The 57,671-nt window shown below is 61.4% G+C and carries 53 protein-coding genes (1 of these 53 running past the window's edge); 27 read left to right on the top strand and 26 right to left on the bottom strand.

Annotation, left to right across the window (positions count from 1 at the left end; translation table 11 throughout):
- The 10 genes in view from kce to BLT75_RS21530 are tightly spaced (at most 60 nt apart) and all read right to left on the bottom strand, a layout consistent with a single transcriptional unit that may run on beyond the window.
- On the bottom strand, nucleotides 1–526 hold the 5' portion of the coding sequence (gene kce / locus BLT75_RS21575) for a 3,5-dioxohexanoate:acetyl-CoA acetone transferase (RefSeq protein ID WP_093037091.1). The gene continues 407 nt to the left of window position 1, outside the view; only the first 526 of its 933 coding nucleotides appear in the window; the start codon lies at nucleotides 524–526; the stop codon falls past the left edge of the window.
- A gap of 2 nt (nucleotides 527–528) precedes the next feature.
- Nucleotides 529–1,554, bottom strand: a complete 1,026-nt coding sequence (locus BLT75_RS21570) for a branched-chain amino acid ABC transporter permease (protein ID WP_093037088.1) — start codon at nucleotides 1,552–1,554, stop codon at nucleotides 529–531.
- Nucleotides 1,551–2,414 (bottom strand): branched-chain amino acid ABC transporter permease, encoded by an 864-nt coding sequence (locus BLT75_RS21565; RefSeq protein ID WP_093037085.1) that lies wholly within the window; start codon nucleotides 2,412–2,414, stop codon nucleotides 1,551–1,553. The genes BLT75_RS21570 and BLT75_RS21565 overlap by 4 nt, the downstream gene beginning before the upstream one ends.
- Nucleotide 2,415: 1 nt before the next feature.
- The gene (locus tag BLT75_RS21560) at nucleotides 2,416–3,123 is read right to left on the bottom strand and encodes an ABC transporter ATP-binding protein (protein WP_093037082.1); all 708 of its coding nucleotides are present in this window, start codon (nucleotides 3,121–3,123) and stop codon (nucleotides 2,416–2,418) included.
- The gene (locus BLT75_RS21555) at nucleotides 3,116–3,844 is read right to left on the bottom strand and encodes an ABC transporter ATP-binding protein (RefSeq protein ID WP_093037130.1); all 729 of its coding nucleotides are present in this window, start codon (nucleotides 3,842–3,844) and stop codon (nucleotides 3,116–3,118) included. Before BLT75_RS21555 ends, BLT75_RS21560 begins: the two co-directional genes overlap by 8 nt.
- A gap of 49 nt (nucleotides 3,845–3,893) precedes the next feature.
- Complete coding sequence (locus BLT75_RS21550; RefSeq protein ID WP_093037079.1) at nucleotides 3,894–5,171, bottom strand: ABC transporter substrate-binding protein; 1,278 nt, start codon at nucleotides 5,169–5,171, stop codon at nucleotides 3,894–3,896.
- A 39-nt stretch (nucleotides 5,172–5,210) separates the two neighbouring features.
- The gene (locus BLT75_RS21545; protein WP_093037075.1) at nucleotides 5,211–6,140 is read right to left on the bottom strand and encodes a 3-hydroxyacyl-CoA dehydrogenase family protein; all 930 of its coding nucleotides are present in this window, start codon (nucleotides 6,138–6,140) and stop codon (nucleotides 5,211–5,213) included.
- 3 nt (nucleotides 6,141–6,143) lie between these two features.
- Complete coding sequence (locus tag BLT75_RS21540) at nucleotides 6,144–6,938, bottom strand: SDR family NAD(P)-dependent oxidoreductase (protein WP_093037072.1); 795 nt, start codon at nucleotides 6,936–6,938, stop codon at nucleotides 6,144–6,146.
- Nucleotides 6,939–6,954: 16 nt separating this feature from the next.
- A complete protein-coding gene (locus BLT75_RS21535; RefSeq protein ID WP_093037068.1) occupies nucleotides 6,955–7,299 on the bottom strand; it encodes a cupin domain-containing protein in 345 nt (114 codons plus the stop codon).
- A gap of 60 nt (nucleotides 7,300–7,359) precedes the next feature.
- On the bottom strand, nucleotides 7,360–8,196 hold the full coding sequence (locus tag BLT75_RS21530) for a cyclase family protein (RefSeq protein WP_218128994.1): 837 nt from the start codon (nucleotides 8,194–8,196) through the stop codon (nucleotides 7,360–7,362).
- A gap of 214 nt (nucleotides 8,197–8,410) precedes the next feature.
- Here BLT75_RS21530 and BLT75_RS21525 point away from each other — a divergent pair, with 214 nt between their 5' ends.
- From BLT75_RS21525 to BLT75_RS21515, 3 genes are all read left to right on the top strand, one after another.
- Nucleotides 8,411–9,172, top strand: a complete 762-nt coding sequence (locus tag BLT75_RS21525) for an IclR family transcriptional regulator (protein ID WP_093037065.1) — start codon at nucleotides 8,411–8,413, stop codon at nucleotides 9,170–9,172.
- A gap of 445 nt (nucleotides 9,173–9,617) precedes the next feature.
- Nucleotides 9,618–9,803: a helix-turn-helix transcriptional regulator gene (locus BLT75_RS21520; protein WP_245706614.1), complete on the top strand. Its 186-nt coding sequence runs from the start codon at nucleotides 9,618–9,620 to the stop codon at nucleotides 9,801–9,803.
- 76 nt (nucleotides 9,804–9,879) lie between these two features.
- Nucleotides 9,880–10,080, top strand: a complete 201-nt coding sequence (locus tag BLT75_RS21515; protein WP_093037060.1) for a hypothetical protein — start codon at nucleotides 9,880–9,882, stop codon at nucleotides 10,078–10,080.
- On the opposite strand, the gene BLT75_RS21510 is transcribed toward BLT75_RS21515, so the two are convergent.
- Entirely contained in the window at nucleotides 10,074–10,652 is a 579-nt protein-coding gene (locus tag BLT75_RS21510) for a hypothetical protein (RefSeq protein WP_093037057.1), read from the bottom strand. The genes BLT75_RS21515 and BLT75_RS21510 overlap by 7 nt on opposite strands.
- A 132-nt stretch (nucleotides 10,653–10,784) precedes the next feature.
- Between BLT75_RS21510 and BLT75_RS21505 the strand changes: the two genes are divergently transcribed.
- The 13 genes from BLT75_RS21505 (at nucleotide 10,785) to virB11 (ending at nucleotide 22,176) form a co-directional block, all read left to right on the top strand.
- A complete protein-coding gene (locus BLT75_RS21505; protein WP_093037054.1) occupies nucleotides 10,785–11,099 on the top strand; it encodes a hypothetical protein in 315 nt (104 codons plus the stop codon).
- Complete coding sequence (locus tag BLT75_RS21500; RefSeq protein WP_245706613.1) at nucleotides 11,059–11,736, top strand: lytic transglycosylase domain-containing protein; 678 nt, start codon at nucleotides 11,059–11,061, stop codon at nucleotides 11,734–11,736. Before BLT75_RS21505 ends, BLT75_RS21500 begins: the two co-directional genes overlap by 41 nt.
- A 16-nt stretch (nucleotides 11,737–11,752) precedes the next feature.
- Complete coding sequence (locus tag BLT75_RS21495; protein WP_093037051.1) at nucleotides 11,753–12,034, top strand: TrbC/VirB2 family protein; 282 nt, start codon at nucleotides 11,753–11,755, stop codon at nucleotides 12,032–12,034.
- A 131-nt stretch (nucleotides 12,035–12,165) separates the two neighbouring features.
- Nucleotides 12,166–12,444, top strand: a complete 279-nt coding sequence (locus BLT75_RS21490) for a VirB3 family type IV secretion system protein (RefSeq protein ID WP_038070148.1) — start codon at nucleotides 12,166–12,168, stop codon at nucleotides 12,442–12,444.
- Nucleotides 12,383–14,812 carry a VirB4 family type IV secretion/conjugal transfer ATPase gene (locus tag BLT75_RS21485; protein ID WP_245706612.1) on the top strand — a complete coding sequence of 810 codons (2,430 nt, stop codon included), beginning with the start codon at nucleotides 12,383–12,385 and terminating at the stop codon, nucleotides 14,810–14,812. Before BLT75_RS21490 ends, BLT75_RS21485 begins: the two co-directional genes overlap by 62 nt.
- A 202-nt stretch (nucleotides 14,813–15,014) precedes the next feature.
- A complete protein-coding gene (locus BLT75_RS21475) occupies nucleotides 15,015–16,127 on the top strand; it encodes a lytic transglycosylase domain-containing protein (RefSeq protein WP_093037042.1) in 1,113 nt (370 codons plus the stop codon).
- Nucleotides 16,124–16,891, top strand: a complete 768-nt coding sequence (locus BLT75_RS21470; RefSeq protein WP_093037039.1) for a type IV secretion system protein — start codon at nucleotides 16,124–16,126, stop codon at nucleotides 16,889–16,891. The genes BLT75_RS21475 and BLT75_RS21470 overlap by 4 nt, the downstream gene beginning before the upstream one ends.
- Nucleotides 16,888–17,325 carry a hypothetical protein gene (locus tag BLT75_RS21465; protein WP_093037036.1) on the top strand — a complete coding sequence of 146 codons (438 nt, stop codon included), beginning with the start codon at nucleotides 16,888–16,890 and terminating at the stop codon, nucleotides 17,323–17,325. The genes BLT75_RS21470 and BLT75_RS21465 overlap by 4 nt, the downstream gene beginning before the upstream one ends.
- The gene (locus BLT75_RS21460; protein ID WP_093037033.1) at nucleotides 17,326–18,339 is read left to right on the top strand and encodes a TrbL/VirB6 family protein; all 1,014 of its coding nucleotides are present in this window, start codon (nucleotides 17,326–17,328) and stop codon (nucleotides 18,337–18,339) included.
- 17 nt (nucleotides 18,340–18,356) lie between these two features.
- The gene (locus BLT75_RS21455; RefSeq protein WP_093037030.1) at nucleotides 18,357–19,037 is read left to right on the top strand and encodes a VirB8 family type IV secretion system protein; all 681 of its coding nucleotides are present in this window, start codon (nucleotides 18,357–18,359) and stop codon (nucleotides 19,035–19,037) included.
- 6 nt (nucleotides 19,038–19,043) lie between these two features.
- Nucleotides 19,044–19,778, top strand: a complete 735-nt coding sequence (locus BLT75_RS21450; protein ID WP_093037027.1) for a TrbG/VirB9 family P-type conjugative transfer protein — start codon at nucleotides 19,044–19,046, stop codon at nucleotides 19,776–19,778.
- A 2-nt stretch (nucleotides 19,779–19,780) separates the two neighbouring features.
- The gene (locus BLT75_RS21445; RefSeq protein WP_093037024.1) at nucleotides 19,781–21,205 is read left to right on the top strand and encodes a TraB/TrbI/VirB10 family type IV secretion system protein; all 1,425 of its coding nucleotides are present in this window, start codon (nucleotides 19,781–19,783) and stop codon (nucleotides 21,203–21,205) included.
- A complete protein-coding gene (gene virB11, locus BLT75_RS21440) occupies nucleotides 21,205–22,176 on the top strand; it encodes a P-type DNA transfer ATPase VirB11 (protein ID WP_093037021.1) in 972 nt (323 codons plus the stop codon). Before BLT75_RS21445 ends, virB11 begins: the two co-directional genes overlap by 1 nt.
- Before the next feature lie 586 nt (nucleotides 22,177–22,762).
- On the opposite strand, the gene BLT75_RS21435 is transcribed toward virB11, so the two are convergent.
- The 4 genes from BLT75_RS21435 to BLT75_RS21420 form a co-directional block, all read right to left on the bottom strand.
- A complete protein-coding gene (locus tag BLT75_RS21435; RefSeq protein ID WP_093037018.1) occupies nucleotides 22,763–23,395 on the bottom strand; it encodes a tyrosine-type recombinase/integrase in 633 nt (210 codons plus the stop codon).
- 338 nt (nucleotides 23,396–23,733) lie between these two features.
- On the bottom strand, nucleotides 23,734–26,142 hold the full coding sequence (locus tag BLT75_RS21430; RefSeq protein WP_093037014.1) for an FAD-dependent oxidoreductase: 2,409 nt from the start codon (nucleotides 26,140–26,142) through the stop codon (nucleotides 23,734–23,736).
- Between the two features lie 23 nt (nucleotides 26,143–26,165).
- Complete coding sequence (locus BLT75_RS21425) at nucleotides 26,166–27,719, bottom strand: trimethylamine methyltransferase family protein (RefSeq protein ID WP_093037011.1); 1,554 nt, start codon at nucleotides 27,717–27,719, stop codon at nucleotides 26,166–26,168.
- Nucleotides 27,720–27,828: 109 nt separating this feature from the next.
- Nucleotides 27,829–28,707, bottom strand: a complete 879-nt coding sequence (locus tag BLT75_RS21420) for a LysR substrate-binding domain-containing protein (RefSeq protein ID WP_143028623.1) — start codon at nucleotides 28,705–28,707, stop codon at nucleotides 27,829–27,831.
- A 572-nt stretch (nucleotides 28,708–29,279) separates the two neighbouring features.
- Here BLT75_RS21420 and BLT75_RS21415 point away from each other — a divergent pair.
- Genes BLT75_RS21415 through BLT75_RS21370 form a run of 10 tightly spaced genes read left to right on the top strand, consistent with a single transcriptional unit; the run spans nucleotide 29,280 to nucleotide 42,495 of the window.
- Nucleotides 29,280–30,848 carry a trimethylamine methyltransferase family protein gene (locus BLT75_RS21415; RefSeq protein ID WP_342728098.1) on the top strand — a complete coding sequence of 523 codons (1,569 nt, stop codon included), beginning with the start codon at nucleotides 29,280–29,282 and terminating at the stop codon, nucleotides 30,846–30,848.
- On the top strand, nucleotides 30,841–32,181 hold the full coding sequence (locus BLT75_RS21410) for an MmgE/PrpD family protein (protein ID WP_176828168.1): 1,341 nt from the start codon (nucleotides 30,841–30,843) through the stop codon (nucleotides 32,179–32,181). Before BLT75_RS21415 ends, BLT75_RS21410 begins: the two co-directional genes overlap by 8 nt.
- Nucleotides 32,178–33,239: a helix-turn-helix domain-containing protein gene (locus BLT75_RS21405; protein ID WP_093037000.1), complete on the top strand. Its 1,062-nt coding sequence runs from the start codon at nucleotides 32,178–32,180 to the stop codon at nucleotides 33,237–33,239. Before BLT75_RS21410 ends, BLT75_RS21405 begins: the two co-directional genes overlap by 4 nt.
- An 18-nt stretch (nucleotides 33,240–33,257) precedes the next feature.
- Nucleotides 33,258–34,277, top strand: a complete 1,020-nt coding sequence (gene cuyA / locus BLT75_RS21400; protein ID WP_093036997.1) for a D-cysteate sulfo-lyase — start codon at nucleotides 33,258–33,260, stop codon at nucleotides 34,275–34,277.
- An 8-nt stretch (nucleotides 34,278–34,285) separates the two neighbouring features.
- The gene (gene cuyB / locus BLT75_RS21395; protein ID WP_176828166.1) at nucleotides 34,286–35,005 is read left to right on the top strand and encodes a cysteate racemase; all 720 of its coding nucleotides are present in this window, start codon (nucleotides 34,286–34,288) and stop codon (nucleotides 35,003–35,005) included.
- Nucleotides 35,002–36,255, top strand: coding sequence for a sarcosine oxidase subunit beta family protein (locus BLT75_RS21390; protein ID WP_093036994.1), 1,254 nt, complete (start codon nucleotides 35,002–35,004; stop codon nucleotides 36,253–36,255). The genes cuyB and BLT75_RS21390 overlap by 4 nt, the downstream gene beginning before the upstream one ends.
- Before the next feature lie 10 nt (nucleotides 36,256–36,265).
- Nucleotides 36,266–36,532, top strand: coding sequence for a sarcosine oxidase subunit delta (locus tag BLT75_RS21385; RefSeq protein ID WP_093036991.1), 267 nt, complete (start codon nucleotides 36,266–36,268; stop codon nucleotides 36,530–36,532).
- Nucleotides 36,529–39,474 carry a sarcosine oxidase subunit alpha family protein gene (locus tag BLT75_RS21380; protein WP_093036988.1) on the top strand — a complete coding sequence of 982 codons (2,946 nt, stop codon included), beginning with the start codon at nucleotides 36,529–36,531 and terminating at the stop codon, nucleotides 39,472–39,474. Before BLT75_RS21385 ends, BLT75_RS21380 begins: the two co-directional genes overlap by 4 nt.
- A complete protein-coding gene (locus BLT75_RS21375) occupies nucleotides 39,467–40,078 on the top strand; it encodes a sarcosine oxidase subunit gamma (protein WP_093036985.1) in 612 nt (203 codons plus the stop codon). The genes BLT75_RS21380 and BLT75_RS21375 overlap by 8 nt, the downstream gene beginning before the upstream one ends.
- Entirely contained in the window at nucleotides 40,075–42,495 is a 2,421-nt protein-coding gene (locus BLT75_RS21370; protein WP_093036982.1) for a GcvT family protein, read from the top strand. Before BLT75_RS21375 ends, BLT75_RS21370 begins: the two co-directional genes overlap by 4 nt.
- Here the strand turns inward: BLT75_RS21370 and BLT75_RS21365 are convergent.
- The 11 genes from BLT75_RS21365 to BLT75_RS21315 all read right to left on the bottom strand — a co-directional run bounded on the left by BLT75_RS21365 (nucleotide 42,492) and on the right by BLT75_RS21315 (nucleotide 57,291).
- Nucleotides 42,492–43,394: a LysR substrate-binding domain-containing protein gene (locus BLT75_RS21365; RefSeq protein WP_093036979.1), complete on the bottom strand. Its 903-nt coding sequence runs from the start codon at nucleotides 43,392–43,394 to the stop codon at nucleotides 42,492–42,494. The genes BLT75_RS21370 and BLT75_RS21365 overlap by 4 nt on opposite strands.
- A 399-nt stretch (nucleotides 43,395–43,793) precedes the next feature.
- Nucleotides 43,794–45,707: a type IV secretory system conjugative DNA transfer family protein gene (locus BLT75_RS21360; RefSeq protein WP_093037118.1), complete on the bottom strand. Its 1,914-nt coding sequence runs from the start codon at nucleotides 45,705–45,707 to the stop codon at nucleotides 43,794–43,796.
- A 16-nt stretch (nucleotides 45,708–45,723) separates the two neighbouring features.
- Entirely contained in the window at nucleotides 45,724–47,664 is a 1,941-nt protein-coding gene (locus tag BLT75_RS21355) for a relaxase/mobilization nuclease domain-containing protein (RefSeq protein ID WP_093036976.1), read from the bottom strand.
- Nucleotides 47,657–48,277, bottom strand: coding sequence for a helix-turn-helix domain-containing protein (locus BLT75_RS21350; RefSeq protein ID WP_093036973.1), 621 nt, complete (start codon nucleotides 48,275–48,277; stop codon nucleotides 47,657–47,659). Before BLT75_RS21350 ends, BLT75_RS21355 begins: the two co-directional genes overlap by 8 nt.
- A gap of 526 nt (nucleotides 48,278–48,803) precedes the next feature.
- Nucleotides 48,804–48,980: a hypothetical protein gene (locus tag BLT75_RS24510; RefSeq protein WP_176828165.1), complete on the bottom strand. Its 177-nt coding sequence runs from the start codon at nucleotides 48,978–48,980 to the stop codon at nucleotides 48,804–48,806.
- Between the two features lie 634 nt (nucleotides 48,981–49,614).
- The gene (locus BLT75_RS21340; RefSeq protein ID WP_017470241.1) at nucleotides 49,615–49,953 is read right to left on the bottom strand and encodes a DUF736 domain-containing protein; all 339 of its coding nucleotides are present in this window, start codon (nucleotides 49,951–49,953) and stop codon (nucleotides 49,615–49,617) included.
- A gap of 302 nt (nucleotides 49,954–50,255) precedes the next feature.
- Nucleotides 50,256–50,465, bottom strand: coding sequence for a hypothetical protein (locus BLT75_RS24505; protein WP_176828163.1), 210 nt, complete (start codon nucleotides 50,463–50,465; stop codon nucleotides 50,256–50,258).
- 537 nt (nucleotides 50,466–51,002) lie between these two features.
- Nucleotides 51,003–52,028, bottom strand: a complete 1,026-nt coding sequence (locus BLT75_RS21330) for a nucleotidyl transferase AbiEii/AbiGii toxin family protein (RefSeq protein ID WP_093036965.1) — start codon at nucleotides 52,026–52,028, stop codon at nucleotides 51,003–51,005.
- Entirely contained in the window at nucleotides 52,025–52,621 is a 597-nt protein-coding gene (locus BLT75_RS21325) for a DUF6088 family protein (protein ID WP_093036962.1), read from the bottom strand. The genes BLT75_RS21330 and BLT75_RS21325 overlap by 4 nt, the downstream gene beginning before the upstream one ends.
- A 214-nt stretch (nucleotides 52,622–52,835) precedes the next feature.
- Nucleotides 52,836–56,528 (bottom strand): DEAD/DEAH box helicase, encoded by a 3,693-nt coding sequence (locus tag BLT75_RS21320; protein ID WP_093036959.1) that lies wholly within the window; start codon nucleotides 56,526–56,528, stop codon nucleotides 52,836–52,838.
- Nucleotides 56,515–57,291, bottom strand: a complete 777-nt coding sequence (locus BLT75_RS21315) for a hypothetical protein (RefSeq protein WP_093036956.1) — start codon at nucleotides 57,289–57,291, stop codon at nucleotides 56,515–56,517. The genes BLT75_RS21320 and BLT75_RS21315 overlap by 14 nt, the downstream gene beginning before the upstream one ends.
- Before the next feature lie 143 nt (nucleotides 57,292–57,434).
- On the opposite strand from BLT75_RS21315, the gene BLT75_RS21310 reads away from it, so the two are divergent.
- The coding region (locus tag BLT75_RS21310; protein ID WP_143028622.1) for a transposase at nucleotides 57,435–57,671 on the top strand (237 nt) is incomplete at its 3' end.

Raw genomic sequence — 57,671 nt, 5'->3', positions numbered from 1 at the left:
CGACGTCATAGCATTCATGTTCGAACTTGATGTCATGCGGGGCAAGCGTTTCGGCTGCTTCACGAATATCCCGGAAAGTGTTGCGAAAAATATTCCCATCGGACCCTTCGACATAGTCCTTTTCCCAATCGAATTTCCACGACTCATAGCGCTTGGCCAGCGGATGAAAGGAGAAGTTCATGGACCCCATGTTCATCGAGCACATCTCGGCTGAGAAGGTCGCCGCCGGCTTTATCCGATCCTGAATCGACAGCGTCAGAGACCCACCGGTCGAGATATTCACCACTGCGTCGGATGCCTGTTTGATCCGTCCCAGAAAGGGGCGGAAGTCCTCGGGATCGACGGAGGGTGCGCCGGTTTCTGGGTTGCGGGCGTGAAGGTGCAGAATGGACGCTCCGGCCTCCGCCGCCTCGATCGCCTGCCGTGCGATATCGTCGTAGGTGTAGGGCAGTGCGTCCGACATCGTTGGTGTATGAATCGCCCCGGTCACGGCGCAGGTGATGATTGTCTTTTGTTGGCGTGCCATGGTCAGGCTCCTTTGTCTTGCTTTTGTTGGACCCGATAGCCGAGAGGGAAAAGTTCAAGGTCGAACCGGCTGCGGATCAGGCCCCAGATGCCCCGCGGCGCTTTCAGCATCACGACGATGGCCACGAGGCCCAAAACCATCAGATAGATCGTGCCGAGATCGGCGAGCGTTTCGCGAAGCGCGAAGAACACAAGCGTTCCAATGATCGGCCCTTCGATCGTGCCGATCCCACCGATGACGACAATGAAGATCACGAATGCGGTCCAGTCATTGACGCTGAAGGCAGCGTCGGGCGAGATCCGGAGTTTCTGGAGGAATATCAGACCGCCGACCATTGCGGTCAGGGCGGATGTGACGACATAAACGAGGAATTTGGTTTTCCAGATGTCGATCCCAAGCGATGCCGCGGCAAGTTCGTTGTCCCGGATCGCGGTCAGTGCCAGCCCCTTGCGCGAGCGCAGGAACAAATAGACCGACGCGACCACCAGAACTGTCACGCCGAGGGCGAGCCAGTAGGCGAGCGCTTCGCGCGCCGCACGACCATCGGCGAGCGACCGCACGATGCCGGTTGGTAGCGAGGTGCCAGAGCCGCCGCCAAGCGCCGAGACCTGCGCAAAGCTCAGACGAAAGACCTCGGCTATGACCCAGGTGCCGATGGCGAAATAGGCACCGCGCAGTCGAAAGATCAGGGCCGCGACCGGGACTGACACGAGCGCTCCAAGCCCCCCGGCGATGGCGATGGCCAGGACCGGGTTCAAACCGCCGAAGATGGTCAGCGCAAACAGCAAATACCCGCCAAAGCCGACATAGGCCTGCTGCCCGACAGATACGAGCCCGGCATAGCCCGCCATCAGGTTCCAAAGGCTGGCCAGTGCCAGGTAGAGGCACAACTCGCCAATAAGCCTGAGCTCTGCGCGGCCCGCCCACCAGGGGGCGGCGATCAGGATCAAGAGCGCAATCGCCCCCAGAAACGCGGCGACCTGAGCCGTGCGAGAGGTGCGCGTGACGTGGTATCTCGACCGGCTCATGCGTCCACCCTCGGGAACAGGCCGTTTGGGCGAACGGCAAGGATCAGCAGGAACACGAGGTGCCCCGCCAGAAGTTGCCAACCGGGATCGATCTTGGCACCGACGGTCTGCGCGACGCCCAGAATCACGCCCCCGACCAATGTGCCCCAGAGGTTGCCAAGCCCGCCGATGATGACGGCCTCGAAGCCAAAGATCAGCCGCCCGCCGCCGATCGACGGATCAAAGCTGGTTCGGATGCCCAGGAATATTCCGGCGACGGCCACCACCGCGAGGGACAGCGCCATGGCAAGCCCAAACACATGGGCCTTATTGAGACCCATGAGTTGAGCGATGTCTTGATTGTCCGAGGTCGCGCGGAAAGCGCGTCCAAGGGGTGTCCGGTAGAACATCCATTGAAGGCCCGCGATGACCGCGACCGCCACGGCAAAGGTCAGCACCGGCAAGACACCCAGCGTTAGACCACCAAACCCGAAACTCGCTGTTTCAAGCGCGCCTGCGTCCATCTTCTGCGGGTCAGCCGTATAGCCTTCCAGCAATGCATTCTGGATAATGACCGACAGACCGAAGGTCACCAGCAGCGGCGGCAGGATGTCATCTCCGAGGGTCTGGTTCAGCACCCCCCGCTGCAAAACGTATCCGATCCCAGCCATCGCGGGGATCACGACGAGAAGCGCTGCAAGCGGATGCAGCCCAAGCGCCACGCTGGTCGTCAGGCCAAGATAGGCGGCCAGCACGATGAGGTCGCCATGGGCGATGTTGACCAGCCGCATCACACCGAAGATCAGGGACAGTCCGGCTGCGAACAGCGCATAGAGCCCACCCAGCAAAGTTCCTTGTACGATTGCGTTCACCCAGTCCATGTCATGCGATCCCGAAATAGGCGCGGCTGATATCCTCGCGCGAGAGAGCGTCGGATGCGCCTTCGAGCGACACGCGCCCTTCTTGCAGGCAATAGACCCGTGACGACACCGACAGCGCCTTGGTGATGTCCTGCTCGACGATCACAGCGCTCATGCCTTCGCCGACGATACCGGGCAGGGCGGCATAGATGTCCTTGATGATGATCGGGGCCAGCCCCAGGCTGATTTCGTCGAACAGGATCAGGTCGGGGTTCGCCATCAGCGCCCTCCCGATAGCCACCATCTGCTGTTGCCCGCCGGACAGAGAGGTCGAGGCCTGCGCCTTGCGCTCTTCAAGGATCGGGAACAGATTGTAGACGGCGTCCAGCGACCATGGCCCTTTGCGCCCGGTTCGGCCGCCGATCATCAGGTTTTCCTCGACCGACAACGACGGGAATAGCTGGCGGCCCTCTGGCACCAGCGCGATGCCAAGAGCTGCGATCTGGTCCGCCCTCAGCGCCCCAATGGGCTGGCCCCGGTAGCGGACCTGTTCGGCGCCGTTCTTCATCAGACCGGCAATCGACCGCAAAAGTGTGGTTTTGCCCGCGCCATTCGCTCCGATGATCGCCAGTACCTCACCAGCGTCGACATGAAGGTCGAGACCGTAGAGCGCCTGGAAGTCGCCATAAAAGGCATCGAGGTCTCTGATGCCGAGGATCGGGTCATGCATCGGCTTCGATCCCCAGATAGATTTCCTGCACCTCGCGACTGGCCATCACCGTCTTGGGGTCGCCTTCGCCGATCTTGCGGCCAAAATCGATCACGATCAGCCGGTCGACCACGGCCAGCAGCGCGTGCACCACATGCTCGATCCAGATGATCGATACACCCGTGCCCCGGATCGCATTGATCGTGTCGACCAGCGTATGGCACTCGGCCTCCGTCAGACCGCCCGCGATTTCATCGAGCAGCAGCAGTCGGGGTTTCGCACAAAGCGCGCGGGTCAACTCCAGGCGCTTGCGGTTCAGCAGCGTCAGACCACCGGCCGCCGTGTTTGCCTTGCCGAGCAGTCCGGTCTGGTCGAGCACGTCGAGGCAGAGCTCTTCGGCCTTTCGCCCCGACAAGCCTGCGGCTTGGGTCGCGGCGACCATCGCGTTTTCAAACACCGTCAGATGAGAAAACGGCTGCGGCACCTGAAAACTGCGTGCAATACCGCCACGGCTGCGCGCGGCGGCATTGGACCCCGTGATATCTCGACCTTCGAACCGGATAGTGCCGGAATCCGGGGCCAGCGTCCCGGTAATCAGGTTGAACATCGAGGTCTTGCCCGCGCCATTCGGTCCAATCACGCCCAGGGCCGCGCCCTTTTCCACCTCATAGCTCAGCGCATCGGCGACGGTCACGGCACCGAAGGATTTGCTGAGATTTTCGAGCGTCAGGATCGCGGCCATCGTGTCCTCGGGGGCGGTGCGGCGACGGCTGATCCGCCGCCGCAATGGGTCAGAGCAGTTTCAACTCGCCCGTCAGCGGGATCTCGGGAGCGTTGCTGTTGGCGACGATCTTCAGATCGAAAGCATTGCCTTCCTTCTGCCATTGGCCCGCAACGAGCGGCGTCTTGGTCACATTGTCGATCGGGCCGTTGGCCCAGTTCACATTGCCGACGATCGTATCGAGATTGGTGGACGTAATCGCGGCAAGGTTTGCCTCATAGTCCTCCAGGTCCTCTGACCGGCGGACCACATCGGCGATAACTTCGAAGAGCGCATGTTTGAAACCGATAGGTTGGGTCCAGGGTCGGCCAGTCGACGCGCTGTAACCGTTGGCCAGATCGGCGGCACTTGCGCCGGTGAGAGAGGACGCAAAAGGATGCGCAGGCGACCACCAAACCTCGGACGACAACCCGTCGCCCCTGTCACCCAGCGAAGCGATGACCGAGGGGAACAGCAAAGCCTTGCCGATGGTCACGACCTTTGGATTGAATCCCTGCTGCGCGGCCTGCGCCCAGAAGGTGGCAAAGTCGGGCGGGATCATGTTGCCGGTCACGATTTCACAGCCCGCGTCCTTGAAGGCGGCGATGTAGTTCGAGAAATCGTCCGACAAAGGCTGATACCGGCCCGGATCAAGCAGATCAAAACCTGCGGCAGCCAAGGGCGTTGGCAGGCCCAGCTCCGGATGGCCCCAGGCATTGCCATCGGCGTCGTTCGGAAAGAGCCCGCCAACCTGTTTGGCGACACCAGATTTGTCCCACATGTCAAGGAAAGCGCCGATCACATCCTCAAGGCCCCAGAAGAAGTGGTAGGTGTACTTGAACCCCTCGCCGGGCACGCCGTTTCGGCCGAAGAAATAGGGCTGCCAGGGGCAATCGGTGGTGATGCAGGGCACCTCGTTCACCTCGGCCTGATCGGCGACAGGGTTCGTGGTGTCCGGGGTCGAGGCGGCGACGATGATATCGACCTCGTCGCCCAGGATCAGATCGGCGGCCACTTCCGCTGCCCGGTTCGGGTTCGACTGGCTGTCCTTCGAGATGATCTCGACGTTCCAGGTCTTGCCGTTGTTCTCGATCCCTGCCGCAAACATGTCCTGAATCTGTGCCAGAACGTAGTCGTCCGCCTCTGCAAAACCGGCGAGTGGACCGGTGCGCGGGCTGACATGGCCGACCTTCAGCGTCGGTGTCTGCGCATAGGCGCGCGATGCGCTCAGGATTGCGGGTGCGGCCAGCGCCGCCGTACCGGCCACCAGAAATCCGCGCCGCGAGGGGTTCTTTCTAAACGTCTTCATTGGGTCCTCCTTCCGCCGACCTCCCCGTCGGCTTTGTGTTCAGCTTTCCAGGATGTCTTCCAGCTTGGTCAGATGCGTCACGACGCGCGCGCGCACCTTGTCGGCCTGTTCGGGCGTCCATGTCCGAAAGCCCTGGCCCGTCTTCATGCCAAGCTTGCCCTCCGCGACCAGTCTTTCGAGATAGGGGGAGGGACCCGTTCTGCTTTCCAGATCAGCCAGCACCGTGTTGTGGATGTCGAGCGTCAGGTCGGTGCCGACCAGATCGGCGTTTTCGAGTGGCCCAAGAACGGCAAGACGCCGGCCAAAGCAGGACTTGATGACCGTATCGACGCTTTCGGCGTCGCAAATCCCGCGCTCGACCAGGCTGATCGCCTCGCGCCAAAGCGCGTGCTGAAGCCGATTGCCGATAAAACCGGGAACGTCCCTTTCCACCATCACTGGTGTCTTGCCGGCGTCTTGCAGCAGGTCGGCCATGGCTTGGGCTACGGACGGGTCGGTCCATTCGGTCTTGATGACCTCGACCAGCGGGATCATGTGCGGCGGGTTCCACCAATGGGTGCCCAATGCGCGGTTTTTCAGCCGCAGACCCGACATTATCTGGGTGATCGGCATGACGCTGGTATTCGACGCAAGAATGCAATGTTCGGGCGCGTGGTCTTCGATCTCGGCAAAGATCTTCTGCTTCAGCGCCATCTTTTCCGGGGCGGCTTCGAAAACCACATCGGCGTCCTTCACCGCGCCAGCCGTACTCGGGTAGATCTCGATCATCTTCAGGGCTTTGGCGACGGTTTCGTCATCGTCGCCCATAGCCTTCATGCTCTGGTGCATCCGCGCCGACACGCTGTCGCGCGCCTCTGCTGCCGGGTCGGTGATCGCCACATATTGCCCGGCCCGGGCTAGGGTCAGGGCAATCCCGTGTCCCATCAGCCCGGCACCGATCACGGCTATCTGCTGTTTCTTGGTCACCATCGATCAACCCGCCGTATAGCCGCCGTCGGCATAAAGGATATGCCCGGTGTAGAAATCCGACGCCTTCGATGCGAGAAACAGAAGCGGCCCAGCGAGGTCTTCCGGCTCACCCAAACGCCCTTTAGGCACGCGGGCCAGAAAGCCATTTCGGACCTTGATGGCTTCTTCGGTGTCCTCGAACATCCAGGCCGTCAGAGGGGAGCGAAACACCGTGGGGGCGATGGCGTTGACCGTCACACCCGATGCGCCCAGCTCGCAGCCGAGGGCCTTGGTGATGCCGTCGGTGGCCGACTTGGAGGCGCAATAGGCAGTGTATCCGGCCGGGTGCCCCAAGAGGCCGCGCGCCGAGGAGACCAGCACGATCTTGCCGTAGCCCTGTGCCTTCATCTTCGCTGCCGCTGCGCGTGCCAGCAACCAGGTCTGGGTGACATTGGCGTCCATGACGGCCTGGAAAGTCTCAGGCGTCATGTCGTTGATCAGTGCCACCTTGTTCATGCCCGAAGCCACGACGAGAATGTCCAACCGTCCATAGGCGGCGACCGCCTGTGCCACGAGGCCATTGCAGATGTCTTCATCCTTGGGGCGGGTGTTGATCGCGGTCACATTTGCCCCCATCTGGCGGCATTCAACGGCGATGTCGTCCAGCGCGGACTGATTGCCGGCGACAAGCACAAGCTTGCACCCGGCGCCAGCCAGAACCCGGGCAGCCACCATGCCGAACGCGCCAGAGGCACCGGTGATCAGGGCCACATTGTCCTTTACATCGAACATTGAATGGGGGTTCGCCATGGCGTTCATGTTCTGGACCTCGTGTTCATGGGGCAGGGGGGTAGGGGATAACCACAAGCATGGTGCAGACCTCGTTGCGGCGGTTCTCGATCTTGCGCACTTCGCCTGGGGGGATGGTGCAGCTGTCGAACTTGCCGAGAACGGCTTCTTTACCGTCAACGATAACCGTCATCTCGCCATCAAGAACGACGTAGACCTTCTCGAAGGGTGAGGAGTCTGGACCGGCACCACCACCGGGGAGAAACTGGCTGAGCCCGACCCATTGGTTTTTCGGCCCATCCTCTTCAAAGCCCTGAAGCCTCAGCCCCACCACGCCGAAATGATTGGGGGCTTCGTAAGGTTTGGCGTCTTCAAAACGTTTCAAGTACATGTTGGCTCTCCCGGGAAACGAAAAAGGCCGCCGATCGCTCAGCGGCCCGTCATAGAGCGATCAGAACTCTTCCCCGGCTTCGATGCGGTAGGCCTGACCCTTGTCGATCATTGCGACGAGGCGAATGATACAGCCGTCACCACGGTCCCAGTTCCACGGGAAGAAGGCGAATGTGCAACGCTTGCCTGTCACGGCATCGAGATCGCCGCCAACGTTCTCGATACCCAAGATGCCGTTCTTGAACAGGATGTTGTGCACCGGTTCCCATTCCGGGAATGCTTCGTCCCAGGGAATACCGCCCGACCATTCCTTGTACTCCTCGGCCAGATGAGGGTGCAGCGGCCCATTGCGGTGGGGGCCGATTGCAGTTGCAAGCGGGTGATCGTTGGCCTGCGTGTCGTGACCAACAACCTTGATGCCCTTTTCCACCATCCATTCAGCCGCCGACGGAACGAGCCCCGGGCAGTGCGTGAAGTAATCACCGTCCTCGTAATCGTGGTGCCAGCCGGTGTTGATGATCAGAACGTCGTTCTTGCGGATTGCATGGCCGCACGCCTTTTCCAGATCGTCGGCGGTGATCTGCTCCCACTTCTTCTTGGGAATCGAAACGACCAGACCAGAACCAAAGAAATGCGGCAACGGCACTTCATCGATGAAAGGGGTGCCCGGAACGACATGGGCAGGTGCGTCGATATGGGTGGTGACGTGCATGGTCGTCGTCAGCGTCTGGCTGAGCACGCCCGATTTTGCCATGTAGTGCATCCGCTCGATCTGTACGTCGCGGAAATAAGGCCAGTTCGGGCACTGGAAGCCGTAGCGATGGCTGAGGTTGTAGAATTCCAGCCCCATGTCGTTGTCGGTGTTCGCCTGGAATTCGATGCCGCGGATTTTGACCATCGGATGCAACCTCTCTGTTCGCCAGCGCTCTGCCAGCTTCGGTTTGTTTGAAGTGACGGAGATTCCCTCTGTCGTCTCATATAGCGATACATTTGAACCGCTATGCGGTCAACTATTTGCTTGCATTTCAGTTGAACTGTACCGTATAGCGATACATAGCTGCGCTAGCAGGTAGTGCCGGACACACGCAAGATTGCATACAAATGAACGGTATATGACTGAAGAATATGACAAAAAGGACCGCTCCGGCATTCAGGTCATTGCGCGTGCTGCGGCCATTCTGCGGGTCTTGAAAGACGAGCGCGGGGGGCTGAGTCTTGGGCAGATTGCGTCCCGAGTGGACTTACCCCGCTCCACGGTACAGCGGATTACCGGTGCATTGGCGGCGGAGCGGTTCGTGATTCAGGACGGCAAGAGCGGCGGAATCCGTCTTGGCCCCGAACTTGGGGCCTTTGCCGAGGCCGCGAATTTCAATGTGGTCGAACGGTGCCGAACGATCCTGAACGACATAACCCAAGCGACCGGAGAAACGACGGACCTCGCAGTGCTTCGAAACGGCAGCATGATATTCCTCGATCAGGTGCCTGGGCTGCACCGGTTGCGGACAGTGTCCTCTGTCGGTGAAGTGTTTCCACTGTCCACAACAGCCAATGGGCGGGCCTGCCTTGCCTTGATGCCCGAAGGTCAAGCCCGTGACTTGATTGAACATGAGACGGCAGGGGCGCTATCAGACACCATGGTCGAGGCCTTGCTTGGCGAGCTGCAGGACGTACGCGACACCGACCTGGCTTATGACATCGACGAGCACACGCCCGGGATATCCGCTATCGGCTTTGCCTTCCGCGATCTCAGCGGCAACTACCACGCGATCTCAGTGCCTGTTCCCAGCTTGCGATTTGCGCAGGTCAGGGACCGCTTGGAGACCGCTTTGAAACAGGCAAGAGCGCGGATCATGCACGAGTTTTCAGCGAACTGAACCGATGGCGGTCATTCCGCTCAAATTGTCCGTCGCTCTGAACCGTTTTTATGGTTCCCGGATTTGAAAAACTGAGGACTAAAGACGCCAACGGTCTTATTGCACATTTGGTTCGTGCCAACACCTGGCAGCGCAAAGGTCAATTCAAATAAATTAGCTTAAGACTGACTCTCGAAATCCCAAGAACACGGGTCATTATTACATAAACTTCATTATGCGTGACTGACGCTATTTCGTGTCATGGTGTATTGACGACTACGAACACTCGCCCTAGTAGCACCCGCAACACCAAGCACACGGAACTACATGCAAATTGGTCTTCTATCTCTAAGCACCGATTTTCGACTTTTCTGCACCCTCACCTCCGAATGTAACATATATCGCGTGGCGATATTTCGTGCATCGTGTCCGTTTCGCGGGCATGAACTTGCGGGACCGTGTAGCATTGAACATCCAGGACTTGAGACGCGCCCGCGGCCTCAGCCAGGAAGCGCTTGCTCATCAGGCCAACGTAAGCCGCGGTCACATGGGCAGGCTCGAGAACTCGAAGTTCGCAGCCTCCCTCGATCTTCTCGAACGCATCGCCCGGGCGCTGAACGTCGATCCCGAAGAGCTTTTCGCGAGGCGCTAATCCGCTTCCTGAGGCTTTGAACCTGCCCCGACTACGAAAGACAAAACGGCAAGAACAGTACGAGTGGCGCGGGTACATGGCGAAGAGAAAGACAGGCTGGCCCTTCCAGGAAGGGTTTATCATCGACGGAACCAACGAAACTCATGTGTTTACCGACTACCGCTGGGATGATGGAAGCGTGAGCCGCCGCCAGTTTGTGGACCCGGACAGTTACGACCACACGCGTATCATTGTGCGGCCGATTTCACTCGAGCTGCCGGACAACCAGGATCAGTAAGAAAACCACTCTGAGTGGCCCATGTTGCCCTCGTAATCGCCGTATTCGACCATGATGCTGCGAGAATAGAAGTGCCATAGGCCACCACCGCTCGGATAGGCGATCTCCTGACCGCTTTCCGAGATGAATGTCGCGGGCCAGGGCGTGTGGGATCCGTAGACCCGCTGAATGTAGCGGCAGGTCCGGTTCTCGCGATCGCAGGAGCGGATCGACCAATCCCACTGACGCGGCTCGTCGCGCGGCTCGTAGGAGCGCCCGGTGAACCAGATCACATGGGTCCGGTTCAACCATTCGTATTCCGGCAGATTGGTGTCGAGCTCGCCCTCGCCGCCGGGGCCGCCCAGTTCGACCGGCACATGGGCAAAGGTGCAGACCCCGAAGGGCGGTAGGCTCGGCCAGGGCGTTATACGGCGGATCATGGTGCGATAGGCCCGGGCACAAACGGCGCTCGGGGGGAACCCGCCCGCCATGCAGAGCATGATGGCGCAGTCGATGTCATAGGCCTGCGCCTTCTCAGGGGCTCCGAACACCGCCATCACTCCCATTGCAGCTGCCATCACCTGTCGCTTCATGTCGCTCTCCCGCAAAAGTTGCAGCAACTATCGTGCAATATGTATTTATCTGCAATATGTAGTATTGACTCCATATGACTTTATGGCCTTAGTGTCGTGAAGTAGAAGGGCTCTCGTGGGGAGAGTCCGAACATGCCGATAGCGCGCAACCAGATCCTGATCACCATCGATGGTGTCAAAGACCTGTCCGAGAAGGGCATCGCGTTCCGCTGCCGGTATGAGCTCGTGGGGTTCACGGACGATGGCAAGCCGCGCTACCAGTGCATCTACCTGCGCGAGGGCGAGCCGGAAGCCATTCTGGTTTCCACTCGGATCACCCCGCACGGGCCAGAGCCGCGGTATTTCAACATATGGCCGGGGCTCTTCAAACATCATCTCGAGTTCGGTGACGGGCGCGATCTGCGCTTTGGTCCTGACTACAGCATCACCCTCGAGGAGCACGGCTGACGTCATCACCTTCGGCCGCGACGGCACGGCGCGGACATCCGGCTGGATCTTTCATGGCGAACGACCTGCCTGGGCAGGGCTGGATGATAGCACTGAGGCCGAAGTCGTTCTGGCCTCGTTGGACGCCACGCCGCTGTCCGGTCGCGACGGCATCCTCTCCCTGATCCACGCCACCGCAGACCGCCACCAGGGGAACCGCGCCCTACGCCAGGTTGGTCTGAGTGCCGACGACTGGCAGGTCTTGTTCCGCGCCCTGGTCGAGGCTGAAAGCAGCTACAACCCGACCGCCGTCAGCCCGAAGGGCGCCTATGGTCTCGGCCAACTGATGCCGGACACGGCCCGGAGCCTCGGAGTCGATCCGCGCGATCCCTCCCAGAACCTCGACGGCGCGGCGCGGTATCTGCTCGCACAACTCGGAACGTTCAAGGACATCGACTTGGCGCTCGCGGCCTACAATGCCGGACCGCACCGGGTGGTCGAGTATTCCGGCATCCCGCCTTTCATCGAGACCCGCGACTACATCGCGCGCATCCACCGGATCCGGTCCCGACTTGCGGGTACACCTGTTTCCGCGCCGGACATCCGCGTCGCAGACCGGGTTCCAGCCCGCGCGCCGGTCCTCATCGATCTTCAGTAAAACAAGGGAACTTCGCATGCTTCGACATCGCCTCAGCCGCCTCTTGCCTGTCGCCACAACCCTGGCGGCTTTCGCAAGCCCTGCCTTCGCGCAGGACTTGTCGCCGATCCAGACCATGCTGGAAACCGTCGAGGCCGCGCTGACCGGTCCGATTGGGATCGCGGTCGCCACGCTCGCCGTCATCGGCACTGGTTTCATGTGCATGATGGGGCGGCTGAACTGGGGCTGGTTCGCCTCGGTCATCATCGGGATCGTGCTGATCTTCTCGGCCGGGACGATTGTGGATGGGTTCTCGTGATGAACTGGAAAGCACTGTGCCTTTCCCGCAAATCGGAATCCTGCGGTCAACTCGAACGCGTTGTGCTACGCAAACGCTGCCTCGAGTTGCCCTGCGGATGCCCGTCTCTTGCTGAGCGGGAAAGTCACTAGATGGCAGAACGATCCCCCCTCTTTCTGGGCCTCGCCCGTCCGCCCAAGTATCTGGGCCTCCCCGTCGGATACCTCGTGGTGCTGGCGACAGGGGTCGTTCTGCCGTTCATCTGGACGAAGTCGATGGTCTTCTTCCTGATCGGCCTCGTTGCTTATCCGATCCTCTGGTTCGTCGCTGACCGCGAGCCGCATTTCTTCGAGGTGCTGCGCGTCTCCTATGGCTCGGTGCGCCCGACGAAGAACCGCGCCCTGCACGGAGGGGACAGCTTTGGCGCTTGATGCAGGCACCCTTTCCACTCACGGAACCGCCCTGCTTCAGGCCGGCGGCGGGGAATTCGCGCGGGAAAGCTATCTCGCGGCGCATCTGCCGTATTTCGCCCTCGCGGACGACGATGTGATGGTCCTCCGCGAGGGCGACCTCTTGGCGACCCTGCGCCTTGATGGTCTGAACCCGATGACCACTGAGGACGCCCGGCTCGACGCGCTCAAACGCGCGGTCGCGGCCATCGTCGCCCAGACCGGAAACGCCTTCGGTTTCTACATCCACCGGATCTCCGTGCCGCAGGATCTCGGAATGCGCCCCATCGAGGAAGACAGCTTCGCCGCCGCGATCGACGCGCGCTGGCAGACCCATGTCAAAGACCTGCGCCCAGCCAAGCGCCAACTCTATCTCAGCGTCATCCGGCGCCCCGATATCTCCGCCCGCATTCCGCTCCTGCGCGCGCTGGCCCGAAAGGCTTGGGTCAAGGACCGCGCGACGCGCCTGCAAGAGCTGAACGAGGTCATGGGCTTTTTCGAGGTGGCTCTGTCTTCGGCCAACCCTGTGCGCCTGACCCGCACGGGTGGTGAATGGCTGGGCTATCTAAACACGCTGAACGCGGGCAGCTTCTCCCCCATAGCCTTCGGACAAAGCGCTCTGCCTCTTTCACATACATTGAGCAATTGCCGCGCGACCTTCGACGGCGACGTCGTCACCCTGACCGACGCCGTGACTGGGCGGGTCAAATACGGCGCGCTCTTTTCGATGAAGACCTACCCGGCATTGACCGATGTGACGCTGCTCGACGCGCTCGACCTGCCGCTCGACATCGTGCTCACGAACTCCTTCAGCCCGATCCCGAACAACATCATGGCCGAACGTATCCAGCGCATCATCCGCCAGATGCAGGCCTCCGACGATGCGGCCGTCTCCCTGCGCGAACAATTGGGCCAGGCTGCCGACGACCAGGAGGCAGGACGCATCGCCTTCGGGGACCATCACCTCTCCATCGCGGTCTACGCGCCGGACCGCGACACGCTCGAACGGGCCGCCGCCCAGATCAAGCGCGTGGGTCAGGAGATCATGTCCGTCATCGTGCGCGAGAACATGGCGCTGAAAGCCACCTACTTCGCGCAATCGCCCGGCAATTTCGGCTACCGGGCGCGGAAGACGCCGATCTCCTCGATCAACTTCGCCGACTTCGCAGCGCTTCATGGCAGCGTCGAGGGGCGTGGTCCTGACCAGTCGCCATGGGGTCAGACCATCTCGGTCCTGCCCACGGTCGGCACCTCGGGATATCGGTTCAATTTCCACGAGGCGGGTGGCCCCGGCAAGGAACCGACCGTCGGCCATACCCTCGTCTTGGGCCGCACCGGCACCGGCAAGACACTGACCACTGCCTTCCTCACGGCGCAGGCGCAGCGGGTCGGCGCGCGGCTTTTCTTCTTCGACAAGGATCGCGGCCTCGAGATGGCCGTGCGCGCCCTTGGTGGCCGCTACAACGAAATCCGCGCCGGGGTGCCCTCGGGCTTGAACCCCCTCGATACCGAAATCGACGAACGTGGCCGCGCCTGGCTCTCGGATTGGCTGGCGACGCTTCTCACACGCAATGGAACCCTCACGGGCGAGCAGTCACGACACATCCAGAGCGCGGTCTCGCAAAATGCCCATGCCGAGGGCTCACTCCGGCGCTTCGCGAGTTTCGAGACCTTGTTTCAGTCGCTCGATGACGATGGCGAGCTGCAGTCCCGCGTCGCCGAATGGGCCCCGGGCGGGCGCTATGGCTGGGTCTTCGATGAGCCGGAACAGGGTGCCGGGCTTGAACTGGCCTCCGACATCATCGGCTTCGACATGACCGAAATCCTCGACATGACCACCGAGCGCATGGCGGTTCTGTCTTATATCTTCCGCCAGATCGAACGCGTGGTCGAGGACCGCCGTCCCACCATCATCGTGCTCGACGAAGCCTGGAAGCTCTTGGACGATCCCTACTTCGGGGCGCGGCTGGAAAACTGGCTGGTGACGCTTCGGAAGATGAACTGCGTCGTAATCATGATGACGCAATATCCGAGCCAGCTGCGGGAGTCCCGCGTCGGCAAGACCATCGTCGAAACAGTCCCGACACAGATCCTCTTCCCGAACGACCGCGCTACGGTCTCCGACTACGATTTCCTCCGCGTGAACGCCAAGGAGGCCGCCCTCCTCGTGCAACCCACCATCGGCCAGCGCATCGCGCTTGTGCGCTCGGCGGGGGACAGCGTCTTCATCGATGCCGATCTCTCCGCGCTTGGGCACCTCCTCCCCATCCTTGGCGGCGGGGCCACCGGCGAGGCGCGTGTGCCCGCCGATTGGCGCGCCAATCCTGATTTCTGGAGACATATGATATGAGCCTAAAACCTCTCCTCGCGCTTTGCGCCGCCGCGAGTCTTCTCTCGGCTTGCGAAAAGTACACCGAGAAAACCTCGCCCTGCTTCGGACGCAATGGCGAGCCGCAGGTGACCCGGTCCGCACTTTCCTTCTCGACCATGGGCGCACCGGCTCACGCGACGGCCAAACCCGACTGCACTTTCGAACCCCTGCCCCGTCCGGAATGAGCCGTGTCGCGATCATAACCGCGGGGCTCTGCCTCAGTCTTGGCGCTTTGCCCGCGCATGCCCAGGGCGTGCCGACGCAGGATAATTCCGCGATCGGTCGCGCCATCGCGCGGGTGACGGCACTGGCCGAGGATCTGGGCGTCCAGCAGGACAAGGATCGGACGGAGTCTACTTTGGCCGATGTCCAAGCCGACCAGCTGCGCGTGCTCGAGGAAATGACGGCGGCCATCACCGGCCCCGGCTTCGATATCCGCGCGCTCGAGGGCAATGCGGATTTCGGGGTGGCGGCGGTCTACCCGAACACCGATCCGAGCCCGATGAACAGCCGCCTTTTCGGCGAAGGCCGCGAGACGGTCGAGATGATGATCGTCGAGGTCGCGGGCGAGTTCGCAAGCGCACCGGGTGTGGCCCGCGCCGGCCTCTCCGCCACCCAGTGGCGCTGCCTCTTCCAGGCCCTGATTAAACAGGAGAGCCGCTTTAACGTCGCCGCTGAAAGCCCGGTCGGGGCCTTTGGCTTGACCCAGCTCATGCCCGGCACCGCCTCCGATCTTGGAGTCGACCGCTATGACGTGAAAGACAACCTCCGCGGCGGCGCGCGTTACATCACCACGCAGCTCAACCGCTTCGGCAACATCCCCCATGCACTTGCGGCCTATAACGCAGGCCCCGGTCGGGTCATTGAATATGGTGGCGTGCCGCCCTTTGCCGAGACCCAAGGCTATGTGCGCAACATCTCGAAATTCTACAACGAATACCTGGCTGTCGTGGGCGGCGCCGACGCGCTCGGCACGCTCTCGCCCTCGGATTTTGCGCTCGCCGAATATGCCAGCATCTCCGAGGCGGGCGTCTATTACGCCGCCGACAGTTCGGCAACGACCGAGCAAGTGATCAACCGCCTCCGCGCGATCATCCTGCAGATCGATGCGCAACCCAATGCCAAGGCGGCCTGGGAGCTCAACACCTATGCCAAGGCCGAGATCGGCCGCATCGTCAATCTCCGCGTCCGGCTGATGGCCGCCAACCAGCAGCGTGAGGCGGCCTATGCGCAGCACCTCGTCGCCGACCGGCTGGCCGAGCGCGACTTCATGCAGATAGGAGTTCCCGAATGAGACAGCTTCTCCTGACCGTAGCTGCGGTCACCGCACTCGGGTTTGCCTCGCCCGCTGCTGCCCAAGGCGTGCCGACCTTTGATGGCTCCGCACTTCAGCAGTTCGTGGCCCAGCTCGAGCACATGGCCGAGGACCTGAACGTCCAGATGCAGCAGCTCGCCACCATGCGGCTGGAGTTGGAAACCCAACTGTCGCAGTTGACGAACCTCGAGGCGCAACTGACCTCACTCATCGAGGGCAGCGGGCTGGGTGAGCTTTTCGCCACCGTCGAAGAGTTCCGCGCGCTCCGCGGCAAACTGGTGGGACCTCTTAACACCGCGCAATCCTTGGCCAGCGGCGATTTCCTGAGCGGGTTCAATCCGGGCGCGGAATTGTCAGCCTCGGTCGAACGGGTACTCTCGGGCAGCGGCTTCACCTCGGAACGACTGAGCACGCTTTCGAGCTCCGATCAGCCTGCCGACAACCGCATCGCCGCTTCTGCCGGGGCCAGCGCCATGCTCTCCGTCGCCGCTCAGGAAAGCCATGAAGAGGCAGGCCAAAGCCTCGAACGGCTCGAGACCATGGTCGGGCTCATCGACGATCAGGACGGGCTGAAAGCCGCCGTCGATCTCAACACCCGCGTCACCGCCGAGCTCGGCATCATTCTGACCCAGATCTGGCGGCTGGAAGCGGCCCAGGGCGTCAGTGCCGGCCAGCTTAGCGTCGTCGATGCAGCGACCCTCGCGGATGAGCGCAAATTCCGCTCGATGGCGGTGGATCCATGAGGATGTCCATCACCCACAGCTTGGCACCAATTCGGGCGCTTGGTCTCGCCGTGCTTGTCGTGGCCGCCCTGCCCATTGCTGCGTTGGCCCAAACCCCGACCACGCAGCCCTCCGGTGACACACCCTTCAGCTCGATGGCCATCGCGCGGGACGAAGCCGACGCATGCCGTGTTCCGAAGCCGCCCGCCTATCTGGCCGAAACGGCTTACCTTCGCAACGGCTACCGCACGATCCTGCGCATCCTGATTGCCGAGGAAGCCCTCGCCTCGGAGAGCTGCACCTGCCTGCTGGATCAGTTCACCTGGAATCAGGCGCTCACCGCCCTGCCCCGGTTCCAGACCTCGGACAACCCACGCCTGCCGTTCAAGGTGCTCGATCTCTACGCCAAGGCGGACGCGCTCGAGGCGCAAGTTGTGGAGGCCTGTGCGGAGTAGATGGGCGTTATTCGCGACATCCTCGGCCAGGTCGACGCCGCGGTGAACACCGTGGCGCAGGACGGCTTTGTCTCCTCGGCGGCCTCGGTCGGTAATGTCATCTCGGCGGGCGCGACGCTCCTTGTCATCCTCCTCGGCATCAACGCCGTGATGCAACTCCGCCCCCTGCCCTTCGGCACCGGCTTTGCCTTCGGGATGAAGGTGGCACTGGTGGGGATATTCGCGCAGAGTTGGGACAATTTCAGCGTCATCTATGACATCGTCACGCGCGTGCCCGACTCCGTCGGAGCCTCGATCCTCGCGCTCACCGGCTCGGGCGACGAGGCCGGGGTCTATGAGAGCCTCGACAACATGGTCGCTCGCATCACCGCCTATGGCGACACGATCGGCGATCGCGCGGGCTGGGTCTTCGGCGCGGTTCTGGGTGCCATCTTCTTCGTCCTTTCCGCCGTTTTCGCCGCCGTCACCGCCGGGATAATCGCCTTCGCCCGCATCGTCTTCGCGCTGATGATCGTGATCGCCCCCTTCATGATCGTGACCTCGCTCTTCAAGCCGACCCAGTCGCTTTTCGAGGCCTGGACCCGCGCCACCATCGGCTATGCGCTCATGCCGGTCGCCGCCGCCGGGGCCGCAGGCATCATCGTCGCCATCGCCGAAACAATCGGGGACGCCTCCGCCGATCCCGGCGATGTCGAGACCGTCAGCCTCATCCTGCCCTTCCTCGTGATCCTGATCCTCAGCGCCGGGATCATGGCCTCGGTGCCCTACATCGCCTCCAACCTTACCGGCGTGGTGGGCATTGCCTCGAATGCCGTGGGTCTGACCGGCCTCGCACGTCAGGGCTTCGTGAACACGCGCGAGTACGGCACGGGTGCCGCCTCGCGTCTCGTCACCGGCAAGTCTCCGCACGAGCTGAACCAGATGGCCAATGCGGGCGTGGTGAAGACCGGCGAGATGATCCGCCAAAGCCCCGGCGCGCTTCTCTCCGCCGCCAAGGCCTTCCGCAAACCCTGATGTGAAAGACGACTACTTTGAAGAAGACTGTAACCAGTTCCCCTGCGCCCGACCGCGACGCTTTCGAGGTGGATTTCATCTACGGGCCAAGACGGCGCGAGCGCTTTGCCTGGTTCGTCGCGGCGGCTGGCGTGCTGGTGGGTGTCGCCGGCATGGTCGCGGGCGCGAGCCTCTTTCCGCTCAAAACGACCGAGACCTTCGTGGTCGTGGTCGACAAGGAAACCGGCGAGATGGATCGGGTCGCCGCCGTCCAGGCGCTGACGCTGTCCGAAAGTGACGCCATCATCCAGGCCAATCTCGTGGCTTATGTCGATGACCGCGAAACCTATGACCTGACCGATGGCGAGCAACGCATCAACTCGGTCCTCGACCGCTCGGACGGCGATGCCGCCCGCACGCTGCGCGATCTCTGGTCCTCCACCAACGAAGACTACCCGATCACCGTCTATGGCCGTGACGCAAAGATCGAGGTGGTCATCAAATCGGTGAACCAGATCGAGCGCGGCGTGGCCCAGGTCCGCTTCACCCGCACGCTGCGCCGCCCCCGCGACACCCGCACAGTGACCCGGTCCTATGTCGCCACAGTCGGTTATGACTTCCAACCCGAAACCCGCCAGCGCCTTCAGGACGTTTGGGCCAACCCCTTGGGCTTCGTGGTGACCTCCTACCGCGTCGACGCCGAGACCCTGGAGAACTGATCCCTCATGAAATCCCTGCCCGCGCTCCTCACCTTGCTTTTTATAGCGCTTGTCCTTCCTGTTGCCGCCTTTGCCGAGGCCACGCCGCAAGGCGGCCCGCTCGACATCCGCATCCGCACCGCCGTCTATAATGAAAACCAGGTCTACAGGATCGAGACGGACTTGCGGCATTCGACGACGATCCATTTCGGGGCGGGGGAGCGCTTCGAGGCCGTGATCGTCGGCGACACCGAAAGCTTCCAGGTCGACCCGATCCCCGAGCTTGGCAATGTGCTGACCATCAAACCGCATGTGGCCAATGCCTCGACCAACATGACCGTGATCACCAACCGCCGCACCTATTCCTTCCACCTGCGCGAGGGCTCGATCCCGAACCGCACCGGCATGTTCTTCGAGGTCCGCTTCCGCTACCCCGACGAGGAACGCCGTGCGACGGCGGCCTCCCAACCGAAGGGGTTCGAGGCACCGCGGAACTACAACTACCGCGTCTCAGGCGAGGGGGATTTCCGCCCCAGCCATATCTATGACGACGGGCGCTATACGTATTTCGTCTTCCCGGAGAACGGTCGCCAGCCTGCTCTCTTCAAGGCCGATGACCAGGGTCGCGAGCGCACGGTCAACTGGACCCAACAAGGCAACACGGTCCGGGTGCTCGGGGTCAACACCTATTGGACGCTGCGCATCGGCGACGAGGCGATCTGCGCCTGGCGCGACGAGAGCGCGATCTACGTGAGCAACTGACCATGGCCGATCAAACCCCTCCCGATCTGCAAGACCGCCTTGATCAGTTCAGCCAGCGCAACAATCCTAAGCGCCGCGGCAACAGCCTCGGGGTCGGTGCACTCGCCGCCTCCCTCGCCCTTGGCGGCGCCGGGGTCGCGTATTTCCTGGCCACTGGTCTGCAGGAAGGTGACAGCGCGCTTGAGACCTCCGATGTCGAGACCTTCCAGGACCGCCGCCCCGGCACCGGCGGGCGGCTGGAGTTTCCTCCAAACGAGACCGAGCAAAGGGTCAACGACGCGCTGATCGCCGTCGAGGAAGCGCTGGACGTGCCCGCCGCCCCTGCCCCGGAGCCAAGCGCCGAGGTACTGGCCGAGATCGCCAAGCTGCGCGAGGCCCTCGCCGCCAGTCAGGCTGCCCGCAACTTGGAAATCCAGTCCGCCGTTGCCGACTTGCGAGAGGCATTCGACGAACAGAAGGCGGCGCTTGAAGCAACGCTCGCCGCCAAGGAAACCGAGCTTGCCAACCTGCAGCGCCAGACCGAGGCCCGCATCGAAGGGCTGCAAGCCATGCTCGATGCCGAACGGGCGCAGCGCGAAGGCCTCGAGGCCGAGCTCGATCGCGAAGGGTTGATCGCCGATCAGCGCCTGCGCGAAGAACGCCGGCGTCAGGAAGAGGAGCAGCGTCAGCGTGAGGCCGAGCGGGTTGCCGAGGAGCTTCTGACCGCGCAGATCAAATCGCCAGCGGTGGTCTTTGCCGACGGTCCGCGCGGCGGCGCGAGTGGCGCGGCGGTGGCCGATCCTGCTGCTGTTGGCACCGGGGGGCCGGTCCTGTCAGGAAATGAGGCCTTCCTGCAAAGCGCGCGACCGCTCGAAGTGCAGGAGGCCGCCCGCCTCACCCATCCCGAGCGCACGCTGACGCAAGGCTCGGTCATCCAGGCCGCGCTCCAGACCGCTATCAACAGCGACCTGCCGGGCTCCGTTGTCGCGGTCGTCTCCGAGCCGGTTCCGGCGTTTTCCGGGGACCGGATCCTGATCCCCCGGGGTTCCCGCCTTTTTGGCCAATACCGCTCCGGCATCGAGATGCACCAGAAGCGCATCCTGATCCTCTGGACCCGCGTCCTCACCCCGGACGGCACCTCGATGGAAATCGCCGCCGTGGGCGGAGACCAGCTCGGCCGCTCGGGCCTCACAGGTCTTGTCGACACCAAGTTCGCCGAGCGCTTCGGCGGCGCGGCGCTGATTTCCGTGATCGGGGCGGCGCCTGCCGTGGCGGCGGAGAGTGCCAATAACGAAACCACGAGCATCGTCTTGGGCGATGTCGGCAGCGATCTGCAGGACGCGGTTGGATCGGTCATCGCCGATCAGGTCTCGATCGCGCCGACCATCTATGTCGATCAGGGCGCCTCGGTCACCGTGCTCGTGGACCGGGATGTGGTGATTTACTGATGGAGCAGGCGTCACCAGCGTCCTACCTCGAGCGCTATCTCGATCCGTTCCGCGACCTGCTGAAGCGCGACGACGTGGTCGAGATCGCGATCAACCCGGACGGAAAGGTTTGGCTCGAGGTCGCGGGCGATGCCACCATGCGCCATGAGGGCCAAACTGTGGACCGAACGACCGCGCTCAACATGGCCCAGACCATCGTCGGCGACGCCAAGGCCCGCGTCTCTGAAAAGAACCCGCTCGTCTCCGGCAAGGTAGAATATGCAGGCCGTCCGCTTCGGGTCCAGGTCGCCGTACCGCCCGCCATCGATCGCGGGGCCTCGATCACCATCCGCCTCTTCGCCTCCGGCAGCGTACGGGATTACACCCCGGCTTATCTCTTCGGCAAGGCCGTCTCGCTTGACTCGCTCCGCGCCGAGAAGATGAAGAACATCGCCAATCTGGCAGAAGAGAATCTCGAGGCCGCGCTGCAGACCCTGGTCGAGGCCCGGCTCAACGTTCTGATCAGCGGCGGCACCTCGACCGGCAAGACCACTTTTGCCCGGCACCTCCTGACCCATGTGGGCGAGCACGAACGGCTGATCACCATCGAAGACGCTTTTGAGCTTTTCCTCGGCCAGCCGAATACCGTCGCTCTCCTGGCCGACCGAGGTGCCGGGTCGCAACGCAGCGCCAACGCACTATTGCAGGCATCGCTCCGCATGCGCCCCGACCGGATCATCGTTGGCGAGCTGCGCGGCGCCGAAGCCCTGACCTATCTCGAAGCGATCAACACTGGCCATGGCGGGTCGGTCTCCACGATCCACGCTGAAACCGCGGAACTCGCCATCGACCGGTTGGCGATCATGGTTCTGCAAGCCGGAACACCGCTGACATTCGCCGAGGTGCGGGAGTACATCCGGAAATCCATCGACGTGATCGTCCAGCTCGGGCGGGTCGAAGGGAAGCGGGGGATTACGGAGTTTTATCTGTAGGGTTGACGGCGACGCTCGACAGGAAGGGCGGAGAGCGGACGTTCGCTGCACCTTGAGCCGATGCCCGCTATGCGGACTTTCCACACTTTCGCTGCAGCTGCGCCGAGGTCTGCTTTCGAGAAACTTGGCCGGTCACAAACGGTGGTTTTCGTCGGTGAAAGAAACGTTGGATTTTGGCCACCTGACGCCGAAACACCAAGCCCATCTTTGTGCCGATCTGAGGCTCTGTTGATGGCGTGGATGCCCCCTCCTGACGGCATCGCAGTGCCAATGTGATGATTGTTGAAGCCATCACAGAAGGAGAGGACATCCACGCCATCAACAGAGCCCACGGAGAGCGTTGCCGTATCGGTCAAAACCCTACGTTTGTGTCACTGGCGGAATCGACGGTTTTTGGCCGCGTGTTTTCTGTAAGCAGACCCTGGCGCTCACGCGGCGAAAGCTCACTTTGTCCCGCGATCTGTGAGTTCGTTTGCGCTGAGATTTTGCAATCGCAGCGAATGGCTGGTTCGACGGGCCGCACCGCGGCATCCTGATCTGCTGGCGAACGGCAGCAGTGGGCCGCCCGCGAAGACGGCCCAAGTTGTTAGATTTCAATGGCCTCTGCAATTGCAAGGGCATCTTCCAGTTCGACGCCGAGATACCGGACGGTGCTGTCCATTTTTGTGTGCCCAAGTAGGAGCTGGACCGCCCTCAGGTTGCCGGTCTTCTTGTAGATCTGTGTGACTTTGGTCCTCCGCATCGAATGCGTTCCGTATGCGCTGGCCTCCAGACCGATCGACGTGACCCAATCCCGGACGATCCGGGCGTACTGGCGTGTCGAGATGTGCAGACGTTCATGGAACCGACCCGGCCATAGGTACTCCGAGCCGACCATGAGCTCATCTTCCATCCACTTTTCGACAGAGGCGCGTGTCCCTTCGGATATCTCAAATCGCACAGGTTTCTGAGTCTTGCTTTGCAGGACCGATGCCCGCTCTTTGATCTGACCAGACGCCATGACGTCGACGACTTTCATCTTCACCAAATCACAGCCGCGCAGCTTGCTGTCGATGGCCATATTGAATAGCGCAAGGTCTCGATGGTTCTCGGCCAGTTCAAGTCGAACACGGATCGCCCAGACGTGTTTTGGTTTCAGTGGCCGTTTCTGCCCGACGATGCGCCCCTTGTTCCAAGCCGGGCGTAGCGCACGAATGGCCGGTAAGTTTGGTGTTTCCATGACTGATCCTCCGATCCGCCATTCCCTCCCACAACGACAACCCGACGTTGACGATGCCACCATATCACAGGATGCTGCGTCGCATCCGAGGTCGGCTTGGAGCCCATGTTGCCGGATGTTGCGATCGCATCCAACTGCAGAAGTCCGAACCAAAGCAACCGTTGGTAACTTCGTGGCTCTTAGGTCCGGTTCGCAAAGATAGGACCGAAGAGGCGAGAAAAAACGTCGCTACATATTTCGGCGAGAAAACGGTGCTGTCCCATTTGATCCCAAATAGGCAGGCTAGGACAGCGAACAGGAATTTCGTCTCGAGCCTGTTTTCTGGGCTCTGTATCGGTTCATGCTTTCTGGCGTGCGTTGGAAGGGTCCCAAACCGGGGTGTCAAGCAGTGTAAAGGTCTTACGCTCGCCTAGGATAACCACCTCCAGCCCACCGTCTGCTTCAGGATCGACATAGGCGAAGCCGAGGCTCTTGCCTGTGGCATGACCGTAGCCGCCTGAGGTGCACACACCGACCACCGTGTCCCCTTGCATCACCGGCTCGCCGCCGTAGATGTCGCAATCGGTCACAGCGACCTCGCCATAGACCAGTTTGGTGACGGCACCGTTTTCGCGAACCGCTTCGGTTGCATCACGGCCTTTGAAACTTCCCTTGTCAGGAGCGTAGAACTGGGTGCAATTTGCTTCGATCAGGGTGATCTCGTTGGTCAGTTCCGCGTTCATGCCGTGATAGGCCTTTTCCATGCGCAGGCTGTTCACCGCATGCACGCCGAAATCGGCGATGCCATGGGTCACGCCCGCATCCCAGACGGCGCGGTAAAGCTCGGCCAGTCGCGCCATCGGGGCATGGAGTTCCCAGCCCAGTTCGCCGACGTAGTTCACGCGGAGCGCGCGCAGGGGGACTCCGGCGACCGTGATCTCCTTGCCGGACAGCCAGCGGAAGGCCGGGGTGGAGAGGTCCGCATCGGTCAGCGGTTGCAGCACATCGCGCGCCTTGGGGCCGGCTACGACCAGCATGCCGTAGTCGTCGGTGACATTGGCAACAGTGACATCATCGCCTGCCTCGGACAGGTGATCCAGCGCCTGGAGTTCGGCGCCTGCGCCGGTCAAAACGTAAAACCGGTCATCTGCCAATCGCGTTATGGTCCATTCGCCGATGATCCGGCCGTTTTCGGACAGAACATGGGTCAGGTTGATGCCGCCCTGTTTCCGGGGTAGCCGGTTGGCGGTAAGCCGGTCGAGAAGCGCCTCGGCCCCCGGGCCAGTCACGTCAAACTTTGCAAAGCTGGACAGATCGCAGATGCCGACGCGTTCGCGCACCGCCCGGCACTCTTCGGCCACGATGGCGAAGGTATTGTTGCGGCGGAATTGCAGGTCTTCGACGAACCCTTCGGGCGCGAAATACTTTGGCCGCTCCCAGCCGAAGGCCGTTGTATAGACCGCCCCCTTGGCCTTGAGATGTTCAAAAAGCGGCGTGGTGCGCGCCTCGCGCCCCGCTGCCGCCTCGCGCCCCGGCAGGGGGGTCACGAACATCTCGTGATAGTCCTCGAAGCTTTTGGCGCGGGTGTAGTCCTGAGTTGCGAACCCGCCGAAACGGCGTGGATCGCAACAGGCCATGTTGATCTCGGAATCGCCATGCACCATCCATTGCGCCAGGTATTTGCCAACACCTGCACCTTGCGCGATGCCGATGGACGAGCCGCAGCACTGCCAGAAATTGCGCAACCCCGGTGCGGGACCGGCCAGCGGGTTGCCGTCGGGCGTGTGCGGGATGGCGCCATTGATGATGCGCTTGATCCCGGCATTGGCGAAAATCGGCATGCGCTCGAAAGCCTGTTCCAGCCACGGCGCAATCCGGTCGAGGTCGCCGTCGAACAGTTCGTTCTCGCTCTCCCACTCCGGGTATCCGCCGCGATGGTCCCAGGCTTCCTTGGCACCGAAATGCTCATAGATGCCAACCAGGCCGGATTTCTGTTCCTGCCGGTAATACCCGGCGGTGGCAGGGTCGCGCATCACTGGCAATTCGCCATCCCAGGTCTTGAACTCGTCAAGCGCCTCGGTGACGAGGTAATGATGCTCCATATTGGTGATCGGCGTATCCAGCCCGACCCATAGCCCGACCTCGCGCGCATAGCAGCCACCGGCATTGACGACGTGTTCGCAGGTGATGTTGCCCAGCTCGGTCACCACCAGCCATTCGCCTGAAGGTTGCTGTTTGATGTCCGTTACCCGGTTGCGGCGGATGATCGTGGCCCCCATCTGGCGCGCCCCGGCGGCCATCGCGTTGCAGGCACTGGACGGATCCACATGACCGTCCATGTTGGTCCAGGCTCCGGCCAGGATACCCTCGGTCTGCAGCCACGGGTTCAGTTCTTTGATGCGGTCAGGGCCGATCACCTCCATGTGAAAACCGATATTCGGCGCGAACCCGGCCACATAGTTGAACCAATCCACTTCTTCCTGCGTCGTGGCCAGACGGATGCCGCCACAGCCGTGCCATCCCGCGGGCTGGCCGGTGATCTCTTCCAGCCGCGGGTACAGCGTGTTGGAGTAATGGTGGATCTTGGCCATGTTGTAATTGCCGATGAAGCTCGGGCATTGCCCAGCTGCGTGCCAGGTCGACCCCGATGTCAGTTCGCCCTTCTCGATCAGCACCACATCTGTCCAGCCCTCTTCGGCAAGGTGATAGGCCAGCCCAACCCCCATCATGCCGCCGCCAACGATCACCACCTTCGCATGTGTTTGCATCGTTTGTTCCTTTCCCGTTGGGGCTACCAAGTGCCATTTCCGGCAAACATCCGGGTCCTCGGCAAAATTATGTTGAAGTTGTCGCGCAATTTGCGGTCCACATCTTCGGCAATGTGGCTCGGATAATGCTCTCCAAGGATCTTCTGGACCTTGTCGCGTGCCACGTCGCGGGCGTCGCGGGCGCCGGCATCTTCCCACGCGCTGATGCTGCGGCGATCAGCGATCCCGGGATAAAGATAATCCGTTTTCATGCGCGCAAAGGTCTGCGGGTGACCAAGATAATGACCTTCCCCCAGAACAACGTCTCGGATCACATCAAAACTGAGCGTGTCTTCGCTGACTTCGATCCCCTTGACCGTGCGCAGGATGGCGCCGATCAGATCGTTGTCCAGCACATAGCTTTCGAAACTGGTGCCCATCAGGCTGCCCTGCATCCCCGCACATTCGTGGATCATCGAGGCCCCAGCATGGGCGGCGAGCGAAATGGTGTAGCCTTTTTCTCCACCCGCCTGCATATCTGGCAGCTTGCTGTCGGTCATGCCCGCAGGAACCGAATTTGGCAGGTCATAGAAACCGGCCATCTGCGCGCAAGCGGCCGATAGAAGTGCCTGTTCACCCGAGCCTCCGGACATGGCCCCGGTCCGCAGGTCGCTGACAAAGGGCCATGTAGCAAAGATGCCCCGGCAGTTCGGGTCGATGATGTTGCACAGAACCAATCCGGCCAGCACCTCGGCACAGGCCTGCGCCACAGCCCCGGCCAATGCTGCAGGAGCGGTCGCCCCGGCCTGTCCGGCGGCTACGAGAAGGATCGGCATTCCGGCCTCGACCGCCGCTTCCAGCGCATCGCAGCTTTCGGTCGCGAACCTCATCGGCGGAACAACGTGACAACAGACCGCCGTGCAGAACGGACGTTCGCGGAATTTGCCCTCGCCGCCCGCAACGGCATCAAGCATCGGGATCACGGCGCGAACGCTGGCGCTGTCGGTATAGCTGACGGCAATGGACTTCGTGGTGCCCGAAAGGCAGGCGTAGGTGGTGTTGATATCCAGATCGAGGATCGTGTTCGTATCCCGCGCGACGACCGAGCGGTGATACCAATGGATGTTGTCCATCCGGTCCACCAGCCGTGCGATATCGTAAAGATCGGCAACCGTGCTTTCACGGTACTTACCGCTGTGAAAATCCATGATTGTCGGGGCGGCGCCGCCGGTTCCGGTATGAACGCGCCCGGCTGCGATCTCGATGTCATGCGCGGGGTCGATGCCGTGCAAGGTGAACTTTCGCCGCGTGCGGGCGATCACATCCTCGACAAGCGCGCGAGGAAAACGCAAGCGGCCGGCGTCGTCGACATGACAGCCGGCCGCTACAGCGCGGGCCTCGAGACTGGGTGTGACCTGAGACAGTCCCAGATCGGCCAGCAGTTGCAGCACCAGCGCGTGGATGCGCTCCATCTCCGACTGGCTGAGCGGCCGGTATCGTCCACCAAACATGCCAGGACTGATGGGCCGAACCGCAGAAGAGGCCTCGGCCTTGTTGCGACCTCGACGGACTGACCTTCTGGTGTCAATTGCAAGCATGGGCGACCTCGCGACGTTTCACGAGGCCCAGCTAGCTATGGATCAGAGATCCTCGCAAACGATCATTTCGAATGCGTATCATTCCATGATATCATGCGAAAGCTACGACCTATCCGCATTCTTCCAATATCCACTGTATAAAATCTGCAATCATCGGGTGCGCAGCCTTGTCCACGGATGCGCCAACGTAATAGCTAAACCGTGTTTCCAGAGGGAACTGGAACGGGCAGACCAAACGGTTCGTCTCCAGCATTTCGTCGGTGATATAGCTCCACCCCAGGGCGACACCCCGGCCAGCCTCGGCCGCCTGCAGAACCATCGGATAACTGTTGAGCCGGATACCCCGACGCACAGGCTGACCCGTGACCCCCTGCCGCGCCAGCCATACCTGCCAGTTGACATCCCCCCATATATTCCCGCCGCCGTCGAGGTGCAGCAGCGTCTGATCCAGCAGATCGCGCGGGCGCTGCAATTCAGGATGACTGGCCAGATAGCCCGGACTGCAGACCGGGTAGACACGTTCGGCAAAAAGCCGGCGGACCACCACCCCATCCCAATTGCCGTCTCCGTAAAGCACAGCGACATCGGCGTCCTGCCGCGTCAGGTCGACCTTCTGATCCGTTGCAAGCACGCGCAGGTCGATCTCCGGACGCCGTTCGGAAAAACGCTCCAGCCTCGGCATCAGCCAGTAATAGGAAAAGGCAACCGATGCCGCGACCGTGATCTGCGGCATCTCGACCGCAGCACGCAGTTCGCTGACACAACGCCCGATTTCGTCAAGACCTCGTGTGACAGCATCGTATAGCTGCCGCCCTTCGGGGGTCAGTTCTATGGCGCGGTGCTTTCGCGTGAACAGCTTCCACCCAAGCGCCGTTTCCAGAGAAATGATCTGACGGCTTACAGCGCTTTGCGTCAGGCACAACTCGTCCGCGGCGGAGGTAAAGCTCAATCGCCGGGACACCGCCTCGAAGGTGTGAAGTTGGGACAACGCTGGCAACTCGTATTTTCTCAATCGTTGCTCCCTCAATCCGGCAAAAGTGGGGATAAACCTGACATTCGAAGAAATGCACGCCCGGACGAGACTTTGTCCAGACAGCAGAGTTAATTATACCCGGCAGCCTGCTGGAAAATTGGATTCGCTTTCTGCTTCCATCTTGACTGGATCACCCGCGAGCGACCGTAGGTGCGCCCGCGGAAAAAATTCACTTTGTCCCGCAGACTGTGAATTTAACCTACCCTTGATTTTGCGGGTGCAGCGAACGGCCGGTTCGACGGGCCGCGCCGCAGCGGAGAAGAGCGGTGGTCAACGGCAGCAAAGGGCCGTCCCTGTCGGTGGGATCTGGGCCAATCCCCAATGATGTCGCGATGCGGCTAACGGCGGCAGAGAGCCCAAACTACCGCATGCTGCACCCAGATCCAACGTCAGCTTTGGGTAAGGTCTAGTTCGAAGCTACGCGCTTTATTTGGAGAAAAACTTAAAATTATGTTACAAAAGATCGTTAAAATACTGACGATCTTCTCAGCTATACATGGGTAATCGTACGGATTGCTCGGCCTGATATGCCTCAGATGCTTCTGTTCGTGCAACCGACGGGAGGTGCTATGGCGCGAAGTGGCAGGAAACGAGGGCGGCGATCCGGTGTATCACCCCTCCCGCAAGAAGCAGCGCACCAATGGTCGATCACCGCTGAACGCCGCGTTATCCTCAGCGAAGATCAGGTCGCCGATATCCACCAACGTACTTTGCGCTTCCTGCAAGACAGCGGCATGAAAGTGCAATCGGCCCGCGCCCGGCAGATATTGCGCGGGGCGGGCGCTGATGTGGATGACGCGGGCGAGATGGTGCGGATGGACCCCGCGCTGGTCGAGCAGCTCTTGTCCACCGCCCCGAGCGGTTTTGAGCTGCATTCCAGAACGCCCGCGCGGTCGCTCTATATCGGCGGGGACAAGGTGGCGTTCATGTCCGTGGCCAGCGCACCCAATGCCTCCGATCTGAAAGGCGGGCGGCGCCCCGGCAATTATGAGGATTTTCAAAACCTTCTGCGGCTCTCGCAACAGCTCAATGTAGTCAATGCCTTTGGCGGCAATCCGGTCGAGCCGACGGATTTGCCCGTCGCGACCCGTCATCTCAATTGCAATTTCGATTTCCTGACCCTGACCGACAAGCCCTTCCGCCTCTATGCGATTGGCGCCACGCGGATCGAAGACGGGCTGGAGATGAACCGCATCGCCCAGCGCCTCTCGGAAGTTGATCTGGAAACCAGGCCCGTCGCAATCACCAATGTGAACATCAACTCGCCGCTTCTGATTGACGAGGCGATGCTGGACGGGCTGATTGCCATGTCCAGCCGCAACCAGCCGGTCATCATCACGCCCTTCACACTGGCAGGTGCCATGGCGCCGGTCTCGCTGGCAGGCGCGCTGTTGCAGCAGAATATCGAGGCGGTGATGGGCATCGCCATCACCCAGGCCGTGCGCCCGGGCGCGCCGGTGCTTTATGGCTGTTTCACCTCGAATGTGGATATGAAATCGGGCGCGCCCGCCTTTGGCACGCCGGAAAATGTGCGCGCGATCATCGCGGGCGGGCAGATGGCGCGGTTCTATAACATGCCGTTCCGCGCCTCGAACGCCAATGCCTCGAACGCTATGGATGCGCAGGCGGCCTATGAATCGCTCTTCTCGCTCCAGGCCGCCATCGACGGCCAGGCGCATCTTGTGCAACATGCGATTGGCTGGCTGGAGGGCGGGCTGACGGCCTCGTTTGAAAAGATGGTTCTGGATGCAGAACTGATCCAGTCGCTTATGCTTAGCCACACGCCGATTGACACGGCAGAGGCCGAATACGGGCTCGATGCCATGCGCGAGGTTGGACCCGGCGGGCATTTCTTTGGCACGCAACATACGCTGGAGCGCTACGAGACCGCGTTTTATGCGCCGATCTTGTCTGATTGGCGCAATTTCGGCGCATGGACCGAGGGCGGCGCGCCCGACGCATTCGCCCGTGCGGCGCAGATCTCGGATGGCTTGCTGCAGGCCTATACCGAACCTGCGTTGGACCCGGACATTCGCGATGAACTGGCCGCCTTTGTTGCCAAGCGCACCGAAGAAGGAGGGGCGTTGGATGCCTGACAGTTTTGCAGATGCTTATGATTTTGCCAGCCGTTTGACCCCCGCCGATATCCCGCCCGAAGTCATGCACCAGGCGCGGCGCTGTCTGGTCGACCTGGTGGGGGTCTGGGCGGCGGGCGCCAACACGCCGTCGGCCCGGATCGCGAGCAATCACGCCGCCAAACGCTATGGCACGAGCGAGGACGCGGTGCCGATGCTCTTTGACGGACGGCCCGTCAGCCCGCCCGGATTTGCCTTTGCAGGCGCCATCGCGATTGACTCGATTGACGGTCATGACGGTCACCAATCCTGCAAAGGCCATGCGGGCGCGGCCCTATTGCCCGCCCTTCTGGCCGAGCTTGGGACATCGCTCGGGATACGGCTCGACGATTTTCTGACCCATCTGGTTGTGGGGTACGAGATCGCCTTGCGCGCGGGGTTGTCGCTGCACGCAACGGTCGCGGATTACCACAGCTCCGGCGCCTGGAACGCCCTGGGGTGCGCGGCCATGGTGGCCCGGATCAGGGGATTTTCACGCGATCAGTTCCGCCATGCCATTGGAATTGCGGAATATTACGGCCCACGAGCGCAGATGATGCGCGCGATTGACCACCCCACCATGGTCAAGGACAGCTCGGGCTGGGGCGCGATGGTGGGCGTCAGCGCCGCGGATCTGGCCGAGGATGGCTTTACCGGGGCGCCCGCGATCACCTGCGAAGCCCACGAGGTTGCGCATCTCTGGTCAGATCTGGGCCAGCGATGGCGCATGCTTGAGATGAATTTCAAGGCCTATCCTGTCTGCCGCTGGTCACAGCCGCCGATAGAGGCGATCAGGACGCTCCGCCAGCAACACGCGTTTGCCGCCGAAGACATCGAGACACTTGAAGTCTGCACCTTCCACGAGGCAACCAGATTGGCCACCACTCGCCCGACGGACGGGGATGAGGCCCAGTATAGCCTGCCGGTGTCCGTCGCACTCTTTTTTATTCACGGCGACGTTCTGCCGGGCCATCTTGATCCCAAGATAATCAACCGGCCAGAGGTGCTTGCACTGGCCGATCTGATCACATTTTCGGAACGGGCTGACTACAACGCGGCCTTCCCCGAAGAGCGCTATGCCCATGTCAGCCTGAGCCTCAAAGACGGCCGCGTGCTCAAATCCAGTCCTCATGTGGCGGCAGGCAACTACGACAATCCACTAAGCGATGCCGCCCTCGTCGCGAAGTTCCGGAAATACGCAGCCGGGGTGATCCCAGACACGGTGCAGAAGCGGATTGCAGCCATTGTACTGGATCCGGCGGCTGACACGACCCTTCAAGCGTTGCTGTGTGGTCTGTTGAGGGAGGCGCAATGACCTACCAAAGCAAAACCAATTCCTACCAATACAGCCACAGCGCGCCGGTCCCTCGCCCGGTCCATCGTGATACGGCCGTCCGAAAAATCTCTTTCATCCTTGGCCCGAGCAGGCCGGAATTTGCGATATCGGCGGCAACTGAAATCTTCCAGACAGCAAACGACGTCATGGGATATGCTCGGTTCGGGTTGAGCCACTTCGATGGATTGCAGGACTTTCTCGGCGAAAGTGGAGAGCGACCGAACTGCGGTGAAACGCTTCTTTTCCTAGGTGATCACCGCAACGTTTGGTCTTTGGATCCCAAGATCCGCACAAAGGTGTCCGCGCGTATATGGCAATCGAAGATCTCAGCGTTTTGCGGAGGTGCGGTCTTTCTAGCAGCCCAAGTTGGACACTGCCGACAGCGAACTGTAGCGGTACATCCAAATTTCAGAGCCGTCTTTAAGGAAAGAGGTTGGGCCGATGAATTCATTGATCAGCCGATCTGGATTGACGGCCCGATCTGGAGCGCAATCGCGGGAGGTGCGGGCCTCCAACTTGCACTTGAGATGGTCGGACATGACCTCGGGCCCGAGACCAAAAAGCTGGTGAGCGCACAGCTGGGATTGAGCGAAACACCCGTAAGCACGCTATCGATTGAAAGCTGTCAGCTTGAGCAAAGTGCTAGTCAAGACTATCTTGTCCGGGCCTGCATCAGGCGAATGCAGTCTAACCTGGAGAAACCGCTCTCCATGGTGGACATATCGCGCGTCATCGGCATTTCCATGCGCCAGATTGAGCGAAAATTTCAAAGAGTTCTTGGGGCTTCTCCGCACAGCGTATACCGAACGTTGCGCCTTAACCATGCGCGGTTCCTCGTGTGGGATCCAGAGGTATCACTTGTTTCAGCGTCTTTAGCGGCTGGATTCAAGTCAACCTCTGCATTCTCTAAATGCTATCGAAAACACTTCGGCGTCACGCCAACCGAAGACCGCAAAAGACGGTTTTCAGATCACCAAAATACCTGCCTTCCGGCCAATGCCCCAACCACCCGCGAGCCGTCTGCCGCCGTTCGTTAATCATAAGGTCTCACATCTATGCACCTTGCCCGCTATCCCCGCCGTTTCATCGCCCATCTGCCCACGCCGCTGGAACCGCTGGAGCGTCTGTCGAAAGAGCTAGGCGGACCCGAGATTTGGATCAAACGTGACGATTGCACCGGGCTTTCGACCGGCGGCAACAAGACCCGCAAGCTGGAATTCCTGATGGCCGAGGCCGAGTTGCAGGGCACCGATCTTGTGATGACCCAGGGCGCCACACAATCGAACCACGCGCGCCAAACGGCGGCTTTCGCCGCCAAGCTGGGGCTCGACTGCCATCTGCTGCTGGAGGACCGCACCGGTTCGAACAACGCCAACTACAAGAATAACGGCAATGTCCTGCTGGACCATCTGCATGGCGCAACCACCGAAACCCGCCCCAGTGGCCTCGACATGAATGCCGAGATGGAGGCCGTGGCCGAGAAATTCCGCGCCGAGGGCCGCATTGTCTACACCATCCCCGGCGGCGGCTCGAACCCGACCGGTGCCTTGGGCTATGTCAATTGCGCTTTCGAGATGCTGGGCCAGTTCAATGATCGCGGCTTGCGGGTCGATCACATCGTGCACGCGACCGGCTCGGCAGGCACGCAGGCGGGGCTGATCACCGGATTGAAAGCCACCAATGCCAATATCCCCCTTCTGGGCATCGGCGTGCGCGCGCCAAAGCCGAAGCAGGAAGAAAACGTCTATAATCTGGCCGTCGCCACGGCAGAGAATCTGGGCTGCGCCGGTGTGGTCGCGCGTGAGGATGTGGTCGCAAACACCGACTATGTGGGCGACGGCTATGGCATCCCGACTGAAGGCGGGCTTGAGGCGATCGCAATGTTTGCCGAGTTGGAGAGCATCCTGCTGGACCCGGTCTATTCGGCCAAGGGGGCGGCGGGGCTCATCGATCTGATCCGCAAAGGCCATTTCAGCAAGGAGGAGCGCGTCGTCTTCCTGCATACCGGCGGCTCGGTCGCGCTCTTCGGCTATGACAGTGCGTTCGACTTTTCGGATCGCTGGAAAGCGGCCTAAGCGGGCGGATGGCAGTGCCCAAAACGATCGGCATATTGGGCGGCATGGGCCCCGAGGCCACGGTGCTGATGATGCAGCGCATCATCGAGGCGACCCCGGCCAAGTGCGACCAGGATCACATCCCGCTGCTGGTCGATAACAACCCGCAAGTGCCCTCGCGTATCGACCATCTGATCCACCGGACCGGCGAAGATCCCGGCCCGGTGCTGGCCCGGATGGCGCAACGGTTGCAGGATATGGGCGCCGAAGCGCTGGCCATGCCCTGCAACACCGCGCATCGCTATGCCCCGGTGATCGAGGCGGGCTGCGACATCCCGTTGATTAACATGGTCGAGGCCGTGGCCGATCAGATCGCCGGCGCCATGGGGCCTGGCGCGCGCGTGGGCCTTCTGGGCTCACCCGCCTTACGCCTGACCGGACTGTTCGACGCGCCGATGCAGGCGCGCGGGTTGCACATGATCTATCCGCAGGATGATGGTAAGCTCTTGCACCTGATCCAGACGATCAAGGCCGAGGGCCCCACCTCTCAGGCGCGCGCAAGTCTGACGGAGATTGCAGGGCAGATGCGGGACCGGGGTGTCGACCGCCTCGTTACGGCCTGCACCGAGTTCTCTCTTCTGTTCCGCGATCTCGACCTGCCGGTGCCGAGCTTCGACAGTCTCGACGCGGTGTGTAAGGCCGTTGTGGGTTTTGCGCTGCCGCAAATTCCCGTCCGGTGCGCGTCATGAGCAGATATTCCGCCCTCTCGGTTTTCACCAATGCGCTGAAAGGCAACAAAAGCTGGCCGCGCGCCTGGCGTGACCCCGAACCCAAACCCGAATATGACGTTCTGATCGTTGGCGCGGGCGGGCATGGGCTGGCCACCGCGTACTATCTGGCCAAGGAACACGGGATCACCAATGTCGCCGTCGTCGAAAAGGGCTATCTGGGCGGCGGTAATACTGGGCGGAACACGACGATTGTCCGCTCGAACTACTTCCTGCCTGGCAACACGATGTTCTACGAACGGTCGATGAAGCTTTGGGAGAATCTGAGTCAGGACCTGAACTACAACGTCATGTTCTCGCAGCGCGGGCAGTATAACCTGCTGCACTCACCCGGTCAGATTGATGCTGCGAGACGGCGCGGCAACACGATGAGGGCCAACGGGATTGACGCGGAATTGCTGAGCCGTCAGCAGGTACAGCGCGATCTGCCCTATCTCGACTATGACAATGCCCGCTTCCCGATCCATGGCGCGATCCTGCAACGCCGGGCGGGTACGGCGCGCCATGATGCGGTGGCCTGGGGCTATGCGCGCGGCGCGGACAGGCGCGGCGTCGATATCCTGCAAAAGCGCGAGGTCACGGGGTTCCTATTTGACGGCGGCAAGATCACCGGTGTGCAGACCAACCGAGGCGATATCCGTGCCAAGAAGGTCGCGCTCTGCGTGGCAGGCCATTCGGGGCATCTGGCGAAAATGGCCGGTTTGCGCCTGCCGATTGAAAGCCACAGCCTGCAGGCCTTTGTCACCGAGCCCTATAAGCCCTTCATCGACACGGTCGTCTCTTACGGCGCGGGGCATTTCTATATCAGCCAGTCCGACAAGGGCGGGCTGGTTCTGGGCGGCGATCTGGACATGTATAACAGCTACGCGCAACGCGGCGGCCTGCCGGTGGTCGAGCATACGCTGGCGGCGGCGAAATCGCTGGTGCCGGGGGTGTCCCGCCTAAAACTATTGCGCCATTGGGCGGGGGTGATGGACATGTCCATGGACGGCTCTCCCATCATCACGCGCACGCCGGTCGACGGGCTCTATTTCAACGGTGGCTGGTGTTACGGCGGATTCAAGACGATCCCGGCCTCGGGCTATTGCTTTGCCTGGACCATCGCCAAAGACGAACCCCACCCCGACAACGCCGCCTATACGCTCGACCGCTTCGCGCGCGGCGGCACCATTGATGAAAAGGGCGCGGGCCCTCATCCGAACCAACAATGAGGGGCACGTAATGATCCGTATCCATTGCCCCATCTGTGGCCAGCGCAGCGAGACCGAGTTCTCCTATTACGGTGACGCAACCGTCAAACGCCCGGATGAGCACGAGACCGATCCGGCCCTTTGGGTCGACTATGTCTTCACCCGTGACAACCCGCGCGGCTGGCATCGAGAATATTGGCATCACGTCCAGGGCTGCCGCCAATGGCTGGTGCTTGAACGCAACACCCTGACTCATGAGGTCAGCGCCTGCCATTTGGCCAGTGAGGCCTCGTCATGAAGCGGTTAACGACAGGCGGGCGGATCAACCGGGACACCCCGGTCACCATGTGCTTTGACGGCAGGGACTTGCCGGGTTTTGAGGGCGACACGCTGGCCTCGGCTCTTCTGGCGGCGGGCCACAAAACGGTGGGGCGCAGTTTCAAATATCACCGGCGTCGTGGCGTCTATTCGGCGGGCGTCGAGGAACCGAACGCCATGGTCACGCTACATGAGGGCGCCTTTCGCGAACCAAATACCCGCGCCACATGTGTCGAGGCGCAAGACGGGCTGGTCGCCGCCAGCCAGAACGCCTGGCCCAATATTCACCTCGATATCGGCGCTGTGAACAATCTGCTGTCGCCGTTTTTCTCCGCCGGGTTCTATTACAAGACCTTCATCGGTCCGTTTTCTGGCACCGGGTTCTGGATGTGGTGCGAACGCTTCATCCGCCGCGCGTCTGGCATGGGTCGTGCTGTGCATTTGCCTGATCCCGATACCTACGAGAAAGTCACGACTACCTGCGATGTGCTGGTGATCGGCGGCGGCGCGGCGGGGCTTTCGGCGGCTTTGGCCGCGGGACGCAAAGGGGCGCGGGTCATTCTGGCCGAGCAGGATACCGTCCTTGGTGGCGCCATCCTGAGCGATCCCGTGGGCGGTGAGAGTGACTTCTGGCTGAAACAGATCGAGCTTGAATTGCACACGCTGCCCAATATCCGCATCCTGACCCGCGCGAGCGTGTTCGGGGCCTATGACAGCGACACCTATGGGATGGTGGAGCATCTTTCAGGTTGCGAAGGCCAGCCGCGCCAGCGCTATTGGCAGATTCATGCGCCCCGCGCGGTGATGGCGACCGGCGCAATTGAGCGCCCTATGGTCTTTGGCAATAACGACCTGCCAGGCGTGATGCTGGCAGGTGCGGTGCGCAGCTATCTCAACCGGTTCGCGGTGCTGGCGGGGCAAACCGCGCTTGTCGCGACCAATAATGATAGCGCCTATGCCACCGCCATCGATCTGGCGAGTGCGGGCGCGGGCGTCACCGTCGTCGACACCCGAACCGAGGTGCCCCAGGCCTTACGCGAACAGGCGGAGACAGCGGGAATACGCGTTCTGAGAGGCCACGCGGTGATCGCGGCGCGCGGGCGCAAGTGCGTTACCTCTGCGCTTGTGGCGCCGTTGGACCAGAATGGCCAACCGCTACAACTCGCCTGCGATCTGATCGCCGCCTCTGCGGGATGGTCGCCCAATGTCCACCTTTGGAGCCAGCTTTATAAAACCCCCGAATACAGGCCCGAGTCCGCCTGTTTCATCCCCCGGGCCTTGTTCGAGGCTCATCTGCAGCCCGCAGGTTTGGTGACAGCGCCGATGGAAATGGCCCAGATCATCACCGACGGATTCGCGCGTGGGTCAGAGGCCGCCGGACCGGATGGCGATGCGGGTACGGTGCCGGAAAGCTTCGACGGTGGGCCGCTTTGGAGCGGTAATTTCGGCCCGGTCTGGTGCGCGCCGGGTGTTAAGGGCAAGGCCTTTGTCGACCTGCAACATGACGTGAAGCTCTCGGATATCGATCAGGCGCATCTGGAAGGTTACGTCTCGGTCGAGCATCTCAAACGCTATACCACCACCGGCATGGCGACCGATCAGGGCAAACTGGCCAATGTGAACGCGCTAGCGCGCATGGCCGACCTCCAAGAGCGCGAGATTGCCGAAGCGGGCACCACCACCTTCCGCCCGCCCTTCACGCCCGTCACCATTGGCGCCTTGGTCGGGCAGGATCATGGCGCGCATGTGCGCCCCACGCGGCGGACGCCGATCCATGACTGGCATGTCGCCCAAGGCGCTGCACTGGCCGAGGCGGGGCTTTGGAAACGCGCCTGGTATTATCCGCAAGGGGATGAGGATGTCGGGGCCGCTTACCGGCGCGAAGCGGCGCATGTGCGGGCTCATATCGGGCTGGTCGATGTCTCGACCCTCGGTAAGATCGCGGTGCAGGGCCCCGATGCGGCCACCTTCCTGAACCGGGTTTACACGAATGGCTGGAAGAGCCTGAGACCGGGGCGCATCCGCTATGGCGTGATGCTGCGCGAGGACGGGATCGTGCTGGATGATGGCGCGACGGCGCGGCTGGGGGAGCATGAGTATTTCATGACCACCACCACCGCCAATGCCGCCAAGATCCTGGCCGATTTCGAACGGCGCCTGCAAAGCGACTGGCGGGACCTGAAGGTGCATGTCACCAGCCTGACCGATCAATTCGCCGCCATGGCGCTGGCCGGTCCGAAATCGCGCGCGCTGTTGCAGACACTTTGCCCGGATGTTGACCTCTCGCCCGAGGCGCTGCCCAATAACAGCTTTGTCGAAGCGACCATTGCGGAACACCCCGTGCGGCTGCATCGCATGAGTTTCTCGGGCGAACTGGCATACGAAATCTACACGCCCTCGGGCCATGGCCAGCCCGTTTGGCAGGCGATCATGACGGCGGGCGCGCCGCATCGGATCATCGCCTATGGCACTGAATCCATGGGCACCCTGCGTATCGAAAAGGGTCATGTGGCCGGGCCGGAACTCGACGGGCGCACAACGATGGAGGATCTGGGGCTGGCGGGGCTTGCCTCCTCCAAAAAGCCTTTCGTGGGCAGCGTGCTGCGCCATCGTCCGCTACTGCAAAGCGAGGACCGGGCGCAGCTTGTCGGGTTGCTGGTCGAGGGCGATGAGGGCGCGCGGGGCGGATCGCTAATCTTTGCCAAGGGCGCCGCGCCGGAAGGGCATGGCGAGGGCTGGGTGACCTCGGCCACCTATTCGCCCGCCCTGGGCAAATACATCGCGATGGCTTTCGTCAAAAACGGTCAGGCGCGGCTGGGGGAGGAGGTCCAAATCGTCAACCTTCTGGAGAACCAGACCTCCAGCGCCCGCCTGATCTCACATCATTTCTTTGACCCGGAAGGAGAGCGACAAAATGGCTGAATATCACTCTGCGCTTTACGAGGCCTTGATCGCGGGCAGCTATGGCACGCCCGCACGGACGGCTGATCGCCTGACCTTGGCCGAAGAGCGCCTCGGCGCGCTTTTGCAGATCGCCGGCTGGGAGAGCTTCGACGACAAGCTCACCGAGTTGGCCGAACAATTGGGGCTGACCCTGCCGCCGGACTATCAAACCGTTGCCATTGCCCAGGGCCGCAGGCTCTACCGCACCGCGCCGGGTCGTGTGTTGATCCAATCCGAGGGGCCATTGCCCGTGCCCGAGGCGCCCGATCTGGTCACGCTCGACCTGTCGCATTCCAAAACCGCCATCGTGTTGCGGGGCGCCCATGCGGCGGATGTCCTGTCACGCACGGCGCCCATGGATTTCGGCCTCAGCCAGTTCCCGGTGGGCCGTTTCGCGCAAACCGGCATGCATGAGGTCGCCGTCTTGATCGAACGTACCGCACGCGACCGCTTCCGCATTCTGGCACCCTATACCTGGGCGCGCAGCGTCTGGGACCGACTCCGCACTGCCGCCATCCCCTTTGGTTATGACATTCCCCCCGGAGAAGCCGGGGCAGAGACAACACGAAAGACAGCCCTATGAAAACGGAAACTCAGGTCGTCGTCATCGGCGGCGGCGTCATCGGATGCTCGATCCTCTATCACCTTGCGAAACTGGGCATGACGGATGTGATGCTCTTGGAGCGGAACGAGCTGACCTCGGGCAGCACCTGGCATGCGGCAGCCAATATCCACGGCCTGCATGACAATTCCAATGTCAGCCGCATTCAGGACTACACGATGCGGCTCTATGATGAGTTGGAGGAAGAGACTGGCCAGAGCTGCGGCGTCTTCCGCACCGGCACGATCTACACGGCCCTAACCGAAGAGCGGGAGCACCAACTGCGCCTGCAAGCGGCCAAAGCCAAGCTCTACAATATGGATTTCTATGAAATCGATGCGACCAAAGCGCTGGAACTGAACCCGCTGCTCAATCTCGACGGGGTGCGCTGCATCATGTTCGAACCCAATGGCGGCAATGTCGACCCCTCCGGCGTGACCAATGCCTATGCGGTCGGCGCGCGGCAGCGGGGTGCGGAGATTCATCGTTTCACCCCGGTCACGGCGACGGTGCAGAAAGAGGATGGCTCGTGGATTGTCGAAACGCCAAAAGGCAATATCCACACGCAGTGGGTGGTCAATGCCGCGGGCCTATGGGCGCGCGAAGTTGCGGCTCTTGCGGGCGTGACGCTGCCGCTGCAACCGACCGAGCATCAGTATTTCGTCACCGACACCATCGACAAGGTGGCCCAGATGGATAAGCGGCTGCCGGTCCTGTCCGACCGCGATGGCGAATACTACCTGCGTCAGGAAGGCAATGGCCTGCTGGTCGGCGCCTATGAAACCGACATGCGGATGTGGGCCGAAGAGGGCACACCGCTCGACTTCGCGCATGAGCTTTTTGCCGACGATCTGGAGCGCATCGAAGACAATGTGATGAACGCGGTTGAGCGGATGCCCGTGGTGGGTGAAGCCGGGATCAAACGCGTAATCAACGGGCCAATGATCTGGTCGCCGGATTCGAACGTGCTCTTTGGTCCCGTCCCTGAGTTGGAGAATTATTTCTGCTGCGCCGGTATCATCCCGGGCTTCTCCCAATCCGGGGGTATGGGCCTGATGGCGGCGCAGTGGATCATCGAAGGCGAAACCGAATATGACATGTTCGTCTGGGATGTGGCGCGCTTCGGGGATTGGGCAGACAAAGCCTTCACCAAGGCGCGCGTTGAGAACCAGTATGCCAAGCGCTTTGCCATCCATTTCCCGAACGAAGAACGCGAGGCAGGCCGCCCGGTGCGCACCCGCCCCGTTTATGAAATGCAGAAAGAGATGGGCGCGGTCTTTGGTCTGAACTTCGGTTGGGAACATCCGCAATGGTTCGCCGACGAACCGGGCACCAAGGACACCGACGGATTCACCCGCCAGAACTGGTGGGGTCCGGTTGGGGCCGAATGCCGGATGCTGCGCGAGCATGTGGGCGTCATCGATATCTCGAACTTCGCCAAATATATTTGCAAGGGGCCGGGAGCCGAGGCGTATTTGAATGCGGTCTTTGCCAATCGGATGCCGAAGGCCATAGGGAGGTCCTGCCTGACGCCGCTGATCGGTGTGCGCGGCGGGATTGCCGGGGATTTCACCGTCACCCGCACCGGCGAGCAGGAGTTCTGGATCATGGGCTCCAGCATCGCAGAGCGCTATCACAGTCGGTTTTTCAAAGCCGTGCCGCTGCCCGACGGCACCACATTTGAAAGCAAGACAACCGAGATCTGCGGCTTCAATGTGGCCGGCCCCAAATCGCGTGATCTGTTGCGCGGGCTCTGCCAGACCTCTTTTGCGACCGAGGATTTCCCCTTCATGCGCTCGCAAAAGATCCAGATCTCAGGTGTCGATGCGCTGGCGCTGCGGGTCTCGTTCACTGGCGACCTGGGGTGGGAGATCCACTGCGCTGAGGCTGACCAGATTGCCCTTTATGCGGCTCTCTTGGATACCGCGCGCACGATAGGCGGCGGCCCTGTGGGCGCCCGCGCGTTAATGAGCCTGCGCATCGAAAAGGGTTACGGCTCCTGGAGCCGCGAATATAGCCCCGAATATTGGCCGCAAGAGGTGGGCATGGAGCGGCTGTGCAAAATGGACAAGGAGTTCCTGAACAAAGAGGCCGCGGCGGCCAATATGGCCAAGCCGCCACGTGAAACGATGGTACTGCTGGCATTGGATGAGGATCAGACCCGGGCATCAAACGCCGATGCCACGGGCGGCGAGCCGATCTTCAAGAATGGCAAACCAGTGGGCAAGGTCTCATCCGGCACCTATGGCTACACGGTCGGCATGTCGCTGGCGCTTGGCTATGTGAACGGCGTGGCGCCGGACGAAGAGGTCGAGGTCTACGTCCTTGGCAAACCCCACAAAGCGCGCGTGTTGCACCAGCCACCATTTGACCCGCAAGGCACCCGTCAGCGCGTTTAAATCGAGGCGCTATGCTCAGAGAGCCACGCCAGGAACCGCTCGACCAGCGGGCTGGCCAGGGTCTCTTTGACAAAGGCATAGCGCGGCACGTCAATGCCGTATTCCGGCCCAAACGGGGCGATCAGATCACCCCGTTCCAGATATTCGCGGACCAACGGGTGCGAGGCCAGAACCACGCCCTGATGCGTCACCGCCGCCTGATAGGCTAGGATATTCAGGCTGACCTGCAACATTGGCGCGTCCTTTGCCAGCGTCACGCCATGATGCGCAAACCAAAACGGCCAACCAAGGGCATTGGCGTCGTCATCCACAACTGCGTCAATCACGATCAGATCGGCCCGGGCCAGATCGGCGGGTGCTTTTGGGCGCAGTTGCTCAAACAACTTAGGCGACATTACTGGGATCAGGGTTTCTTTGTGCAAGAGCTGCTCAGAAAACCCCGGCGGACACGGTAGGAAGGACGAAACGATGATGTCGACGTAGTCCGGCACCGTGGTGCCGATATCGGTTTGGGAGACGATGCGCACGCGCGCCGGGGCTTCGGCCTCGTGAAACTCCTTGAGCCGTGGGGCCAGCCACATGGCCGCAAAGGTCGTATCCGCCGACAAGGTGATTGAGGGCGTCTCGGTGGCGCGGCGGATCTCGGCTACCGATCTCTGAAGCTCCTCAAACCCGCGCCGGAGTGAAGGCAACGCTGCCACCCCCGCCGTCGTCAACGTGATCTGCGGCCCCTTACGCGTGACCAATTGTACCGAGAACCTGTCCTCAAGCAGATGCACCTGCCGCGCGACCGCGCCAGGCGTCACGCACAATTCCTGCGCGGCAGCGGTAAAGCTGCCGTGACGCGCTGTAGCATCAAAGGCGCGCAGGGCATTTAGGGGGATTTGAGAAAGATGCAACTTTTAGGTCAAATCCTTAAATTGCGCGGTAGCGACAGGCTGTTTGAACGGCCCGAACACTCTGCTTGATAGTGAAAGTAGAACGACATTAAGTCCTTAAGCTCCGTCTCGGACAAGATAATAGCCTTGTATCTTAACACGTTGCCGCTCAAACCAACACAGTTGAATTTTGAGTTTTTTGCTAAATGGCTGTTGCACCAGAAACGTTCAAACACTTGTTAAAAAACCAGAATCAGAAGTTGCCTCCAGAAACTCGAAAGGAAGCAACGTCCCGCTCTGCCGACACTCGACAGGCGAAAATGCTGCACACTGGGTCGAACGGCCGGAATGACGGGCCGCAGCGCGGAATCTGAGATGACGATGGACGGCAGCTCCGGGCCGTTCACGACGTAGCCAACCTTAGCCGCCCAACAATTCCTCGATGAAATCCCCCCGCGCATCCAACACAGCCTCCCATTCCTTCGGCACAACAGCTTCCCGCTCGAGCGTCTCGGGCTCAGGCTGGTTGCGCCCGGCCTCCAACGCCATCACGCTCATCGCGCGCGCCTCGCGGCGCTGCGAACGATCCCGAACAGGCGCGCGTTCGACCCGCTTGTCTGTCCCGCCCACACCGGCATCGTCACCACTCTCGCCACCCCAAGGCCCCACGCCCTGCACGCTCGGCGGATAGGGGAATGGCTTACCCTCCTGGCGGGCGAGCATGTCCTTGAAGAAGGGATCGTCGTAATACTTGATCCGGCTCGCCTTGATCGGGTGCTGCGGCGAGGCGAGGATGATGACCTCGTCGGGGTCCATCAGGCGCGCTTCGGTCTCGGAAAGCAGCGGTCGCTCTTCCAGCCGCGCCGAGGTCGACGTCGCGCCCAGGAAGCCCTTATTGCGGCCATACATCCGTGTCACCGCCTCGCGGGTCGTGCTGCCGACGGCCGCCGAGACCTCCTTCACGGTGCGCTGGTCGCGTGGGGTGATGTAGAGTTTCAGCCCTGCCCCGTTCTCGAGGCTTTCGCGGCCCTCGGGTCCGTAGATCCGGTCAAGCGAAGCCAGAGACTGCGCAATCATCGCAACCCGGCCGCCGTAGCTCGCCAGTGAATGGATCGCGCGTTCGAGATAGGGCATGGCCCCCATCTGCTGGAATTCGTCGATCATCATCATGACCGGCCAGGGCTCATCCGGGCCCGGTTCGTTGAGGCGGATCGAGGCGATGAGGTCGGCGAACATCAGGCGCAGGAGCGGGGCGAGGGTCGCGATGTGATCCTCGGAGACAGCGATATAGAGCGACTGCGGGGTCTTGCGGAAGGTCGAAAAATCAAAATCACTCGCCTCGGTGGCCGAGCGGACCGCCGGGTTGTCCCATTGCTTGAGACCGGCGGTCATCAGCGCCTGGATGTTCGAGGTCAACAGCCGCGATGAGGCCGAGGCGGCGTTGGTCCAGAGCTCGCGCAAGATGTCTTCCTCGGCCTCGTCGGCATAGGTCTTGTACTGGGCGTTCTTGTATTCCCCTCCTGCGACGATCTTGTTCACCTCGCCAAGGTTCGGGGTGCCGCGTTGGATCGCCAGCAGGCAGGCCGCGACGAAGATCGACTTGCCCGCCTCCGAAAAGGTATCGAGCGTCTTGTTGTCCTTGTCGAGGAAGAGGTCGGCGAGGATCGAGACCTCGGTAAAACGCTGCGCGAAGCTCGGGGCCTTCGCGATCCGGGCGAGCGGGTTGTAGCGATGCGTGGCATTGGCCCAATCAAACGGGCTGAAGCGATAGACCTCGTCGCCCTTCAGCGCCCGGAGCCGCGCGGTCTTCTCGAAGTTCTCACCCTTCACGTCTAGCACCACGACCGATCCCGCGAAGCTCAGGAGGTTCGGGATCACGAAGCCGACGCCCTTACCAGCGCGGGTCGGGGCCACCATCATCACATGCGGGATGGTCGTCGAGGAGATGAACTCCGCCTTCGAGGCCGGGGCACCAAGCTTGCCGCAGACGAAGCCCTTACCGGGGGCCTGCAGCATGTCGTTCTTCTTCAGCTCCGCCTTGGTCTGCCAATGGGCCGATCCGTAGTCGTCGCGCTCTTTCTTCCAGGTCCAAGCCAGCGCGAGCGCGCCGAGGCCGATGGCTCCGAAACCGACGGCGCCGAAGCCCACCTTGAAAGCTTCGGGATGTGCCGCGCGCGTGCCGGCGCTGGCCTTCCAGAGCGCCAACATGTCGAAGCTGCCAAAGCCGGTTTTCAGGGCCAGGGTCAGGTAGAAGGCGGCGACGATGGTGCCGATGACGGCGCCGCAGATCACTCCGAAGAGGAGCGCGGCCCAAAGGGGAAGTGTCTTGGTCATGGTGGTCATCTCCCCTTTAGAATTCCATCTCGTCGTCGAGTCCGCGGTCTAGTGTTTTGTTTCGGGCAAGATCACGCCCCAACTCCTGCTCCTCCTGCTGGCCGCGCAGCCGCGCGACCTCGGTCGCCTTGTCCTGCTGCAACCCGGCGGCGCGGTCGGTGAAGACCTGGTCGCCGGTCTCCTCGAAGGTCATCTCCAGGAACTCCTGCGTGACGGTGATCTGGTCGAGCTTGCTCGGCAGGGCCACGTCCAGCACCTCGTAGTTGCCGCGACGGAGTTCGGCCAAGCCCTCCTCCCCCAATTCCTTGAAGAGCTCGGATTGCAGGGTCCGCTCGACGGTCTCTTCCTGATCCTCGGTGAGATTGCCATCGCGCAGCATGTCGGCGAGCTCCTGCAGATAGGGATTGGGCGTCCGATCATCCTCGTCGATGAGCGGCAGCGTCGCCTCCTCCTCGTCCGCGAGGGTCCGGCCGATCTCGACGCCAAGTTCCTTGGCGCGTTCCATCAGCGCGTCCATCACCCCGTCGACCTTTTCGAGCGCGGCGTCGAGCTGGTCGTCACTCGCGGTCTCCACGCTCAGGCCGTCCTTGGCCAGCACCGCGTTCATGTCCCGCTCGACCCAGTCCTGCGCCATGCCGTAGTTGCGCGTGCCGCCCGCCGCGATCCGGGCCACCAGCTCCTCGCTGTCCATGCCTGCCTCCTCGGCGCGCTCAAGAACGTCGCGCAGCCCTTCGTCATTACCGGACTTAAGCGCGGCGATCAGCACTTCGCTGCCCGCCCCCGGCGGATAGGGTTCTTCGAGCTGCTTGCCAAAGCGCGCGCGCAGGTCCGGATCCGGCACCATCTGCGAAAGGTCCGCGATGATCGGCGCAGCCTTGGCTTCAAAAGCGGCGCGCTCGGCCGGGTCCAGTTCCTCGGCTTTGAGCCTCAGCGCCTCGATCGTGCGCTCGGAATAGTCGATCGCATCACCGACGGTCTTGATGTCCTTCATGTCTATCTCTCCTTCGGTGAAGTTCCACGGCGTGCCCGAGCCAAGCCCGTCCGCCATGCCGCGCACGGCGCGCGCCATATGACGCTGGTCCATCCGGTCCAGCAGGTCGGCGAGGTTCTTGTAGTCCTTGGCGAAGCCCACCACCTGCGCCTGCGCGATGGCGGATTCCTGGGCCGTCATGACGATCTCGCGCGGCAGACGGGCCTCTTCTTTGGCGCGGTAGATCTCTTCGATGCCGGCGGGCTTCTCGAAGATGCCGCGCTCGAGCCGGGTGGTGGCGTCGAGCATCACGCCGTAGCGTTCCGCGATTTCGGCTTGCTTCTCGCGCATCAGCTGCGGCGACATCACGCCTTCTGCCCAACACGAAAACCAGGTGCCCTTCTCGACACCGCGATTGTTCAGGATGATATGCGCATGCTTGTGCGCGCGGTCGTCATGGACCGCGAGGACATAGTCCCACTGATCGCCGTATTCGCCGCTCTCGAAGAAATGCTCCGTCCAGTCCATGGCGATGTCGCGCACCTGGTCGACCGTCACGTCGGTCGGGAACGAGAGCAGCATGTGCGAGGTGAACCCGAGCTTGGTCGAGCCGCGCCAGGTCCCGGCCCAGTCCTCGATGATGTCCTCTTTCTGCTCATCCGTGAGAACAGCCGCATCGGTCAGCGCGTTGGTCATTGTCGAGTAGGTGTAGACCGCCTTGTCATTGATGTAGGAGAGCTGTGCCCCCAGCGAAGCACGCGTCTTGCAGCCTCCCGCCCGGATCCGTTTGAACACCGCCGCGCGGCTCTGGCCCGACCCCGCCTTCAGTGCGTTGCGCGCCGACATGGATCCAACGCGCGCGAAACTGCGACCCTGCCGACGGCCCGCCAGCCGCGCGTCGATCCGCGCCGCGGCCTGGCCCCGGATGCGCTCATCCTCCCAGAGCCGGCCCATGACCGAGGTGTAGAGGGCGAGAGGGTCAGCCATTGCGCACCAGCCTCAATCCGCTCCCGATCGCGCGCGGGTCATTCTCCAGAACCGCGCCCTCCGTCCCCTGCCCTTCTTCCTTTTGCGGCCACTCCTGATGACGCAGCGCCTGCGCCGCATCCTTCATTCGGCCCATCTCACGGCTAATGGACTGCGCCAGATCGAGCAGTTCGATCAGCACCGCGCGATCCGCCTCCGAGACCTCCAGCCGACCACGATGGACCGCCTTGGCGAGCGCCAATCCGGCGTCGCTCACATCCTTCGTTTGACGCCATGCGGCGCAGAATTCGGCGACCAGATCACGGGGTATATCAAGGAACCCGCACCGCCCGCGCAGCACCGCATTGAGCGCCTGGGATCGGTTGGCATAGCCCCGTTCGCGCCACTCGACATCAAACGCTTCAAGCTCGGATCGGCTGGCCCGGAAGGCGACCGTTTCGCTCGGGTCCCGCACCGCGATCCCCTCGCCCGCCCCCTCTTTCGCGAGCCGGTTCACGTGGCGCGGAGAGATGCCAAACGCCGCCGCCAGCGCCTTCGCGCTCTCGCCTGCAGCAAAGCGCCGCGCCACTTCGATGCGCTCTTCAAGCTTCAGGTTTTTCGCTGGCCTCGGCACTACGGCGTTCTCCCGCTTCCAGGAAAAGGATGCATGTGCAGACGCCCGCGAGGCAGCGATTGCTCGCAATCGCGTTCGTGTGCGGCGGAGCATTCAGCTTTGCGGGAAACGCCCATGACAGACCCCTCGGACAAAATGTGCAAACATTGGCCATATCCTGCCAACGTCTTCTTTCTCTCCTTCGCTTATACTTCAATACATCACATTGCGCAATATTACGTTTTGCATGTTGTGTCTTTTTGCGGGAAATGAGGTGTACTCAAGACCGCTGCGCAGCGCGGCATGGAACGGGCGCAGTCCACAATGATGCGCGGCAATCAGGTCAAAAAACTCTGCTGAAACTGTTGCCCAATCAGCAGGTGCCGACAGGCAAATCGAGCGCCCGAGCCGGTCACGGATCGGGCGCTAGGAACACGAATACGGCCCGCGCGAGATAGCGCGGGTCACACCCTCTGAGGGCATCAGGAAGCTATTGATAGACGGCGTCAGACCCCTGCGGATCCGAAGACCCGCAGGGGTGTCTGGGTCAGTGACCCAGTCCCTGATTGCGCAGGTCGTCGTAGCGGCTGCGGGCGATCAGCGCCTCGGTCTCGAGGCTGTCGAGGGTCTCTGGATGGGCGTCTTCATCAAAGGCGGCGAGGTAGGCCTCGAAGGCCATGTCGGCTTGCAGCTCGGCGAGGTCGATGGATTGTTCGAGTGTCATGGTGTGATCCTTTCCGTTGATCGTCGTTGGACGGATCGTGGAAAAGACCGGGGGCGTGAGAGCGGGCTGCACCCGGCACGGGGCGGAATGAAATGGAGCACGCCGGGGGCAGGTTTGTTGTGAGCGGTGCACCGCAGCGCTCAAGGCGCAGCCGTCCAGAAACCTGCCCCAGGCGTTGCCGACCGCTCGACCCCGGGCTAGCGATCCCTAAGGCCAACAGGTCGACGGAAAGGCGCGCGGCGGTGACCCTGACGTGAGACGTTGCCCCGGGATGCATGACGTTGATTTGCGATTTCGTTGCCTGTGGCACTGGGCGAGTTCGCAGCCCCAGGGAGCTTCACAAAGACGACCCAGGCACGGGTTGCTCGACTGAGAGAAGGGGTGCGCTTGCCTCGCTCAGTGGGCTCCCAGTTCTCGCTGCTGACTTTCGGTTCCGACTCGGGTTCGCGCGATGCATGTTGTCACTGAACTGAAAGATCGAAGCCGCGTCCGCGACCTATCCGGTCTGACGACCCGCCTCGGCGTCCGCGTCCGAAATATTCGGCGTTCTTCGGACATCGGCTTTTTGGCCTGCCCATCAGGCGCACCCAAGAACGAGAAATAGCCAGACCGCCGAAGCGGTCTGGCCCTTGGCTCAGGCGGCGTCTTTGGGCCCCCAGGGGATGACGGCCTGCAGGGACAAGTCGTCCTGGTTCGCGGCCTTGCCGAGGTTGGCGTTGAAGCCGTGGTCGCGGATGGTCAGCGTGTAGTAGTCGGCGCCGGTCTCCTTGTTCTGCTTCTTCCAGATGCCGCCGCACTCGACCAGCTTGCCGCGCGGGGAGCGGCCGAGGACGCGGTGCGTGGGGGCCATCGGGTTCGTGCTCGCGACGGGTTCGACCGTGATGTCGAGGTCGAAGGTCAGGGTCGAGATGGAGCCGACGCCCTTGGCGGTTTCGATGTCGGCGCTGGTGAATTTGATGCAGTTCGTGGTCATTGCTCTTCTCCTTGTTTGCGTTGCAATGATGGTCACCTTGCAGCTGGCCAAGGCCCGGCCACACCGAAGGCGAAGCGCAGCGGAGAGGGGCAGGCGCCGATCTTTTTGCCTCGCGAGGAATGACCCGCAGGGGCAGGGGAAAAAGATCGGCGACAACCTTTGTGGACGGGACGACAGCTGCGACCAGCATGTCATGCAACTCAGACATCGGGAGAAGTGCGGTGGCCGCGAAGGAAAGTGGGTGAACAGCCGAGGGAGATACCGCGGGGGGCGGTGTCTTCTCTGCCCTCTAACCGCGAGCCTTAGCCGGAAGGGTTCGCGCTTTGCCGGGCCTTGCCTAACGTGGCGCGATCGATCGCATCCATGGCAATCTGGTCGAGTGCGGTGTCATCTGGTTGAGCGATTTCAAGCAAACCGTCGAAGCAACGATACCGTGCTCGGCTCACCCGGATTTCGAACGGAACCTCTACGGCAGCCCAATCATTTGCGGTTTCTTGCATCGCGCTGATCACCGGCCCTCTGACAGCTACAGCCAAAACACCCCGCGCTCATCGAACATCGTCTGCGGTCAAGGATGGCAGAACAGCATGTCCGGCAAAGCGAGGACTAACACCGGCTGAGGCGCGGTGGACGAGACCATTAAGGCAACCCGCCCCGCCCCAGCGACCGTTACCGAATGGCCGAGATGAAGCGTTGCCACGACAATGCGACGGCTGGCCGGGCTGGCTCCGGAGGAGACTGCACCGCCAGCGGCACGTCGCAGGGAGAGGCGGCGTTTCAGCTCGGGGAGGCCGGCTGCGTGCAGCCGGCCGAGTAGGGCGCGGTCCTGGCCAAAGGGCAGGAGGGGCCAAAATCATGAAAACCTAAACTTTGCACATCACAAAAACCTAAACACCGCTCAAAACTCACGGCAGTCCGCGACAAAGATGGGATCGATTTAAAAGCCGGTTTGACGTGTTTCTTTTTGCTCACCATTGGTATGCAATCAGGCATGAAGCTGAACCTTCTGGTGATTACAATGACGCCAAAAACAAGCAGCGAGACCCACCTCACTCAGGGCACCTATTGGCCTGATCTTGAAGATCCATCAGACGAGCTAATAGGTGATCGAAAGCGATGGCGTTTGACTGAAGCAGTCCCGCTTCCAGCATTTTCCGGTAGTCTTGGGCGAGTGCCTCCAAGGCTTCACCCTCTGGGATCAGGCAAAGCGACCCTGAGACCGCATCGGCATAGCTAATCGTCGCACCCGCACGATCGGTTTCGCGGAAAAAGTGCTGCTTGTGCTTTGCAACATGTTGAGCAAGCGTCTTATCCTCCAGCGCCCGTGCAGCGATACCCACAGCCTGCAGACGATCAAGATCGTACCAGTGACGCACATAACGGTCGCCGCCTCGAAACGTGCCCCGCAAGCAATAGGCATGAATAGCTGTAGCTTTTTCCCAAAACGTCCGTTCGGCCATCATCACACGAGGCGTGGCGACGGGCATGAGCAACTCAGGTAGTGCTTGGGAGAGATCACAAACCACTTCGTGACGTTGCGCCGGCTCTCCTGTGGACCTGGCACCAAATTCCAACAAGACTGAGGATCGAACATATCCGCTACCGCTGCGCACCGCGTCGTAGTTCAGATAGATCTTGTCACCTTCTACACGGATTTCTGCCGGGAGCGCCGCTGCCTTGACCTTGTCCGACAAAATGGGGGCCACTTTTGACGCCACCCACTCGCCCAAGCGATCCCGAACGGCTTCCGTCCATTTCTGAGCTTGCGAGCGGCTTGGCGGATATGGATCTTCGGGATCCTTGATCAGATCGGGAATGATCTGCCTGATGTCATATGTCAGGTCGACATCTTCTGAGAACCGGTCAATCGCCTTATAGACCTTGGAGAGCGACGTTCCTCCCTTGAACACCAGGTGTTCGCCAAGATCACTGTCGAACAAGGCGTTAAGGACCCAAACGACCCAGATATCCTTTTCCAACAGGTCTGCAGGCCGCCCCAATTTCGAGGCGGCCACTTCAAGCGCGTCGATCTTGTCTTCGCGCGACAGCGAAAAATAGGTTTGGCTTTCGGTCATTGCAATGACGCAAGCGCGCTAAGTTCCTTTGCCATCCAGGTCGGCGCAGAGGCGCGAAGGCTCAGAAGCTCCCGCTGTTCCTCGTCGTTCAACGTCGCTTTGATGCGCCTCAAAGCATGAGCAGCTTCGGACTTGCCGACATAGGCAAGCGCCCGAAAGGCGTGCCCGACACGACTGTTGGGCGCACGAAGCTGCCAGCTCGGCACATGTTTAAGCTCGACGCTTTGCGCTCCGAGCTTCAGATGACGGCTCGGCCCGGAAGTCCAAAAAACTTGACGGGATGGGTTCTGCGTCGAGATGCCGAGCAGGTTCGCTGCCGACGCTCCGCTTTGCGACACGCGCTCACCTGTTGATTTCGCAATGTGCTCAACCACGGCCTGAACCGAGGGCGCCCGGCTGCCGAAGCGGGTTTTAACAGGCAACGCGAACAATCCTCTCCTCACACGCAGAAGCTCCCCCCGCCGAACCAACCGTGACAACGCCTGGTCGACTGCTGCACGCTCTCCGAGGTGCAACAACTCCCGCGCCGACAGGGTCGCACCCTCCGGCAGCGCTTCAGCATAGGTCTTGATCGCTTGAGATGTGGTTAGCATGTTCGCCTCCAAGTGTCAGATATATAGCTTAGTTTCTGACACTTTTCAAGCTGAAGCTTCCCCGGATCAGTCTAGCCTAGGGCCAGATCGAACCATTAGGACACATTCTCCGAAGCTCTGAGGCAAAAAGAGGAGATCAATGGCGAGGAGAAATCATGACCAATTGGGTTCGCGCGGCACGGCCGAAACTGGCATTTTTGACATATGATTTCACTTAATAAGTTCGCACGATCCGGACGCCGGAGCCATCGTTTACCAGCTCATAGTCCCGTCTCGACAAGTCTATGTCAGATTCGCCAGGCACCGAGGCGCTCCGAGCGATCTGAAAGCCTGCGGGATCCAGCCAGATAATGCCATCAGGAGTAGGCAATGGCCGAACCGCATACCGACTTAGTTTCCCTTCCACTTCGGTAAAGCTTGCACCGACTGTCCTAGGCGGTACCGCGACTTGATCCGGCTTAGGCAATGACCTGTACCATTCGAGAAAGAGCTGCGGGTCGATCAAGTCCTCATCGGATATCGGCTTACCTCGTTGAACCAGCCATAAGTCATAATCCACACGTCGTGCTGCACCTTCGTCCCGTGTTCCGACGATCCCCTGGGCGAGCGAGAAGGCGACAAACGGATCCAGTGTTCCCCAACGCAAAAGTTCGCGGAACCAGAAACCGATCCATGGCAAGCCGCTAGTCGCCCGCCAAGTGTCTAGACTCGGCACCTCAAGTTCGTCCGCACCCGCATTCCACGCTTCTGCGACGGCTGCGCCCACCGCCACACCGAGACGAAATTCCAGATTGTTCGCGACGAAGCCCTGCCATCGCCTCAACTCCACCGGCGGTGGCGGCGGAGCACCTTCGCGTTGCAACCACCAGCCGGCGATCTCGTGCCATCGCCCGATTAGCGCGGCTTCCGTCGCGCCACGTGAAGTAAACCCGAACCCTCGACCGGTACGCACCAACTCCCCGATCTGCCAGAAAATCGTAAAGCGCGCCTCCGGAGTTCGCCGACCATAATCGGCTGCTTCCTTGAGGACAGCGTTGATCTGAGGCGACACCTGCTGGAACTGGCGACCGACATAGGGTGTGAAGCCGATTTGATAGAGGGTTCGCCGCTGAAACGGGTCGGGATAAAGACGTTCGACCACCGCTTGACCGCGTTTGATGAAGGCTGCCTCCATCCAACCCTCCACAGCAGTTGAGTATCGCGTGAAGGTCCGCTTCCACACACGGCTCAAAGCGGCTTCAAGCGACGCCGGGGCCAAGCCTTCCAGCTTCTCGATTTCGTCGACCGCAGCGATAATCACGCCATCGAGTTCATCAAGACTGTCACCTAACATGTCGAGCAGTGCTGGCGAACCCACGCCAAGATCAGTTCCGACCTCCTCCGGCATCGTCTGCTCAAGGAAATTGTGTAGATCGGCCACGGTTCGCAGTCCAAGGTGATCCCGCAATTTTGTCCAGATCGACGCCAGCAAAGTCTGCAACGGCGCATAGACCACGAGATCGGCCGACTCCTCGAGCGCCATTAGATGGAGCATCCGGTTGAGGTTTGCGACAAAAGCGTCACGTTGCCTACGCTGCTCGTCTTGTTTGCTGGCCGCCGTCGCGCTGTTCGACATTGGCACGCAGACCAGAGTAAGGCCTTCCATCGCTTCCGCCGCCCCGGGACGTCCTGCGCGCCCAGCGAGGTTCCGGAATTCGGAAGTAGGAATGATGTCGGTTACTGGCGCGCCATTAGTGCCGAATTCAACGATACGCTCTAAACTCGGAAGAATGATAAGATCGAAAGGTAGGTTGACCCCTTCGGTCAATGTCGCGGTGGCGACCGTGATCGGACACACCTGCTTATCAATCAGTTCAACCATTAAGCGCCGAAGCCGTTGCGGCATTTGACCATGGCTAGAGGCGATGCCGCGATCAAGTAGGCGGACTTCGCTTGACCCCTCGCCACAATAGTCGACACAGGCCGCGCGCGCCTCATCGAAGAGCCGACGCGCGTTCTCAGTTTTCGGCGTAAAGGGGGCGATTGTAGACCAGCCTGCCAGATCAAATGCCTCGGCATAGCGCCGCATTACGCGATCTGGACCCTGAGTAACTGACACAAGTATGCGTCGGCCGCTCGAGGCAAGATGCAACGCCGTCCACAGAGCGTGGATCTGCACATAATGATGCAGACTGTTCTTCACCCCTGCTGGCGGATCAGGCATCGGCGGCAAGCCGAGCGCAAGGAACACGGGCGCATCGCGTCCTCGAACATAGAGTGGCTGCCCGTTATTCAGTTCTAAAGTGATGAAAGGGGACTGTTTGGGGCGGCATTCCAGCACCCCGACAAGCTGACGGCTGCTTCGATAGCCGAGACCTACCGGGACAGCAGCGTCATTGCCCTCAATCCATCGCGATACTGGAGGTGCCGCGCCGCCAGCAACCGCAGTCAGCGCGATCCTCGCAATGTTTGGCTTGAGTACTAGGATACGAGATACCAAGCTTTCAAGTCGAATGGATCGATCGCCATGTGCCGCCAGGTCGCGCATTGTCTTAGGCGTCCCCGCCACCAACACCTGATGCGCCTCGTCGATGATGAGCAAAGCTAGACGATCAATTAGTAGCCTGCCAACATAGCGCATCAGCGCCTCGGCTTTCTCGACGGTGGCAATGAGAACCGTGGGCGTTTCCGTAGTTAGCCAGTTATCGGTGATACCCCAGTCCGTCCCTCCGTAGAGACCAGTGATCACGATGTTCTCGCCTCGGAATTCGGAACTGAGTTTCGCTTCGACCTCGCCTGCCAAGGCGCGCGACGGTACGAGGTAGAGGGCGAGCCGACCCGGCGCTCCGGGTTCGGGAGGCGTAAGTAGCAGCTCTTTAACGAGCGCGAGATTTGCAACCATCGTCTTGCCTGAGCCCGTTGGGGTGCAGAGAGCGAAGGCATTTCCATCCGTTAGTCGCTCGAGCCCCTTGATCTGCGAGGCCCACAATACTCCGCGTCCACGTCCAAATTGCTCGCGCGCAAAGCGGCGTAGCTGATTGGCCGCCGTTGGCGTGTCCTCAACGAGAGCTGCAGCACGTCGATGCAGACTATTCCGCACGAAGCGCTCGGCTGCTGCCAACACCAGGCGCAGCATCACCCATGTCTCATCATTGGCCCAACGTGTGGCGATATCGGCCAATGCTTTCAGCTTCTCTAGGGCGATTCCCGTTCGGGTCTGTTCGCCCCGCCGCAGACCTTCAGCCAACAAACCGAGCGAGCGGATGGTCTCTACGACGAGGTACCACGCGAGAGGACTGAAGGATACCTCACGAGGGGTATCCTGTTCCTCCGCACCCGATTCCTTGCTTGGCTCTGACATCGGTGGAAGAGATCCCCCGGCGCTGTCTTCGGCGGCATCCAGCAGGTGAGCGGAGCCATCTCGCCTCGTGAGCTCGAAATTTTCTTGCCAGAAGACCGCAATGCGCCTCAGGACAGAATCAAAGTCACAGGACAGGAATGCGACAATGATGCCGCCGGCACCGCCTACCTGAGAGCGCCGCAAAATTCCCGTTGCCATCGCTGGAAGCCCGGCTAGTTGATAGGCGCCTGCAGCAAGAACCTCTGTGGGAACCTCCAGTGTAACCTCATCGTGTGATCGCGAGAGCCATTCGAGCAATTCTCCTGCTCGGCGATAGCAGGATGCCGCCGCTTCGCTATCGGGGCCGTCAGTATCCTCGAAGATGCCAGCAGCATGTAACAGCCGCCGCGCGTCGCTGAACAGCTCGAGCGACTGACGTTGCGTCCAGGTCAGCGGCTGGACGCCCCAACTGTTTTGTATCGAGCGCACGAACAAGCGCGCTTGCTGGGCCGTTAGCGCATTTTCGATTGCGTGACCCGAGCGAAAGTTTTCCGCCAGTGCCCTCCGTTCCTCGTCAAGCTCCGCCATTGGTCTTCCAAAGTGATGCGTAGAGTCGCTCGATCATGTTCTCGCCGCCCGAGAGCACGATCTCGACGATCTGCAGCGGCCGCCCAGCCTTATAGTCCGCAGGAGGCTTCGCCGTCGGAAGCAGAGCGGTGCCGACCGCGCGCGTCGCCGCGCGATTGCCGGCGATCAACACCATATCAGTGCGCGACGGCCCAACATCCGTTAGGAGTGCCTGGTCTAGTGAAAAGATCGTGTGGGCATATCCATCGCGATCCTTGATCTTCAGGAGATCGCAGATCTGCTGAATTCCCTGAGGGATCAACAGGGCTGTGTTGATGTCGTTCCAGACGCCATTGTCGGCCCACACCCGCGCTACGCCTTTACCCTGGCCGTCGCCCTTCATGATCGTGTCGATCGTCGAGGCCGTTAGATCGGCGCGCCATTTCGCTTCCCCGGCGATAAACGCCAAAACGGTTCCGTCCGCAGCGAGTTCAAGGCCGATGAAGTCATTGCCAGGGCGTCCGTGCACTTCCCTGACCCGTGCTGGATCGCGCACGAGATCGAAGATGTATCGCGCGACCGGGGCATGCTCACGGAAAAGGAAGATCGGCACGCGCCATGTCTTGCCCCCGACTAGGCTGTAGTTTTCCGCTACGATCCCGCACATGACCTCACCGAAAAGGCCGCGGACCGTCTTTGGTGGGAGGCAATTGGGATAGATTGCATGATCTCCCCTTTCGCCATCTTCGGGATGAAGTGAAATCCGGGCGGCCGCATGAAACACCTCGCGTGCGTCCTGATGGGCCGACTCAAAATAGGGGCGCAGTTCAGCTATGTCAGCATGTCTGACGTCAGCACCTACCGGACAGATTTAGAGGTTTGAGCGACGGAGGATTTCTGGTTCATCGAAGCCATTATGGAGCGAAGATGGACAAGAAATCCGGAACATCGAAGGACGCCGCTGACAAGTTAGTCAGGGGTATCAAGCGCAAGACCCGCAAACATTACTCTGCCGAGGAGAAAATCAGGATCGTCCTGGCGGGTCTGCGGGGTGAAGAGAGCATCTCTGCGCTGTGTCGGCGCGAGGGGATTGCCGAGAGCCTGTACTATTCCTGGTCGAAGGAGTTTCTCGAGGCGGGGAAGTCCCGGCTGTCGGGCGACACG

It is taken from the genome of Ruegeria marina (assembly GCF_900101475.1).
GTDB lineage: Bacteria > Pseudomonadota > Alphaproteobacteria > Rhodobacterales > Rhodobacteraceae > Ruegeria_B > Ruegeria_B marina.
The sequence above is the reverse complement of the archived record's forward strand: the minus strand, read 5'-3'. Positions and strand labels throughout refer to the sequence as shown.

Coding starts and splice junctions, on each gene's coding strand:
- BLT75_RS21405 (WP_093037000.1), top strand. CDS start 32,178: ATGACCTACCAAAGCAAAACCAATTCCTACCAATACAGCCACAGCGCG.
- BLT75_RS21495 (WP_093037051.1), top strand. CDS start 11,753: ATGCTTCGACATCGCCTCAGCCGCCTCTTGCCTGTCGCCACAACCCTG.
- BLT75_RS21445 (WP_093037024.1), top strand. CDS start 19,781: ATGGCCGATCAAACCCCTCCCGATCTGCAAGACCGCCTTGATCAGTTC.
- BLT75_RS21515 (WP_093037060.1), top strand. CDS start 9,880: ATGGCGAAGAGAAAGACAGGCTGGCCCTTCCAGGAAGGGTTTATCATC.
- BLT75_RS21565 (WP_093037085.1), bottom strand. CDS start 2,414: ATGGACTGGGTGAACGCAATCGTACAAGGAACTTTGCTGGGTGGGCTC.
- BLT75_RS21425 (WP_093037011.1), bottom strand. CDS start 27,719: ATGCTTGCAATTGACACCAGAAGGTCAGTCCGTCGAGGTCGCAACAAG.
- BLT75_RS21485 (WP_245706612.1), top strand. CDS start 12,383: ATGGCTCGGTGCGCCCGACGAAGAACCGCGCCCTGCACGGAGGGGACA.
- BLT75_RS21505 (WP_093037054.1), top strand. CDS start 10,785: ATGCCGATAGCGCGCAACCAGATCCTGATCACCATCGATGGTGTCAAA.
- BLT75_RS21475 (WP_093037042.1), top strand. CDS start 15,015: ATGAGCCGTGTCGCGATCATAACCGCGGGGCTCTGCCTCAGTCTTGGC.
- BLT75_RS21370 (WP_093036982.1), top strand. CDS start 40,075: ATGAAAACGGAAACTCAGGTCGTCGTCATCGGCGGCGGCGTCATCGGA.
- BLT75_RS21465 (WP_093037036.1), top strand. CDS start 16,888: ATGAGGATGTCCATCACCCACAGCTTGGCACCAATTCGGGCGCTTGGT.
- BLT75_RS21320 (WP_093036959.1), bottom strand. CDS start 56,528: ATGGCGGAGCTTGACGAGGAACGGAGGGCACTGGCGGAAAACTTTCGC.
- cuyB (WP_176828166.1), top strand. CDS start 34,286: ATGGCAGTGCCCAAAACGATCGGCATATTGGGCGGCATGGGCCCCGAG.
- virB11 (WP_093037021.1), top strand. CDS start 21,205: ATGGAGCAGGCGTCACCAGCGTCCTACCTCGAGCGCTATCTCGATCCG.
- BLT75_RS21535 (WP_093037068.1), bottom strand. CDS start 7,299: ATGTACTTGAAACGTTTTGAAGACGCCAAACCTTACGAAGCCCCCAAT.
- BLT75_RS21380 (WP_093036988.1), top strand. CDS start 36,529: ATGAAGCGGTTAACGACAGGCGGGCGGATCAACCGGGACACCCCGGTC.
- BLT75_RS21330 (WP_093036965.1), bottom strand. CDS start 52,028: ATGACCGAAAGCCAAACCTATTTTTCGCTGTCGCGCGAAGACAAGATC.
- BLT75_RS21490 (WP_038070148.1), top strand. CDS start 12,166: ATGGCAGAACGATCCCCCCTCTTTCTGGGCCTCGCCCGTCCGCCCAAG.
- BLT75_RS21540 (WP_093037072.1), bottom strand. CDS start 6,938: ATGAACGCCATGGCGAACCCCCATTCAATGTTCGATGTAAAGGACAAT.
- BLT75_RS24510 (WP_176828165.1), bottom strand. CDS start 48,980: ATGACACTCGAACAATCCATCGACCTCGCCGAGCTGCAAGCCGACATG.
- BLT75_RS21530 (WP_218128994.1), bottom strand. CDS start 8,196: ATGGTCAAAATCCGCGGCATCGAATTCCAGGCGAACACCGACAACGAC.
- BLT75_RS21415 (WP_342728098.1), top strand. CDS start 29,280: ATGCCTCAGATGCTTCTGTTCGTGCAACCGACGGGAGGTGCTATGGCG.
- BLT75_RS21460 (WP_093037033.1), top strand. CDS start 17,326: ATGGGCGTTATTCGCGACATCCTCGGCCAGGTCGACGCCGCGGTGAAC.
- cuyA (WP_093036997.1), top strand. CDS start 33,258: ATGCACCTTGCCCGCTATCCCCGCCGTTTCATCGCCCATCTGCCCACG.
- BLT75_RS21360 (WP_093037118.1), bottom strand. CDS start 45,707: ATGACCAAGACACTTCCCCTTTGGGCCGCGCTCCTCTTCGGAGTGATC.
- BLT75_RS21340 (WP_017470241.1), bottom strand. CDS start 49,953: ATGACCACGAACTGCATCAAATTCACCAGCGCCGACATCGAAACCGCC.
- BLT75_RS21390 (WP_093036994.1), top strand. CDS start 35,002: ATGAGCAGATATTCCGCCCTCTCGGTTTTCACCAATGCGCTGAAAGGC.
- BLT75_RS21510 (WP_093037057.1), bottom strand. CDS start 10,652: ATGAAGCGACAGGTGATGGCAGCTGCAATGGGAGTGATGGCGGTGTTC.
- BLT75_RS21450 (WP_093037027.1), top strand. CDS start 19,044: ATGAAATCCCTGCCCGCGCTCCTCACCTTGCTTTTTATAGCGCTTGTC.
- BLT75_RS21545 (WP_093037075.1), bottom strand. CDS start 6,140: ATGGTGACCAAGAAACAGCAGATAGCCGTGATCGGTGCCGGGCTGATG.
- BLT75_RS21525 (WP_093037065.1), top strand. CDS start 8,411: ATGACTGAAGAATATGACAAAAAGGACCGCTCCGGCATTCAGGTCATT.
- BLT75_RS21570 (WP_093037088.1), bottom strand. CDS start 1,554: ATGAGCCGGTCGAGATACCACGTCACGCGCACCTCTCGCACGGCTCAG.
- BLT75_RS21435 (WP_093037018.1), bottom strand. CDS start 23,395: ATGGAAACACCAAACTTACCGGCCATTCGTGCGCTACGCCCGGCTTGG.
- BLT75_RS21555 (WP_093037130.1), bottom strand. CDS start 3,844: ATGGCCGCGATCCTGACGCTCGAAAATCTCAGCAAATCCTTCGGTGCC.
- BLT75_RS21325 (WP_093036962.1), bottom strand. CDS start 52,621: ATGCTAACCACATCTCAAGCGATCAAGACCTATGCTGAAGCGCTGCCG.
- BLT75_RS21385 (WP_093036991.1), top strand. CDS start 36,266: ATGATCCGTATCCATTGCCCCATCTGTGGCCAGCGCAGCGAGACCGAG.
- BLT75_RS21560 (WP_093037082.1), bottom strand. CDS start 3,123: ATGCATGACCCGATCCTCGGCATCAGAGACCTCGATGCCTTTTATGGC.
- BLT75_RS21355 (WP_093036976.1), bottom strand. CDS start 47,664: ATGGCTGACCCTCTCGCCCTCTACACCTCGGTCATGGGCCGGCTCTGG.
- BLT75_RS21430 (WP_093037014.1), bottom strand. CDS start 26,142: ATGCAAACACATGCGAAGGTGGTGATCGTTGGCGGCGGCATGATGGGG.
- BLT75_RS21550 (WP_093037079.1), bottom strand. CDS start 5,171: ATGAAGACGTTTAGAAAGAACCCCTCGCGGCGCGGATTTCTGGTGGCC.
- BLT75_RS21410 (WP_176828168.1), top strand. CDS start 30,841: ATGCCTGACAGTTTTGCAGATGCTTATGATTTTGCCAGCCGTTTGACC.
- BLT75_RS21375 (WP_093036985.1), top strand. CDS start 39,467: ATGGCTGAATATCACTCTGCGCTTTACGAGGCCTTGATCGCGGGCAGC.
- BLT75_RS21470 (WP_093037039.1), top strand. CDS start 16,124: ATGAGACAGCTTCTCCTGACCGTAGCTGCGGTCACCGCACTCGGGTTT.